49 protein-coding genes, 1 tRNA gene and 1 pseudogene (2 of these 51 cut by a window edge) are annotated in these 56,362 nt (G+C 71.0%); 23 read left to right on the top strand and 28 right to left on the bottom strand.

Annotation, left to right across the window (positions count from 1 at the left end; all coding sequences use genetic code 11):
* On the bottom strand, positions 1-178 hold the start of the coding sequence (locus tag PBV52_RS43225; protein WP_274246666.1) for a GNAT family N-acetyltransferase. Its footprint begins 338 nt before the window's first position; the window shows 178 of its 516 coding nt (coding positions 1-178); it begins with the start codon at positions 176-178; its stop codon lies beyond the left edge, outside the window.
* Positions 175-1,302 (bottom strand): LLM class flavin-dependent oxidoreductase, encoded by a 1,128-nt coding sequence (locus PBV52_RS43220; protein ID WP_274246665.1) that lies wholly within the window; start codon positions 1,300-1,302, stop codon positions 175-177. The genes PBV52_RS43225 and PBV52_RS43220 overlap by 4 nt, the downstream gene beginning before the upstream one ends.
* Before the next feature lie 573 nt (positions 1,303-1,875).
* On the opposite strand from PBV52_RS43220, the gene PBV52_RS43215 reads away from it, so the two are divergent.
* The 5 genes from PBV52_RS43215 (at position 1,876) to PBV52_RS43195 (ending at position 8,184) form a co-directional block, all read left to right on the top strand.
* Complete coding sequence (locus PBV52_RS43215) at positions 1,876-2,874, top strand: amino acid ABC transporter permease (protein ID WP_274249930.1); 999 nt, start codon at positions 1,876-1,878, stop codon at positions 2,872-2,874.
* Positions 2,871-4,838, top strand: a complete 1,968-nt coding sequence (locus PBV52_RS43210; protein ID WP_274246663.1) for an FAD/NAD(P)-binding domain-containing protein — start codon at positions 2,871-2,873, stop codon at positions 4,836-4,838. The genes PBV52_RS43215 and PBV52_RS43210 overlap by 4 nt, the downstream gene beginning before the upstream one ends.
* 444 nt (positions 4,839-5,282) lie before the next feature.
* Entirely contained in the window at positions 5,283-6,389 is a 1,107-nt protein-coding gene (locus tag PBV52_RS43205) for an ABC transporter substrate-binding protein (protein ID WP_274246661.1), read from the top strand.
* A gap of 15 nt (positions 6,390-6,404) precedes the next feature.
* Positions 6,405-7,235 carry an ABC transporter ATP-binding protein gene (locus tag PBV52_RS43200; protein ID WP_373921977.1) on the top strand — a complete coding sequence of 277 codons (831 nt, stop codon included), beginning with the start codon at positions 6,405-6,407 and terminating at the stop codon, positions 7,233-7,235.
* Positions 7,222-8,184: an ABC transporter permease gene (locus PBV52_RS43195; RefSeq protein ID WP_274246658.1), complete on the top strand. Its 963-nt coding sequence runs from the start codon at positions 7,222-7,224 to the stop codon at positions 8,182-8,184. The genes PBV52_RS43200 and PBV52_RS43195 overlap by 14 nt, the downstream gene beginning before the upstream one ends.
* 2 nt (positions 8,185-8,186) lie before the next feature.
* Here the strand turns inward: PBV52_RS43195 and PBV52_RS43190 are convergent, their stop codons facing one another.
* The 6 genes from PBV52_RS43190 to PBV52_RS43165 all read right to left on the bottom strand — a co-directional run bounded on the left by PBV52_RS43190 (position 8,187) and on the right by PBV52_RS43165 (position 15,687).
* The gene (locus tag PBV52_RS43190) at positions 8,187-9,209 is read right to left on the bottom strand and encodes a tetratricopeptide repeat protein (protein WP_274246656.1); all 1,023 of its coding nucleotides are present in this window, start codon (positions 9,207-9,209) and stop codon (positions 8,187-8,189) included.
* A 39-nt stretch (positions 9,210-9,248) separates the two neighbouring features.
* Complete coding sequence (locus PBV52_RS43185) at positions 9,249-11,747, bottom strand: Hsp70 family protein (RefSeq protein ID WP_274246654.1); 2,499 nt, start codon at positions 11,745-11,747, stop codon at positions 9,249-9,251.
* Positions 11,748-11,764: 17 nt separating this feature from the next.
* Entirely contained in the window at positions 11,765-12,289 is a 525-nt protein-coding gene (locus PBV52_RS43180) for a hypothetical protein (protein ID WP_274246652.1), read from the bottom strand.
* Positions 12,286-13,728: a hypothetical protein gene (locus tag PBV52_RS43175; RefSeq protein WP_274246650.1), complete on the bottom strand. Its 1,443-nt coding sequence runs from the start codon at positions 13,726-13,728 to the stop codon at positions 12,286-12,288. Before PBV52_RS43175 ends, PBV52_RS43180 begins: the two co-directional genes overlap by 4 nt.
* Positions 13,725-14,807, bottom strand: coding sequence for a serine/threonine-protein kinase (locus PBV52_RS43170; RefSeq protein WP_274246649.1), 1,083 nt, complete (start codon positions 14,805-14,807; stop codon positions 13,725-13,727). The genes PBV52_RS43175 and PBV52_RS43170 overlap by 4 nt, the downstream gene beginning before the upstream one ends.
* A 97-nt stretch (positions 14,808-14,904) precedes the next feature.
* Positions 14,905-15,687 (bottom strand): polysaccharide lyase family 7 protein, encoded by a 783-nt coding sequence (locus PBV52_RS43165; protein ID WP_274246647.1) that lies wholly within the window; start codon positions 15,685-15,687, stop codon positions 14,905-14,907.
* 263 nt (positions 15,688-15,950) lie between these two features.
* On the opposite strand from PBV52_RS43165, the gene PBV52_RS43160 reads away from it, so the two are divergent.
* Complete coding sequence (locus tag PBV52_RS43160) at positions 15,951-17,876, top strand: serine/threonine-protein kinase (RefSeq protein WP_274246645.1); 1,926 nt, start codon at positions 15,951-15,953, stop codon at positions 17,874-17,876.
* 21 nt (positions 17,877-17,897) lie between these two features.
* Here PBV52_RS43160 and PBV52_RS43155 read toward each other — a convergent pair whose 3' ends face one another.
* Both PBV52_RS43155 and PBV52_RS43150 read right to left on the bottom strand, forming a co-directional pair.
* A complete protein-coding gene (locus PBV52_RS43155) occupies positions 17,898-18,686 on the bottom strand; it encodes an FHA domain-containing protein (protein WP_274246643.1) in 789 nt (262 codons plus the stop codon).
* A 154-nt stretch (positions 18,687-18,840) separates the two neighbouring features.
* Entirely contained in the window at positions 18,841-20,904 is a 2,064-nt protein-coding gene (locus tag PBV52_RS43150) for a serine/threonine-protein kinase (RefSeq protein ID WP_274246641.1), read from the bottom strand.
* A gap of 290 nt (positions 20,905-21,194) precedes the next feature.
* Between PBV52_RS43150 and PBV52_RS43145 the strand changes: the two genes are divergently transcribed.
* Together PBV52_RS43145 and PBV52_RS43140 are read left to right on the top strand one after the other, a co-directional pair.
* Positions 21,195-22,385, top strand: a complete 1,191-nt coding sequence (locus tag PBV52_RS43145) for a DUF1611 domain-containing protein (RefSeq protein WP_274246639.1) — start codon at positions 21,195-21,197, stop codon at positions 22,383-22,385.
* A gap of 26 nt (positions 22,386-22,411) precedes the next feature.
* Positions 22,412-24,076: an ABC transporter ATP-binding protein gene (locus PBV52_RS43140; RefSeq protein WP_274246637.1), complete on the top strand. Its 1,665-nt coding sequence runs from the start codon at positions 22,412-22,414 to the stop codon at positions 24,074-24,076.
* A gap of 56 nt (positions 24,077-24,132) precedes the next feature.
* On the opposite strand, the gene PBV52_RS43135 is transcribed toward PBV52_RS43140, so the two are convergent.
* Positions 24,133-24,206, bottom strand: a tRNA-Pro gene (locus tag PBV52_RS43135).
* Positions 24,207-24,379: 173 nt separating this feature from the next.
* On the opposite strand from PBV52_RS43135, the gene PBV52_RS43130 reads away from it, so the two are divergent.
* Complete coding sequence (locus PBV52_RS43130) at positions 24,380-25,321, top strand: alpha/beta hydrolase (RefSeq protein ID WP_274246635.1); 942 nt, start codon at positions 24,380-24,382, stop codon at positions 25,319-25,321.
* Positions 25,322-25,362: 41 nt separating this feature from the next.
* On the opposite strand, the gene PBV52_RS43125 is transcribed toward PBV52_RS43130, so the two are convergent.
* The 7 genes from PBV52_RS43125 to PBV52_RS43095 form a co-directional block, all read right to left on the bottom strand.
* A complete protein-coding gene (locus PBV52_RS43125; RefSeq protein WP_274246633.1) occupies positions 25,363-25,770 on the bottom strand; it encodes a hypothetical protein in 408 nt (135 codons plus the stop codon).
* Positions 25,771-25,914: 144 nt separating this feature from the next.
* Positions 25,915-27,243 (bottom strand): aromatic acid/H+ symport family MFS transporter, encoded by a 1,329-nt coding sequence (locus tag PBV52_RS43120; protein WP_274246631.1) that lies wholly within the window; start codon positions 27,241-27,243, stop codon positions 25,915-25,917.
* A gap of 141 nt (positions 27,244-27,384) precedes the next feature.
* Positions 27,385-28,335 (bottom strand): catechol 2,3-dioxygenase, encoded by a 951-nt coding sequence (locus PBV52_RS43115; RefSeq protein WP_274246629.1) that lies wholly within the window; start codon positions 28,333-28,335, stop codon positions 27,385-27,387.
* A complete protein-coding gene (locus tag PBV52_RS43110; protein WP_274246627.1) occupies positions 28,332-29,441 on the bottom strand; it encodes a 4-oxalomesaconate tautomerase in 1,110 nt (369 codons plus the stop codon). The genes PBV52_RS43115 and PBV52_RS43110 overlap by 4 nt, the downstream gene beginning before the upstream one ends.
* The gene (locus PBV52_RS43105) at positions 29,438-30,148 is read right to left on the bottom strand and encodes a 4-carboxy-4-hydroxy-2-oxoadipate aldolase/oxaloacetate decarboxylase (protein WP_274246625.1); all 711 of its coding nucleotides are present in this window, start codon (positions 30,146-30,148) and stop codon (positions 29,438-29,440) included. The genes PBV52_RS43110 and PBV52_RS43105 overlap by 4 nt, the downstream gene beginning before the upstream one ends.
* Positions 30,145-30,933, bottom strand: a complete 789-nt coding sequence (locus PBV52_RS43100; RefSeq protein WP_274246623.1) for a PIG-L deacetylase family protein — start codon at positions 30,931-30,933, stop codon at positions 30,145-30,147. Before PBV52_RS43100 ends, PBV52_RS43105 begins: the two co-directional genes overlap by 4 nt.
* A 94-nt stretch (positions 30,934-31,027) precedes the next feature.
* Positions 31,028-31,678, bottom strand: coding sequence for a GntR family transcriptional regulator (locus PBV52_RS43095; protein ID WP_274246621.1), 651 nt, complete (start codon positions 31,676-31,678; stop codon positions 31,028-31,030).
* Between the two features lie 73 nt (positions 31,679-31,751).
* Here PBV52_RS43095 and PBV52_RS43090 point away from each other — a divergent pair.
* Positions 31,752-32,030, top strand: a pseudogene (locus PBV52_RS43090) (cupin domain-containing protein); the annotation flags it as partial.
* On the opposite strand, the gene PBV52_RS43085 reads toward PBV52_RS43090, so the two are convergent.
* Positions 32,020-33,024: a LacI family DNA-binding transcriptional regulator gene (locus PBV52_RS43085; protein ID WP_274246619.1), complete on the bottom strand. Its 1,005-nt coding sequence runs from the start codon at positions 33,022-33,024 to the stop codon at positions 32,020-32,022. The pseudogene PBV52_RS43090 and the gene PBV52_RS43085 sit on opposite strands and share 11 nt — an antisense overlap.
* Positions 33,025-33,149: 125 nt before the next feature.
* Between PBV52_RS43085 and PBV52_RS43080 the strand changes: the two genes are divergently transcribed.
* Positions 33,150-34,313, top strand: a complete 1,164-nt coding sequence (locus PBV52_RS43080; RefSeq protein ID WP_274246617.1) for a Gfo/Idh/MocA family protein — start codon at positions 33,150-33,152, stop codon at positions 34,311-34,313.
* A gap of 43 nt (positions 34,314-34,356) precedes the next feature.
* Here the strand turns inward: PBV52_RS43080 and PBV52_RS43075 are convergent, their stop codons facing one another.
* Together PBV52_RS43075 and PBV52_RS43070 are read right to left on the bottom strand one after the other, a co-directional pair.
* Positions 34,357-34,968, bottom strand: a complete 612-nt coding sequence (locus tag PBV52_RS43075) for a TMEM175 family protein (RefSeq protein WP_274246611.1) — start codon at positions 34,966-34,968, stop codon at positions 34,357-34,359.
* Positions 34,969-35,034: 66 nt separating this feature from the next.
* Positions 35,035-36,063 carry a LacI family DNA-binding transcriptional regulator gene (locus PBV52_RS43070; protein ID WP_274246609.1) on the bottom strand — a complete coding sequence of 343 codons (1,029 nt, stop codon included), beginning with the start codon at positions 36,061-36,063 and terminating at the stop codon, positions 35,035-35,037.
* 107 nt (positions 36,064-36,170) lie between these two features.
* Here PBV52_RS43070 and PBV52_RS43065 point away from each other — a divergent pair, with 107 nt between their 5' ends.
* The 4 genes from PBV52_RS43065 (at position 36,171) to PBV52_RS43050 (ending at position 40,315) form a co-directional block, all read left to right on the top strand.
* Positions 36,171-37,337, top strand: a complete 1,167-nt coding sequence (locus PBV52_RS43065; RefSeq protein WP_274246607.1) for a phytanoyl-CoA dioxygenase family protein — start codon at positions 36,171-36,173, stop codon at positions 37,335-37,337.
* Between the two features lie 37 nt (positions 37,338-37,374).
* Complete coding sequence (locus tag PBV52_RS43060) at positions 37,375-38,151, top strand: SDR family oxidoreductase (protein ID WP_274246605.1); 777 nt, start codon at positions 37,375-37,377, stop codon at positions 38,149-38,151.
* A gap of 140 nt (positions 38,152-38,291) precedes the next feature.
* Entirely contained in the window at positions 38,292-39,296 is a 1,005-nt protein-coding gene (locus PBV52_RS43055; protein ID WP_274246603.1) for a Gfo/Idh/MocA family oxidoreductase, read from the top strand.
* Positions 39,293-40,315 (top strand): Gfo/Idh/MocA family protein, encoded by a 1,023-nt coding sequence (locus PBV52_RS43050; RefSeq protein ID WP_274246601.1) that lies wholly within the window; start codon positions 39,293-39,295, stop codon positions 40,313-40,315. Before PBV52_RS43055 ends, PBV52_RS43050 begins: the two co-directional genes overlap by 4 nt.
* An 81-nt stretch (positions 40,316-40,396) precedes the next feature.
* Here PBV52_RS43050 and PBV52_RS43045 read toward each other — a convergent pair whose 3' ends face one another.
* Genes PBV52_RS43045 through PBV52_RS43025 form a run of 5 tightly spaced genes read right to left on the bottom strand, consistent with a single transcriptional unit; the run spans position 40,397 to position 45,361 of the window.
* Positions 40,397-41,422 carry a Gfo/Idh/MocA family protein gene (locus PBV52_RS43045; RefSeq protein WP_274246599.1) on the bottom strand — a complete coding sequence of 342 codons (1,026 nt, stop codon included), beginning with the start codon at positions 41,420-41,422 and terminating at the stop codon, positions 40,397-40,399.
* A gap of 25 nt (positions 41,423-41,447) precedes the next feature.
* Complete coding sequence (locus tag PBV52_RS43040) at positions 41,448-42,350, bottom strand: sugar phosphate isomerase/epimerase (RefSeq protein ID WP_274246597.1); 903 nt, start codon at positions 42,348-42,350, stop codon at positions 41,448-41,450.
* Between the two features lies 1 nt (position 42,351).
* The gene (locus PBV52_RS43035; protein WP_274246595.1) at positions 42,352-43,260 is read right to left on the bottom strand and encodes an ATP-binding cassette domain-containing protein; all 909 of its coding nucleotides are present in this window, start codon (positions 43,258-43,260) and stop codon (positions 42,352-42,354) included.
* 5 nt (positions 43,261-43,265) lie between these two features.
* Positions 43,266-44,339 carry an ABC transporter permease gene (locus tag PBV52_RS43030; protein ID WP_274246592.1) on the bottom strand — a complete coding sequence of 358 codons (1,074 nt, stop codon included), beginning with the start codon at positions 44,337-44,339 and terminating at the stop codon, positions 43,266-43,268.
* A gap of 5 nt (positions 44,340-44,344) precedes the next feature.
* Positions 44,345-45,361, bottom strand: coding sequence for a sugar ABC transporter substrate-binding protein (locus PBV52_RS43025; protein WP_128436706.1), 1,017 nt, complete (start codon positions 45,359-45,361; stop codon positions 44,345-44,347).
* A 299-nt stretch (positions 45,362-45,660) separates the two neighbouring features.
* Here PBV52_RS43025 and iolC point away from each other — a divergent pair, with 299 nt between their 5' ends.
* The 6 genes from iolC to PBV52_RS42995 are packed head-to-tail and all read left to right on the top strand — an operon-like array spanning position 45,661 to position 52,707.
* Positions 45,661-46,620, top strand: coding sequence for a 5-dehydro-2-deoxygluconokinase (gene iolC / locus PBV52_RS43020; RefSeq protein WP_274246589.1), 960 nt, complete (start codon positions 45,661-45,663; stop codon positions 46,618-46,620).
* 34 nt (positions 46,621-46,654) lie between these two features.
* The gene (locus PBV52_RS43015) at positions 46,655-47,533 is read left to right on the top strand and encodes a deoxyribose-phosphate aldolase (RefSeq protein ID WP_274246587.1); all 879 of its coding nucleotides are present in this window, start codon (positions 46,655-46,657) and stop codon (positions 47,531-47,533) included.
* A 25-nt stretch (positions 47,534-47,558) separates the two neighbouring features.
* Entirely contained in the window at positions 47,559-48,446 is an 888-nt protein-coding gene (iolB, locus tag PBV52_RS43010; RefSeq protein WP_274246585.1) for a 5-deoxy-glucuronate isomerase, read from the top strand.
* An 8-nt stretch (positions 48,447-48,454) separates the two neighbouring features.
* On the top strand, positions 48,455-50,332 hold the full coding sequence (iolD, locus tag PBV52_RS43005) for a 3D-(3,5/4)-trihydroxycyclohexane-1,2-dione acylhydrolase (decyclizing) (RefSeq protein ID WP_274246583.1): 1,878 nt from the start codon (positions 48,455-48,457) through the stop codon (positions 50,330-50,332).
* Positions 50,333-50,374: 42 nt separating this feature from the next.
* A complete protein-coding gene (locus PBV52_RS43000) occupies positions 50,375-51,868 on the top strand; it encodes a CoA-acylating methylmalonate-semialdehyde dehydrogenase (protein ID WP_274246581.1) in 1,494 nt (497 codons plus the stop codon).
* 53 nt (positions 51,869-51,921) lie between these two features.
* Positions 51,922-52,707, top strand: a complete 786-nt coding sequence (locus PBV52_RS42995) for a GntR family transcriptional regulator (protein ID WP_274246578.1) — start codon at positions 51,922-51,924, stop codon at positions 52,705-52,707.
* On the opposite strand, the gene PBV52_RS42990 is transcribed toward PBV52_RS42995, so the two are convergent.
* Both PBV52_RS42990 and PBV52_RS42985 read right to left on the bottom strand, forming a co-directional pair.
* A complete protein-coding gene (locus PBV52_RS42990; RefSeq protein ID WP_274246576.1) occupies positions 52,697-53,500 on the bottom strand; it encodes a DUF427 domain-containing protein in 804 nt (267 codons plus the stop codon). The genes PBV52_RS42995 and PBV52_RS42990 overlap by 11 nt on opposite strands.
* Positions 53,501-53,561: 61 nt before the next feature.
* Entirely contained in the window at positions 53,562-54,545 is a 984-nt protein-coding gene (locus tag PBV52_RS42985) for an aldo/keto reductase (protein WP_274246574.1), read from the bottom strand.
* 187 nt (positions 54,546-54,732) lie between these two features.
* On the opposite strand from PBV52_RS42985, the gene galE reads away from it, so the two are divergent.
* Positions 54,733-55,821, top strand: coding sequence for a UDP-glucose 4-epimerase GalE (gene galE, locus PBV52_RS42980; protein WP_274246572.1), 1,089 nt, complete (start codon positions 54,733-54,735; stop codon positions 55,819-55,821).
* Between the two features lie 206 nt (positions 55,822-56,027).
* Positions 56,028-56,362, top strand: partial view of a bifunctional diguanylate cyclase/phosphodiesterase gene (locus PBV52_RS42975; protein ID WP_306801468.1) — the 5' portion only. It continues 2,818 nt past the right edge of the window; only the first 335 of its 3,153 coding nucleotides appear in the window; its start codon is at positions 56,028-56,030; its stop codon lies beyond the right edge, outside the window.

The following is a 56,362-nucleotide window of genomic DNA, read 5'->3' as shown; positions in this document are numbered from 1 at the left end:
ACAGGAGCAGACCGCCGTACGGTTCGGTGAACTCCTCGTCCGGGTAGCGGGAGATCTCGGCGTGCGCGTCCTTGCCGTAGCGGGTCGAGTACTCGTGGCCGAGTTCACGCAGCAGGGGCTCGACCCGGGGGTCGGAGACGGTCACCTGAATGACCGTCAACTCCGGTGCGGAGGTCATCCGTTCACCGCCGCCAGGGTCTGCGTGCCGCGCACCGCCCGCTCGGCATCGCGCTTGGCGACCTCCTCGCGGACGATCGGGATCACGTACCGCCCGAAGTCGACGGCGTCGCCCAGCAGGTCGTAGCCGCGCGCGGAGAGGATGTCGACGCCGAGGTCGTAGTAGTCGAGCAGCGCCTGGGCGACCGTCTCCGGCGTGCCGACCAGGGCGTTGGAGTTGCCCGCGCCACCGGTCGCGGCGGCGGTCGGAGTCCACAGGGCACGGTCGTAGCGCTCCCCCGCCTCGGCGATGGCGATCAGCCGCTGCGACCCGGCGTTTTCGGGTGCGCCGCTGCGGTGGTGCCGTACGAGTCCCGCCTCGCGCCGCTCCCGGATGGCACCGACCGTGCGGTGGGCCTTCTCCCAGGCCAGTTCCTCGGTGGGCGCGATGATCGGGCGGAAGGCGACCTGGATGCGCGGCACGTCGGTGCGGCCGGCGGCCGCGGCGGCGGCCTTCACTGTCTCGATCTGCTCGGCGGTCTTCGCCAGGGGCTCGCCCCACAGGCAGTAGATGTCGGCCTCGGCGCCTCCGGCGGCGTACGCGGCCGCCGACGAGCCGCCGAACGAGACGCCCGGGCGGGGCTGTTGGACCGGGAAGACGTCGCTGACGAAGTCGTGGAAGCGGTAGTGCTCGCCCTCGTGGTCGAAGGGTTCGTGGGTGGTCCAGATCTTCTTGACGATCCGGATGTACTCGCGGGTGCGGGCGTAGCGCTCGTCCTTGGTGAGGGTGTCGCCCTCCCGCCCCTGTTCGTGGTCGTTGCCGCCGGTGATGAAGTGCACGGTCAGCCGGCCCTCGCTGATCTGGTCGAGGGTGGCGAAGGTCTTGGCGGCGAAGGTGGGGTAGGAGACGTTGGGCCGGTGGGCGAGCAGGATCTGCAGGCGCTCCAGCCGGCTCGCGATGTACGCGGCGGCCGGGGCGGGGTCCGGCGATCCGGAGCCGTAGGCGAACAGCACCCGGTCCCAGCCGTGGTCCTCGTGGGCCCGGGCGAGCCGGAGTGTGTACTCCTTGCCGAACGCGGCGCCGGAGCGCGGCGTGGTTTCGGAGCCGTCGTTGGTGGCGGCGATACCGAGGAACTCCACGGGCATGGGTATGACCTTTCGGGAATGCCGCGCGCGAGCAGGCAGACATGACGGAACTGCCTTGCGTGCAGGCATGGATGACGATCCGTCAGTCGACAGCTGACGGTTTCGGTACGGGCGTGACGACGCCGGGCGTCGGTGAGGACGCAAGGCAGTGGTGCGGCAGCGCGCGAAAGGAGAACTCGGCCCGCGACGGGGTCACCGAGGGAGGGAAGGGCCGGTCAGAGGGCCCGCTGCCGAGTCAGGCGCGACACGCCGCGGACCACACCCGACCGAAGTCGATGTGATCGCGCGTGACCAAGCGCTGCTGGGCAGTCATGCGACCTATTGAGCAGGACATCGTGCTCTCCGTCAAGCGGCTCCCGGATGCCGGAACGCCTGGACAGCCGTCCGTCGGCGTGCTGTTGGCACATCGACGGCATGGGCACATACGATCGACGGCGGATCGGCTCCGCGTTGCGCGGCAGCCTCTCCGGCCGCGTTGAGGGACGCGGCGAGCGTGACGACACCGAGCCCCGGCCGCACCGAGTGCCACCGGGGTCACCCACGCCCGCCTCCCCTCCCCCGGAGAGCCTCTCCATGGTCACGTCGCCCGATCTCACGTCCGGTCCCGCAACGAAGAGTCCCCCGCTGGTCGGCGTCGACCCGCCCCGGATCGTGCCGCGCCGGCACGCCGGCCGGTGGCTGACCGCCGCCTTCGCTCTGCTGCTCTTCGCGATGGTGCTCAACTCCGTGGTCCGCAACGAGGCCTTCCAGTGGGCCGTGGTGGGCCAGTACTTCACCACCTCCGCCGTGCTCGACGGGCTGCTGCTCTCCCTGTGGCTGACCGCGGTGGTGATGGCGCTCGGCTTTCTGCTCGGCACCGTGCTGGCGGTGATGCGGCTCTCCGCCAACCCCGTGCTGCGCACGCTGAGTTGGGGCTATGTGTGGATCTTCCGGTCCACGCCGCTGCTGGTGCAGCTGCTGTTCTGGTTCAACATCGGCGCCTTGTACCCGACGCTCGGCCTCGGCATCCCGTTCGGCCCGCAGTTGCTCACCGTCAAGACGGTCAATCTGCTCGGCCCCACCCTCACCGCCGTCATCGGCCTGACCCTGCACGAGACCGCCTACGCCGCGGAGGTCGTGCGCGGCGGCATCCTCTCCGTGGACTCCGGGCAGACCGAGGCCGCCCAGGCACTCGGGCTGAGCAGACGCCGCACCCTGCGCCGGGTCGTCGTCCCGCAGGCCATGCGCTCCATCGTGCCGACCACCGGGAACATGCTGATCGGGACCCTGAAGGGCACCAGCATCGTGAGCGTGCTGGCCGTGCACGACCTGCTGTACTCGGTGCAGCTGATCTACAACCAGACCTACCAGGTCATCCCGCTGCTGATGGTCGCCACCCTCTGGTACATCGCGGTCACGACGGTGCTCAGCGCGGGCCAGTTCTACGTCGAGCGGTATTACGCCCGCGGCAACTCCCGCGCCCTGCCGCCCACGCCCCTTCAGCGACTGCGCGGCCGGCTGACATCCATCCGCCACCGGTTGAGCGCGGCAACAGCCGCCGACGCCCGCCCGGCGATCGGTGGTGACCGGTGAGCGGCAGCCCTTCCACGGCCGTCCTGGTCGTCGTCGGCGCGGGACCGCGCGCCACCGGACTGCTGGAGCGCATCGCGGCCAACGCGCCCGAACTGTGGGACGAGGCAAGGGAGTTGCGCATCCACCTGGTGGACCCGCACCCGCCAGGGCCGGGGCGGGTCTGGCGGCACGAACAGTCCGCACTGCTGCGGATGAACTCCATGGCCGAGGACGTCACCATGTTCACCGACGAGTCGTCCACCATCGACGGCCCGGTACGGCCCGGCCCCTCGCTCGCCGAGTGGGCCGCCCAGTTCTCCGGCCGGGGCCCGCGCCACACCCCGTATGCCGAGCCCGCCGACCCCGACGTGCTCGCCGAACTGCGCTCGCTGGCCGGGAGCGACTTCCCCACCCGCCGCGCCCAGAGCGCCTACCTGGACTGGGTGTTCCGCAGGACGCTGGCCCAGCTGCCGCCCAGCGTCACCGTCGAGTGGCACCGCACCACCGCGACCGCCGTCACCGGTCCCCCGGACGGCCCGCAGCAGGTGCACCTGGCCGACCGCGCCACCCCGCTCACCGCCGACCTGGTGGTCCTCGCCCAGGGGCATATCGGCTCCACCCCCGCCGCCGAGCACCATGACCACGCCGCCTTCGCCCGCCGTCACGGCCGCTTCCACCTCCCGCCGGAGTTCTCCGCCGACGCCGACCTGTCCGCGCTGCGACCCGGCGAACACGTCGTGCTGCGCGGCTTCGGGCTCGCCTTCATCGACCTGATGGCCATGCTCACCGAGGGACGCGGCGGCACCTACCGCACCGAGGCCGACGGCACCCTCACCTACCTCCCCTCCGGCCGCGAGCCCGTCCTCCACGTCGGATCGCGGCGGGGAGTGCCGTACCACTCGAAGACTCGCTACCAGCTCCAGGGCCCCCGGCCGCCGCTGCCGCGCCACTTCGGCCCGGAAGCGGTCGACGCGCTGCTCGCCGAGGGCCGCCCGCTGGACCTGCGGCGCGATGTGTGGCCGCTGATGGCCAAGGAGATCGGCTTCGCCCACTACCACGAGCTCTTCCACGCCCACCCCGAGCGCACCGCCCTGCCCTGGCCGGACTTCGTCGCCGCATTCGACCGCCTGGACTGGTACGCCGACGAGATGGCCGCTCTCGTCGCCACGGCCGTGCCCGACCCGGCGGACCGACTGGACTTCGAGACCCTGGACCACCCCCTGGACGGCCTCGCCTTCGCCACGCCGGACGACTTCCAGTACCATCTGCGCGATCACATCGCCCGGGACGTGGCCCGTCGCGAGGACCCGGAGTTCAGTGCCGACCTCGGGGCGTTCCTCGCCCTGCTCTCCCTCTACGGGCAACTGCCCCGTCTGGTCGCCGCGGGGCGGCTCACGGCACGGTCCGTCGCCGAGCAGCTCGACGGCTGGTGGCACGGTTTCTTCAGCTTCCTGGCCTCCGGCCCGCCGGGCTTGCGCCTGCGTCAGCTCCTCGCCCTGTCCCGGGCCGGGATCGTCCACTTCGTGGGCGCCGGCGTCCGGATCGGCACCGACGAGACCACCGGCACCTTCACCGCGACCAGCCCCACCGTCCCCGGCCACACGGTCCACGCCACCGCACTGATCGAGGCGTATCTTCCGGGCCCCTCCCTCGACCGCACCGAGGACCCCCTCCTGCGTGACCTGCACCGGGCCGGCGCCCTCACCGAGGAGGTCATCGCCGACCCCACCCACACCCACCGCTCCGGTCTGCTCGCCGTCTCCCCCGCAAACGCCCACGTCATCGACCCGTCCCTCGGCGACACGCACCCCCGCCGCATCGCCCTCGGCGCCCCCACCAACAGCCGGGCCGTCGCGGCTTTTGCCCGCCCTCGTACCAACGCCCCGGCCTTCCGCCAGAACGACGCGGTGGCCCGCGCACTGCTGCGCACCCTCGACTCCGAGGCGCCCATCTCAGAAGGCGAGATGACCGAGTCCATCATATGAACATCCCCTTGGTGCGGGCGCCGACTTCTGCCACGATCCCCATCAACCAGGTAGGAAAACTAGGAATCTGTGGGGGTGGGGTGGCCATGCGCATGCGCAACCACACAGACCTCTTGCTCCCCCTCCTGACCTCGCGTCGCCACATCGACTTCGGCCGTACGTCCAGCGCCATCTGTCGCGCCGCCTGAGACCGTCCGCAGTACCGGCCGCACCACCACGCCGCCACCGCGCTCCCCACCGTCCCGCCCGGACGGCCGGCTCGTGGCGTGCCTGTGCGCTCCCGCAGGCTCATCGGCCACGGCACCGAACCGCCTGCCTTGCCGCAACTCGTGCCGTACCCCTTGCTCTGCCTCTTGCTCTGCCTCTTGCTCTGCCTCTTGCTCTGCCTCTTGCTCTGCCTCTTGCCGTACCTCCCTGATCAACCACGCCCGAGAGGACACCTCTGTGTCTGCCGCAAGACCGCTCACCGCCCTGCGCACCCTCGCCGCCATCACGGCGCTTCCCCTGCTGCTGACCGCCTGCGGCTACGGCGCCGAGTCGACCGACAGCAACAAGCAGACCGAGGTCGCGGCGGACGCCAAGAAGCTCTCCGTCGACGAAGTGAACATCGGCTACTTCCCGAACCTGACGCACGCCACCGCTCTGGTGGGCATCCAGGAGGGCCTGCTCCAGAAGGAACTCGGCGGCACCAAGATCGAGCCCTCGACGTACAACGCCGGTCCCTCGGAGATCGAGGCGCTGAACTCCGGCGACCTCGACATCGGCTGGATCGGCCCCTCGCCCGCCATCAACGGCTACACCAAGGCGGCCGGCAAGAACCTGCGCATCATCAGCGGTTCCGCCTCCGGCGGCGTGAAGCTCGTCGTCAACCCGGACAAGATCAAGTCCCTGAAGGACGTCAAGGGCAAGAAGATCGCCACGCCGCAGCTCGGCAACACGCAGGACGTCGCGCTGCTCAACTGGATCTCCGAGCAGGGCTGGAAGGTCGACGCGGAGAGCGGCAAGGGTGACGTCTCCGTCGTCCGCACGGACAACAAGGTCACGCCGGACGCCTACAAGTCCGGCTCGATCGACGGTGCCTGGGTGCCGGAGCCGACCGCGTCCAAGCTGGTCGCCGAGGGCGGCAAGGTGCTCCTCGACGAGGGCGACCTGTGGCCGGACAAGAAGTTCGTGATCACGAACATCGTCGTCCGGCAGGACTTCCTGAAGGAGCACCCGGACGTCGTCGAGGCCGTGCTGCGCGGTTCGGTGAAGACCAACGAGTGGATCAACGCCAACCCGGAGAAGGCCAAGGCCTCCGCGAACAAGGCCCTGGAGGAGCTCTCCGGCAAGGCCCTGCCCGCCGACGTCATCGACCCGGCCTGGAAGTCGATCACCTTCCTCGACGACCCGTTGGCCGCCACCCTCGACACCGAGGCGGCGCACGCGGTGAAGGCCGGTCTGCTGGAGGAGCCCGACCTGAAGGGCATCTACGACCTCGCACCGCTCAACAAGGTCCTCAAGGCCGACGGCAAGGACGAGGTCGACGACGCCGGTCTCGGCGTCAAGTAAGGACCACCGCATCCGATGAGTTCCCAGGAGGTGACGACCATGGCCACTCCGACGGCCACGACCACCGAGGTCGCCCAGGACGCCACGGCGGTGACGTACGCCGCCCGTATCGAGCACGTCTCGAAGTCCTTCCCGGTGCCGGGCACACGCGGCGGGCAACAGCTCGTGCTGGACGACATCACGCTCGATGTCGCTCCGGGCGAGTTCGTCACCCTCCTGGGGGCCTCCGGCTGCGGCAAGTCCACGCTGCTCAACCTGGTCGCAGGGCTGGACCGGCCGTCCGCCGGCTCGATCGGCACGGACGGCCGGCCCGCCCTGATGTTCCAGGAGCACGCCCTGTTCCCGTGGCTGACCGCGGGCAAGAACATCGAGCTCGCGCTGAAGCTGCGCGGGGTCGCGAAGGCTGAGCGCCGGCCCGAGGCGGAACGGCTGCTCGAACTCGTCCGGCTGCAGGGCGCGTACGGCAAACGGGTGCACGAGCTGTCCGGCGGTATGCGCCAGCGGGTCGCGCTGGCCCGCGCCCTGGCCCAGGACAGCCGACTGCTGCTGATGGACGAGCCGTTCGCCGCGCTCGACGCCATCACCCGTGACGTGCTGCACGACGAACTGACCCGTATCTGGCGGGAGACGGGGCTGTCGGTGCTGTTCGTGACGCACAACGTGCGTGAGGCGGTGCGCCTCGCCCAGCGCGTCGTGCTGCTGTCCTCCCGCCCGGGCCGTATCGCCCGGGAGTGGACGGTCGGCATTCCGCAGCCGCGCCGCATCGAGGACAGCGCGGTCGCCGAGCTGTCCGTCGAGATCACCGAAGAACTGCGTGGGGAGATCCGCCGCCATGGCCAGCACTGACAACGGCGTCGACATCGAGGTCGACGGCAAGGTCGACGGCAAGAAGGACGGCAAGAAGGACGGCTCCACAGCGGCCGGTGAGCCGCGGGACCCGAACGATCTGGCGGGACTGGAAGCCGGACTCGACGCCCTGGACGCGGTGCAGGTCGGACGTACGCCGCTGCGCGAGACCCTGATCCGCAAGGTGCTGCCGCCCGTCACCGCGATCGCGCTGGTGCTGGTGGTCTGGCAGCTGCTGGTGTGGGCCGAGGCCGCCCCCGCCTACAAGCTGCCCTCGCCGTCCGACGTATGGGGCGAGGTCCGCGAGTCCTGGCTCCAGGGCACGCTCTTCGACTACATCTGGACGTCCGTCTCACGCGGCCTGCTCGGCTTCCTCATGGCGCTCGCCATCGGCACGCCCCTCGGACTGCTGGTCGCCCGCGTGAAGTTCGTCCGCGCCGCCATCGGACCCATCCTGTCCGGCCTGCAGTCCCTGCCCTCGGTGGCCTGGGTCGCGCCCGCCGTGCTCTGGCTGGGCCTGAACAACTCGATGATGTACGCCGTCATCCTGCTCGGCGCGGTCCCCTCCATCGCCAACGGCCTCGTCGCGGGCATCGACCAGATCCCCCCGCTGTTCCTGCGCGCCGGGCGGACCCTGGGCGCGACCGGGCTGCGCGAAGCCCGGTACATCGTGATGCCGGCCGCGCTGCCCGGTTACCTGGCGGGCCTGAAGCAGGGCTGGGCCTTCTCCTGGCGCTCGCTGATGGCCGCCGAGATCATCGCTTCCCATCCCGATCTGGGCGTGGGCCTGGGCCAGCTGCTGGAGAACGGCCGCAACAACAGCAGCATGTCGCAGGTGTTCCTGGCCATCTTCCTGATCCTGCTCGTCGGGATCGCGATCGAGCTGCTGATCTTCAGCCCGCTGGAGCGGCGTGTGCTGCGCGGGCGGGGGTTGCTGGTGACCCGCTGAGGTCACCTGCTGAGGGCACCCGCTGAGTCACCCGCTGAGCGAAGGATCGACTGACCGGGCGTGACCACCACCGTGACCGTCCGGTTCTTCGCGGCACTCGCGTACGGCGCGTCACGCTGGTCCGCGCTGGCCGTGGTGAAGGCGGTGAGGGGCTTGCCGCCGGCGGCGCTCAGCTCCCGGGCTGCGATGAGTGCGCGCCACAGGGAGAGGACGGAGCCGCCGCTGCGCGGGGCGCCGGGCACGGTGGCGGCCTGGCCGTAGATCTCGACGCTCACCTTTCGCCCGGCCAGGCGTCCGCCGAGCACAGCCAGCCGATCGGCGCCGAGCGGGGTCAGCTCGGCGCCCTCGGAGAAGAGCCCGTCGGCGAAGACGACCTCCACGGAAGCCCCTTGCACCGCCGGGTGTATGCCCGGTGCCCGCAGCGCGCGGGCCAGCGCCTCGGCCGCCTCCGCTCGGCGGGCCGTCTCATCGGCGCGTTCCCGTGCCTCCTCCGCCCTGTGTTCGGCGTCGAGTTGCCGGGCACGTTGCTCCGCCAGGTCGGCCCGCGAGGGGCCTGGCCGCTGCGGCCGCCCGGCGGGGCCGTCCGTGAGGGCGACCGTGCCCGCCGTGATCGCGGCCACCGCACAGACCGCGGCGGCCAGTGCCGTACGACCGCGGCGCCGGGCGAGCCCCGCCCGCGCGCCGCGTCGGCCGAGCCGGTCGATCCTCGCCAGCCCGGCCATCGCGGCCGGATCCTCGGGGTCCCGCTCCTGGATTCTCCGCCAGCACGCCGCCGCCTGGGCCAGCTCGCCTCGCTGGGCGTGGACCCGGGCGAGCAGGTCGAGTACGTCCGGACGACCGGCGGCGCCGGGATCTTCGCCGTCGTGCAGCAGCCGCAGGGCGCCGTCCAGGTCACCGGAGCGGGCCGCCGCGCGGGCCCGCGAAACGAGCAGTTGGACCCGGAGCGAGTCGGCGGCGGACGCCGTACCACTGGATTCCGTCTCCACCGGTCCTGTGCCGCCCGTCGGGATGTGGGATGTGGGCACCGTCAACTCCTCGTCTGCGCCGACTGGTTGATCCGCCGGCTAGTTGATTCCGCCGGACATCCGCTCGGCCTCGTCCGCGGCCCCCGGCGGCAGCAGTCGGCGCAGCCGCTCGTTGACGCCGGCGAGGGCCCGGCGGTTGCCCGCGGCGACGGCCCGCCGGCCCTCCAGGATCGCGGCGTCCGCCTGTGCGCGGGAGAACATCTCGTCGCGCATCTCGACCAGCGCGTGGAAGACCACGTACTCCCACTGGTCGGTACGGCGCAGCAGCTCGATGTGGAACTCCCCCGCCCGCTTGATGAGCCGCCGCAGGTCCGCCGGGGTGGCGTCGTCCCCGAGTGATCGGGCGCGGTCGCGCATGTTCTGCAGCTCCCGCCGGTCCGACGGGCCGCCCCCGACCTGCTCGACGACGTCCTCACAGGCACTGAGCAGATCCCACAACTCGCGTTGCAGCCCCGGGATCTCGATCGCCTCCTCGATGTCGTCGAGCTGGGCCTGCACATCGCGGATGCGGCGATCGCTGGTGACGGCGGCGCCCGTGTCGACGGCCGCCGCGTCCACCTCCTTGCGGAGCTGGGGGATGGTCCGCTGCTCCGAGAGGTCCTCCAACTGCGCCCGTGCCTGGTCCGAGAACACGTCCTCGGCCTGGTCCTGCAGAATACGTACCCGCTCTTCCAGGTCGTGCAGACGGTCCACGAGTTCGTCGTGTTCGGGTGCCAGCAGCTCGGAGCGGTTGATCGTCGCCTCGAACTGCTGCTCCAGCAGGGGGATGTCGGCAGTGACGAGGACCTCGCGGTTGCTCGCCTGGATCTCGAACGTCACCTCGACCTCGCTCTGGGCGGGCAGGTCGATGCGGATGTCGCGCGGGCGGATCTCGATGAGCCCGACCCTGCTGTTGCGGTCGGCGCGCCTGCGCTCTCCCTCCAGCAGGGGGATGCGGATGACGGCGTCCGGCTGGGTGCGGCGCAGCGGGATGGTCGTCCGGTACGGCTTGGTCACCTGGGCCGGCAGCGTGGTGCCCTTGCGCAGCAGCGGGTCGAAGGTGCCGTCGGCCTTGCCGATGCCGAGGGTGCCGGTGAGCACCGCGTCGCCGGGGACGACGGCCGCGTGGGTGATGGAGAAGGAGTCTCCGGCCAGGTTCCGCCGGGTGCCGGAGGTGTCGGTGAGCTCCACGGTGAAGCGGGACCTGGTGTCGGCATCGATGGCCACCTCGGTGTAGAAGGTGCCGTCCGCGCCGAGTTCGGTGCGCGGGCCGCGGAAGGGCGGGCGGCCGTTGGGGTTGCTCAGGGTGACGGTGTACCGCGTCCAGTCCACGGTGCTGCCGCTGCTGACCTTGCCGGAGACGGGGATGCCGGTGGTGTCCACGGACTGCGGCGGATAGTGGAGTTCGATCGCGAACTCGCCGGGCGCCGCCTTCTGCGGCTTCTTCGGCAGCCTGATCGTGCGGGCGAACACGGCAGCGCCGCGCGCGACCACGGTGGTGGGGTCCTGGCTGTGGTCGAGAGGCATACCGGGCCCTTCGACCGGGTCGGCGAGAAGCTCGCGCAGCCCTGGGCTGAGGGTCGCCCCGCCGACCAGGAGCAGCCGGTCGACGTGGTCGGGGCGCAGAGAGCTCTCGGCCAGCGCGTCGCGGCAGAGCCGGATGGCGCGGGTGTAGAACGGCAGCGCCAGGTCGTCCAGGGCGCCGCGGGTCAGGACGTACTCGAAGGGCTCGATGCCGCCGCTGCCGTCGTCCAGGTCGACGGAGATCTCGACCGAACTGGTGCGGGACAGCGCGATCTTGGCGTTCTCCGCCTCCAGCTTGAGCTTGGCGATGTTCTTGCGCCAGCGGCGGTTGTTCCGGGCGAAGTCCGCCAGGCCCAGGTCCCGCCGGACCGCGGGGGCCAGCAGGTCGTCGACCAGGGCCCAGTCGATGAACTTTCCTCCCAGGCCCGGGTCGCCCGCGTGCTGGAGCAGTTGCAGCTCGCCGTCCCGCTTGCTCATCAGGGCCGCGTCGAAGGTGCCGCCGCCCAGGTCGAACACCATCCAGTGGGCGGAGTCGGAGGCGTCCTGCACGCCGTAGGCGATCGCGGCGGCGGTCGGCTCCTGCACCAGCGGGCAGTGCTCGCCGAGCCCGGCGAGGGCGGCGGCCGAGCTGGTCGCGTTGTTCTGGTTCAGGGCGAAGGAGGCCGGCACGGTGATCACGGCCGCCTCCGGCTGGTGGCCGTACTCGTGCGCGGCGTCCTGACGCAGGGACTTGAGCACCTCGGCGGAGAGCTCCTCGGGCGTGAGCGAAGTGCCCGCGCGCTCGAAGAGCCGCTGGGCGCCGGCCGCCCCCATCTCCAGCTTGAACTCGGCGTAGGCGTTGTCCGGATCGCTCTCCGTGCGCTCCCGGGCCCGCCTGCCCACGTGGATCACCCCCTCCTTGGGGATCCACACGGCGGAGGGCGTGAAGTCCCAGCCGTCGTTGTTCTTGATGACGCGTACGCCGTCGTCCTCCGCCACCGCGATGGCGCTGTTGGTGGTGCCGAGGTCGATTCCGAAGTCGATGGTCTCGCGCATGGTGGTCTCCTTGGTCGTCACGTTCCGGGCGCCTGCTCGGGGGCGGGCCTGCCGACGATGACCTGGCCCATCTGGATCCGCTCGCCGCGGAAGTAGACCGACGGCCGTACGGTCTCCAGCACGATCTCGCGGTCCAGTCCCGGCTCGTCCTGGAACACCAGGGCCTCCAAGGACTGGCCGGAGTCGAAGGGCATGCCGTCGTGTTCCTGGATCTCCAGCCCGTCGTCGACGAGCGCCTGGCGGCTCGCGTGGACCTGGCGGCGCACCTGCCGCAGGTCGGCCGCCGAGAGCGGGCCGGTTCCCTGCTCGAGCTTGCGCAGGGCGCGCCAGATACCGATGGCGGCCCCGAGCAGCGCGTCCGTCCCGGCGCCGGGCCGCTGTGCCAGGGCTTTTGCGGCCTCGACCTCGGCGAGCACGGCCGCGGCCCAGTCGGCCTGGTCGGGCGCCAGCAGCGGGCGGGGGATACGGAACTCGGGTGGATGCTTCAACTGGCCGAGCGAGGAACGTACTTCGTGCGCTCGCCCCCGGATTCGGAATGTCACCGGTGGAACCTCCTTCTGGCCCTGTGCGCCCGGAACCGCACCTGCCATTCCGAGAGCTTCTGGAAGCCGCCGGCGACCGCGCACAGGACCAGGAAGACACCCCAGGCGACCTCCCACCCCTCGATCGTCCACAGCACGATCAGCCCGACGAGCCCGAGGGCGATCAGCCAACACCCCACCCATTCAAGGCCGGTGAGGCTCTGCGCCGGCTCCCCCGGAGCCGCGCCCAGGGGGACCGTCCGGGTGGACCACTCGTAGATGACGTCCCAGTTGTCCTTGAACGCCTTCACATGGCGTTCCGGGGCGATCTCGTACGCCTTCTCCGCCAGCTCGACCACCGTCTTCATCTGGGTGGGGCTCGGCCGGTTGAGCTGGTGGTGGCCCAGCATTGCCACCGCGAGGTTGCCCACGCCCACCGCGACGATGTGGGCGACGTCCTCGTACTGCCAGTCCGAGACGAACGCGCGGAAATCTCCCAGCCGTTCGAACGCGGGGAGGACCTCCCGCCGCACGACCTGGACGGCGTCCCCGAACAGCCCGGCGTCCTTCTTCTCGCTCGCGGACCGCAGACCGTCGGTGATCTTCTCGACCGTCTCCTCCACGGTCTCCTCGAACAGTTCGGAGAAGAGCCCGGCGAAGGCGGTGTGTTCCGCCCAGCCCGCGCAGACCCGGGCGAGCCGCGGCCTGAACTCCGGATCGGCGGCCAGTTCCCGGAACGGGGAGACGAGCAGGCGGGGAAGCGCGGCGAGGAAGTCGTCCGCCGTGTGCGCGCCGAGCCGCGGATCGTCCAGTTCCGCGATCCGGTGGGCGATGTGCCGACGCAGCTCCGGGCGCTCCAGCAGCAGTCCCCAGCCGCTCGCCGCGCCCCGCCAGAGGGTGTCCCGCCCTTCCGTGGTGGCGTGGCCCCGTCCGGCCTCCGCCTCCAGGGCCAGGGCGTGGAAGCGCACCGCGTCGTCGTGCTCCTCGTGCACGGACGCAGGGCAGCCGCACCCCGGGCCGGGCTCGCCCCACCGCCACAGCAGCTCGTCGACCAGCCGCCTTCGCGGATCCTGGAACTCCTCGAACGCGGCCCGGACTTCGTCCCTGCGGTGCCCGCCCACGAGCGGCGAGTCCGGGTCGCCCGGCCAGCTGTCCTCGACCGCGAGCCGGGCCTCCAACCGCTGTCTGTGCTGCCGTACGGCACGTCCTCGCGCGGTCGCCGGGAGCCCGGTGACCGCGAAGGCGTTGTCGCGGTACAGCCGCACCCCGGCCAGGTCCGCGAAGCGGGACAGCTTTCCGGCGCCGCTTCGGGCCGCGGACGGCTCACCCGTCCGGTCACCCGCAGTCGTCTTGTCCATCCGCTCTCCATACGTCCGCTGTCCGTACGTCCAGTGCCCGTACGCCCGCTGCTCGTAGGTCCGTTGCTCGTAGGTCTGTTCCTCGTGCGTCGGGCCGTTCACATGACCACCCCCCGGCGCCACGTCATCAGCCGTGCCATGTGCCGTTCCCGGAGCCGGGGATGGCGGCTGACGGCCTCTTCCAACTGGTTGGCGGCATCGGTCAGTCGTCCCGGCATCCGGGAGAGCGCGACGGCGGCCCGCACCAGCTCCTCGACGGACCGCTCCACGGCCTGCGGCCCGTGCCGGGGCGGTCGCGCCCCCGTCGAGGGCCGCAGGGATTCGGCCCGTTCGGCGACCTCGCGTGCCGTGGCGGGCCGGCCGGCGGGGTCGGTCCGCAGCATGTCCGTGACCAGCCGGTCGAGTTCGGGCCGCACGTCGTCGTTGTAGGCGCTCGGCGGCGGCAGCGGGTGGTTGAAGCGCTCCAGGGAGAAGGACTGCACCGGATCGCCGCCGTTGTACGGGAAGTGGTCGGTGAGCAGGAAGTACGCGATGGTGCCCAGCGCCCACACATCCCCGGCGCACGAGTAGCCCGTGCCGCGACGCAGCACCTCCGGCGGCATGTAGGCGACCGTCCCCTGAGCGCTGGCGGCCATCGTGCCCGGGTCGGTCTCCTTGGCCAGCCCGAAGTCGCTCACCTTCACCCTGAGCCCGGACTCGTCGTAGGTGATGAGCACGTTGGCCAGCGACAAGTCACGGTGGACGATGGGGTGTTGGCGTTCATGGGCGACGGCGAGCCCTTCGGCGGCCTGCCGCAGCACGGCCGTGGCCTCGCCGACCGGCACGGCCCCGGAGTGGGAGGCGATCAGCCGCTCCAGGCTGCCGCCCGCCACGTACTCCATGGTGATGTAGCCGCGTATCCCCTCGGAGGTCTGCACGGTGCCCGCGTCGAACACCCGGATGATGTTGGGGTGCCCCAGGGTGGAGAGGATGCGGGCCTCGTCGAACATCCTGGAGGTGGCCGCCAGCGAGGCCACGTGCTTGAACAGCTTCAGCGCCTGCCAGCCGAGGATGTGGTGCCGTACCCGGTACACCTCGGCGAAGGCGCCCTCCCCCAGCCTGCGGTCCACGACCAGCGCCGAGTTGATCCGCTGTCCGCGGGCCAGCAGTGCCCTCTCCGCGCCGGTCGTGTCCCCCGTCATCCTCCGCCCCTTCCGTGCCTGAGGTCGACGTCACCGTGCCACGCACCTCGCGGGACCCCTCCCGTGGAACCGGCACCGTCCGCATGCCTTGCGCCGGTCAGGAGTGGGTGACCTTGATGCGGGAGATGCGGACCTCGCCGTAGTTGTCGTCGGCGCACGGCTCGGAGTTGTCGCAGTTGGCCTGCGTGTAGGCACCGGCCTTGAAGTAGTTGGTGTCGCCGTCGTGGGAGATCGTGGTCTGCAGCCGGCCGTTGTAGTACGCGTCGATCTCCCCGTCCTTCGCCACGAACCTGGCCTCGAACTCGGTGCCCAGCTCGTAGTCGTCGGTGACGAGGTGGTGGTGGCGGTCGTCGCCGTCGGTGACGTAGAGGCTGCTGCCTTCGAGGCGGAAGACGGTGACGTCGTCGTCCCCGCCGTGGACCTGCGCGCCGACCAGCCACGGCCGTTCGGCGGGCAGTGCCGTGAACGCCTCCCTGACCACCAGGGTGTGGGTGCCGTCCGTGGTGGACCAGGCGGCTTCGTCCTCGCCGCCGTCGGTCATCTCCCGCAGCTCGGCGCGCGGGTAGCTGGAACCTCCCGTCGTCACGCCGTTGACGGCGGCCCGGAAGCGGATCGCGTCGCAGTCGGCTTCGGCCCGGAACCAGGGGTCGGCGGAGAAGGTCGCCAGCTCGGGTTGGGTGATCTCGGTGGGGTCCTCGTCCTCGCCGGTGGGCAGCGTCAGCTTCCAGTCCGTCAGGTCGAGGACGTCGGCGGGGTACGCGCACCGGGCGGCCGACTGCGCGTGCGGCGTCGGAGGGCCGGCGTGGGCGGACAGGGTGAACGTGGCGGTCGAGACAGCGGCGGTGATGCCGGCCAGCACGAGGGTCCGGGTGCCTGGCATGGAGGGTTTCCTCTCTGTCGGGGGCGCCCGGTTCGGGGCGCGCGGTTCGGGGCGACGCGTACGGTAGGCGCCGCTGACGGGACCCCTCCCGGACTCCGCGAGGGCCCCTTCCGGCAATCCGCGATCCCGCCGCTTCTACGCATGCGTGCGACTGATGAAGGCTCTGGGTAGACACTGCGTACGGCCCGCCGTACGCAGTAGGTTCGATCCATGCGCACGCCCTGGGCCGTGCGTGTTCCGGACTCGACCGAGGGGGAAGATCCGTGCGTTCCGGGGAGGAGTTCGCCGACCGCTATGTCCTCAGGGAGGTCATCGGCGCGGGGCGGGGCGGCGACGTCTGGCTGGCCCACGACAGGGTGGTGGGCCAGGACGTCGCGCTGAAGCCGGAGCGGACGGAGGGCGAGGGCGAGACCGCGGTGCGGCGGCTGCTGGGCGAACCGCGTGCCATGGCCAAGTTCCGCGACCATCCCCACGTGGTGACCCTGTTCGACGTCGTGACCGTGCGGCAGGACGGCGCCGGGCCGCAGACCTACTGGTTCGTCATGGAGTACGTGCCCGGCGGCGGCCTGGACCGGCAGCCGACGGTCTCTCCCGCGCGGGCGGCCCGCATCGGTGCCCAGCTCGCCAACGCTCTGGCCGCCCTGCACGAGGCGGGCATCGTCCACTGCGACGTCAAGCCCGCCAACATCGGCGTCACCCGGCACGGGGCCGCGAAGTTACTGGACTTCGGTGCCGCCTACCGAGTCGGCGGCACCGAGACCATCACCGTCAACGGCCCGTTCAGCTTCACCCCCGACTACGCCGCCCCCGAGCTGGCCCGGGGCAACGTCCCCCGGCCGGCCTCGGACGTGTTCTGCCTGGCCGCCACCCTGCACGCGCTGGTCACCGGTGCCCCGCCGCGCGGTGACGCCGCTCAGGTGGACGCCGGCCTCGCCGGGACGGGGGACGACGGCGAGGAAGCCGAGCGGCTGAGGTACTGGAAGGCCGAGCAGGGCGTCGTCGAGCTGGACGCCGCCGCCGTGGGACCGCTGTACCCCGTCCTGACCGCCATGCTCCAACGCGACCCCCGGCAACGCCCCGACGCCGCCGAGGTCAGGCGGCTGCTGACGGAAGTCGCCGGATCCGACCCGGAAACCTCCCGGGACACGGCCACCACCGTCACCGGGCGCCGACGCCGGCGCCTGCCACTGATCGCGGCCGCTCTCGGCATCAGCGCCGTACTGGCCCTGGGACTCGTCGTCCTCCCCGACCGCGGCGACGACGGCAAGACCGGCCCCGAGCCCGGCCAGAGCCGAGCGGAGGAGAACGCCTCGGACGGCGAACCGCAGGCCCTGATCGGCGATCCGCACACCGCCGAGGTGTGCGAGCTGACCGACCCCGCCGCGCTCGACCAGTTCGGCGACGACGTCCGCGTGGACGTGGACTACGGGAACTTCGACCGCTGCGACGTGCTCGTGGGCGTCGACGACAAGACCCGGATCGATGTGTCGGTCAGTCTCCTGCGGGGCTCGCCCCCCGAGGGGTCGAAGCCCTCCCGTACCGTCGGGCGGATCGGCATCCGCGAGGAGCAGGCGGAGAGCGACGAGTGCCGACTGCTGCTGACATCCGACGGCGACGCCGAAAACACCCTGGTCGGGGTCCGCGTCAACATGGGCAAGGGCTCCGTGGTCGGCGGCAACGCGACCCTGTGCACGGTCGCCGACAAGGCCGCCACGAGCGCGGCCGAGGTCCTCAACCGGGGTCCGGTGCCCCGCCGTTCACCCGCCTACCCGCGCACGTCACTGGCCTGGGCGAACGCCTGCGAGCTGCTCGACGCCAAGGCGCTGTCCACCGTTCCCGGCCTCAAGGCCGACGTGCCGAAGGTCGGCGTCGCGAACTGGAGCTGCGAGTGGCAGAGCGACGTCGACGAGCTGGATGCGGAGGTGAGCTTCTTCCGCGACCAGCCCAAGTCCGCCGAGGACGGCGCCACGGCCGTCACACTCAGCGGATACCGCACGATCGTCGAACCGAACGACGACGGCGACACCTGTACGGCCTTCGTCGAGTACCGCAGGTACAGCGGCCAGGACGCCGAGACCGCCGCCGAGATGGTGCGCCTGGAGGTCGGCGGGCAACAGCCCACGGACAGCCTCTGCACGATGGTCAGGGGCCTCGCCGCTTCCGCCGCCGCCGAGCTCCGCGCGCGATGACGCGGAGGGGTTGATGCCCCCTCAGAGCGTGGAGTCCGGCCAGGCCTCGTCGTCCTCCATCAGCTCCAGGTCCGGCGGTACGAGGGTCGTCGACTCCACGAGCCCCCTGATCAGGTTGTGCAGCAGACTGTTGTCGGCGGGGCGGCCCTCGGACTTGTCGTGCAGCAGCGGGTACTTGAAGCCGGTGCCGTGCAGCCGACGGCGTACGGCCTCGATGCGGAACTCGATCCTGCGCTCGTTCCACTTGGTGTCCGGGCGGAGGTAGGCGAGCCGCTCGGCGGCCTGACGGTACGTCAGGGGGCGGGGGTCCTCCTCGTACAGCAGGTACCGCTGGCCGAGGACCACCAGCAACAGCCGCTCGTCGTCGTCCAGCGACCAGGTCTCCGGCCGTACGGTCTCGGCGCGCCGGCGCGACACCGGCCCCTGGTCGTCGTGGCCCGCGACGTACAGCTCGACCAGGTGCTCACGGTAGCCGGAGCCCTTCACGAACAGCGGGGTGTACCCGGTGGTCAGCGGGATCGGCTCGGTGGCGAGGTGCATCATCCGGCCGCGGGGCAGCCGGACCAGCTGCTGCCCGGTGTTGCGCAGCCACCACAGCCCTTGACGGTACGTCAGCTCGCCGTGCCGTCGGCTCACCCGCAGGTCGTCCACGCCGACCCCCAGGTCCACGTCCGGCTTCTCGCCGCGCCCGAAACGGACCGTCAGCCCCTGGCGGGGCGGTGCGCTGAGCTCACCGGTGACCGTACGAGCGTGCAGCGTCCCGGGTGGGGTGGGCGCGACACCACGCGCGAGGCTGGTGGAGAGGGGCATCGCTGGTCTCCTCGGTTCGTGAGCTTCTCGGTTCGTGAGCTTCTCGGTTCAGCAGCTTCTCGGTTCGTCAGCTTCCCTGCAGGCGCCCGACGTACTGACCAGTGTCGGACCCCCTCGCGGGACCCCTCCCGTACGAGGTGAGGGCTTCGCGCAATCAGTACGCGGATTTCAGCGCTCCTCCGGGAAGCTTCCCGCCGTCCTCCCGGGCCACGCTGCACAGCACCTGGCGGAACCCGGCGTCCCACTCCTCGTCGGAGGAGTACCAGCCCCACATCTCGTGTCCCTGGCCACGGGCCCAGTTGACGCCGTACGTGCCCTGGCAGAGTTCTCCGGTGTCGACGCTGTCCGCCGAGCCGTCGCCCGAGGCCCGGGTCCAGCCGACCAACTGCTCGTCGTGCGGCTTGTCGCAGCTCACCAGGGTCTTGGTGTACGAGTCGTCCTCGTCCTCCTCGACGTCGATGCAGTCACCCGGGCCCAGCTGCGTGAGGTACACCTCGTCGCCGAGCCTGCGGAAGTCGCCGAGCGGGCCGCCGAGGGTGGCGTGCTTCAGGAAGACCAGGCAGGCCGAGGCCGGCGGCTCGCTCTGTCCCGCCTCGGGTGTGAGGACGTACAGCACCGGGTCGGCCATGGTCCTGCGCAGTTGCGCGGTGCGGCGGGCGCACTCGCCCCGTATCGCTGCCGCGCCGGATGCGGATACGGCGCCGTCGGCCGCGTCGGCGGGGACGCTCGCGTCTGCTCCGACGGTCGCGTCTGCACCGACGGTCGCGATGACCTGGCCCTCGGGATCGCCGTCGTAGCAGTCGACGGCCTTCACCCCGGGCCGCCCCTTGAACTCCCCGCCCTTCCAGTCGGCGTCGACGCACTGCCCCGGCATGAGCCCGGTGCGCAGCCCCACCTGCCTGCCGTACGGGTACGCGCCGTGCGTCACGGTCGGGGAGGGGGTGGCGGCCACCTCCGCGCTGACCTGCGGATCCTTCATCCCGTCTGGCTCGTCGTGGTACGTGGCGGCGCCCAGCGCGAACCCCCCGCCCATGGCCGGCAGGACGGCGAACGCCAGCAACACGAGCGTTCGCCGACCGGACGCCGCCCGGCGTTCAGCGCCCGAGGCGCGTCGGGATCGGGAGGGGGTGAGGCGCTCCTTCCAGGAGGGCGCGGAGGGGGCGGACTCCATTGCGGCACCGGCGGCACCGGAAGAGGCCGGGCCGGCGACCCGCCGGGACCCCTCGGGCTGCTCGCCGGAGCCTGAGGAGTGCCTCGACCCGCCCCCGTCGCTCACCGAGCCGTCCCCCGCTTCCGCCCCCGCCCCCGATCCGGCCGACGCCCCGCCAGATCCGGGAAGCGAGGGCACAGGCGCACTGCGGCTGCGGGACCCGGGCCCGATTTCCGTGGCCTCGGCGAGCAGTTCGCGCGCCTGTGCCGCCTGTATACGTTCCGTCGGATCCTTGGCCAGCAGCCCCATGATCACGCGGCCCAGCGGTCCACTCGCCCGCTGCGGTACGTCGGGTTCCGTGGTCAGCGCCGCCATGAGGGAGGCGTCGAGCGTGTCCCGTTCGAACGGGGAGGTGCCCTCGACGGCGAAGTAGAGAGTGACACCGAGCGAGAACAGGTCGGTCGCGGGTGTCGCCTCGCCGCCGGACAGCCGCTCCGGCGCCAGGAAGCCCGGGGTGCCGACCACCATGCCGCTCTGGGTGACCCTGGTCTCGCGGGGCCACAGCGAGATGCCGTAGTCCGTGAGCAGGACCCGGCGATCGGCGGTGCCGGAATGGTCCGGCGCCAGCAGGATGTTGGAGGGCTTCACGTCCCGGTGGATGATGCCGAGCCGGTGCCCGGCACCGAGGGCGTCGAGTGCGGCCGCGCCGATCCTGGCCACCTCGGCGCTCGACAGCGAACCGCGCTCCGTCACCACGGCGCGCAGGTCCCGCGTGCCCGGCAGGTACTCCATCACGATCCACGGGCGGTCGTCGTCCTCCACCACGTCGTACACCGTGATGACGTTCGGGTGCTCGCGCAGCTGCGCCGCCTTCAGCGCCTCCTTGCGCCCCCGGCCGGCGGGATCACCGCCCTCTCCCTCCGCCTCCTGCGGTACGTCGATCTCCTTGACGGCGACCTGGACCCGGAGCTCCTCGTCCTCGGCCAGCCAGACATCTCCCCCGCCACCGGAACCCAGCCGCTGCCCCAGCCGGTACCGCCCGGCGATGACCCGTTCCTCCCGCACCACCAACGCCCCCTCATTCGGCCGCGCTTGCCAACCGGCCCCCGAAAACCCGCTTTCGGCGGCCGCCGCCCCATGCTCACTCACCCCACCCGGGAGCCCTCCCGAACCGCATCCGCCCACGAAGTCACGGTCGCGGCCGCCACTCACCGCACGGCCAACGGCCGGACGGCGGCCTCCTCCTCGGACTCGTCCATAAGGAGTTCGCATTGCGCAGATGACGGTGGTCGGAGTGCGCACTCAGCGAGCGCGGCGGATGCTGGTGCTCCGCGGGACGAAGGGGTAAGGAGAAAGCCATGCAGAGCGTGCGGTTCAATTCCTCCGGTAATGAGGTGGCGAAGGTTTCCTATACCGCTCGCCGCCTTGTGGAGCTGGGCTACGGAAGCACCAGAACACTGGGGCTGAGCGTGGAGGGTGGGCCTCCACGGGCGGGCGATCTGGTGCTGTGCCGCGTGACCGAACTCGGCCAGCACAGATTCCTCGGGCAGGTACACGGAAAGCGGAATCGGCTGTTCGTCGGCGACACGGTCGTAATCGCCTATGGCGCGCGCTACGCCCCGGATCAATTCGAGGCGGAGGTGCCCGGCGACCTCGGGCCCTGTGACCTGGTCGCCGGAGGCGGCATAGCCGGACGGGTCGTGTCCTCCCACTCCAGGATGAAATCCCCCACCCAAGTGGAGCCTTTGGGCCTGGTGACCGACGAGCACGGCGAAGTCATCAACCTTGCCCGCCTGGCCCGGCCCGTGGTGCCGGTCCTCGGCGCGCGCCCGCGCACCATCGCCGTACTCGGCACAACGATGAACTCGGGCAAGACGACCGTGGCGGCCGCGCTCATCCGCGGCCTCAGCCTGGCCGGCCGCCGGGTCGGCGCGGCAAAGGTGACCGGCACCGGTGCTCCCGGGGACCCGACGCTGATGGCCGACGCGGGCGCGTCGCGGGTCATCGACTTCACCGACCTGGGTTTCCCCACCACCTACCAGCTGCCGATGCCGCAGGTGATCCGCATTCTGCGCGGCGCGATCACGGACCTGACGAGTCACCAGGCGGATGCCATCGTGCTGGAGGTCGCGGACGGGCTCCTGCAACGGGAGACGGCAGCGCTGATGCGGACGCCGGAATTCCGCGCCGGCGTGGACGGCATCGTGTTCGCGGCCGGCGACTCGGTCAGCGCGGTGGCGGGGGTACGGCTGCTGCGTGACGAGGGACTTCCCGTCGTGGCTCTGAGCGGCGTGCTGACGTCCTCTCCGCTGGCCACGGCCGAAGCGGTGGCCGGCGTGGACGTCCCGGTGTACGCGACGTCTGCCCTGTCCGCCCCGGCCCTCGCCGATCAGTTGCTCGCGGGCGGCGTCCCGGGCAGGAGTCTCGTAGCAGACGGCAGCGGGCTGTCGGACGACGGCGGTCGACTGGCGGACCACGGCGGACTGCCGCAGGAGCGCAGTCGGCTGACGGAGTTCAGCGGTCCCCTGACGGCCGAAACAGTGGCGTGACCGCGGCGGGACGGCAGCGCGTGCGGATGCCGCACACGCTGGGCGGTGCGCGGCGCCGGCTGATGCTCCTCTTGGTGCTCGCCGGTTTCGGACAGGCGGTCTGTGTGGTCGCTTTCGCCCTCCTGGCGCATGGCGCTGCCTACCGCATCACACACGGCCGGGAGATCGCGTCCGGCCACGACCGCAGCGCCATCTACACGTATGTCGCCGGTTACGCGCCCACCACGCTGGCCGTCGGACTCGCCACGTCCGCCTGCGCGACCGTACTGCTCAAGGCGGCGGGCGAACCGCTCGCGGAACGGCTGGCTCAGAGCTACGTACACAGCATCAGAATGCGGCTCTTCGACCATGTCGCCGGAAGCGAGGCGGGGGGACCGTTCCGGCGCACGGTCGGTGTGACCGTGCTCCGCTTCACCGGTGATGCCTCCGCCCTGCGGCTGTGGATCAGCAAGGGTGTGGCACCGATTCTGGTGGACGGGGTGTTCGTGGCGTGCGCCCTCGCCGTACTGGCTGTCATGGCGCCGGGCATCGGCGCGCTCTCGGCGGCGCTGGTCCTCCTCGCCGCGGCCGCCGTCGCACTGTTCGGGCGGCGGCTGCGCGAACGGGTACGCGAGACCAGACGGAACAACGGCAAGCTCGCCGCGTTCGTGAACGAGCGGGTCACTCACACGGCCGTCATGCAGTCCCTCGGACGGGTCGAGCAGGAGCGCGGGGTCATGCGGCGACGCAGCCGTGAGTACGGTCGCGCCATGGTGCGCCAAGCCCGTCTCACCGGAGCGATGTCGGCGACGGCCGAGGCGTGCGGCATCGGGATCCTGCTGATCGTGGTCACGGTCGGCCTGGTGGCGGGCACCACCTGGGAGGTCCTCGCCTCGCTGCTGACGGTGGCGAACTTCCTCGGCGGTCCCCTGTCGTCGCTGGTCCGTGTGCAGGAGCACTGGCAGCAGTCACGCGTCGCGCGGCGGCGCATCGCCGAGGTCCTCTCGGCACCGGCGCCGCTGGCCAGACTGCGCGGAGCCGAGCCGCTCGCGCACGGGCCCGGGCGGCTGGAACTCGAGGGGCTGCGCGTGGAAGGTGTCCTGGACGCGTCGGCCGTCGCGCTGCCCGGGCAGCGGATCGTGCTGCAGGGACCTCCGAGCGCGGGAAAGTCGCTGCTGCTTCGCCTCATCGCGCGTCTGCAGGAGCCGGACGCCGGCGCGGTGCTGCTCGACGGCCAGGACCTCGCCCGGCACGACCCGGAATCGGTACGGCGGATGATCAGGCTGACCAGCCCCGAACTGCCCTTGCTTCGCGGCAGCGTCGACCAGAACCTGCGGTACGGCGAACCACCGGACGCCACCGAGTGGGCGGACGAGAAGCACATCGAGGCGCTGGCCGACCTGCTGCCCGACGGTCTGCGCACCCGGGTGGGCGAAAACGGCCACGGCCTTTCCATGGCCGTGCGCTACCAGGTGGCGATGGTACGAGCGCTGCGCAGCGGACCCCGGGTTCTGCTGCTGGACGAGGTCCGATCGGAAGAAGCGCTCGGTTCCGACCTGATGGAACATCTGCTGGAGCAGTACCCGGGCACCGTCATCTACGTCACCGACGAGCCCAAGCTCGCCGCACGCGCGGACGTGCTCTGGCGAATCGACGACGGCAGGCTGACGGTCCATGAGCCGGTGCGGCAGACCAGCGGTCTCCCAGAATGACCGAAGGGCCGTCCCGGATTGCTCCGAAACGGCCTCTGACCTGCGACTTCGCAAAGTCGGGACGACAGGATTTGAACCTGCGACCCCTTGACCCCCAGTCAAGTGCGCTACCAAGCTGCGCCACGTCCCGGCGTATGTCGCGCGGCGAACCGCGTGATCACGCAGGTCAACCCTACCCCATACGCGCCCTGACCCCATCGGTCCGACCCCTTGACCTATAATTGTCATTACCTATAATTGCCTAACTCAACAGAACCGTCCGCCACCAGTTTCGGCCTACGGGCGGCGATCGATCGGAGCCCCATGTCCCTCCTGGCCCGGCCCGCGGTGGCCGCCCTCGTCGCCAAGGCGATGCAACGTGTGACCGTGCTGGCGGACCGCCGTTCCGGCGGCCAGGGATCCGCCGCTGCCTCGCACGCGCGATTCCCCGAATACCCGCGCAAGGTACGCGAGTTGACGATTCCCACGTCGATCGCACCCGCCCGGGCCACCGTGTACCTGCCCGCGAACGCCGAGCCCGCCCCCCCGGTGCACGTCAACTTCCACGGCGGCGGCTACGTGATGACGCTGACCGAGCTGGACGACCCGCTGTGCCGCGTCCTCGCCGCCGAGGCGGAGGCCGTCGTGATCAACGTGGACTACGTCGTCGCGCCGCAGCATCCGTTCCCGGCGCCACCCCGGCAGGCGTACGAGGTCGTCCGGTGGGTCGCGGAGCACGGCACGGAGGAGGGCTGGGACGGCGACCGGCTCACCGTGGGCGGGCAGAGCGCCGGCGGCGGGCTCGCGGCGGCCGTGGCGCGGCAGGCACTGGAAGAGGGCGGGCCCTCGATCGCGCTGCAGGTGCTGCACTATCCCCCGCTCGACCTGGCGACCCGCCCCAGGGACAAGCGCGCCGCCATCGCCAAGCCGATGCTGCGCCCCTGGATGGGCGACGTCTTCGACACGTCGTACGTCCCGGACGCCCGGCAGCGCGGCGACCGGCTCGTGTCCCCGGCGCATCCTTCGGACACCGCCGACCTGAAGGGCATCGCCCCGGCCCTGGTGATCACCGCCGAGTACGACCTGCTCCGGGCCGAGGGCGAGCGCTATGCCGAGCGGCTGCGGGGGGCGGGTGCGCTGGTCGGGCACCACGAAGTGGCCGGGGCCGATCACGCGTACGACGGCAACGACGACCAGAAGGCGCGGGAGGTCTACGCGATGATCGCCCGGCATGTGCGGGAGGCCACCGGAAGCGGCACCGTCTGAGCGCTCGGGTCACCCTGCCGTTGACGGCTGCGCGCCCCGGGTCACTCGTCCGGGCACGCGGCACCCACGTTCACCGCGACCGGCGGAGCGGTTGACCACGCGTCGGCCGAGGTGCGGTCGGGCTCACCCACGGGGCCGGGCGTCACAGCGAACGCGGCACCCTCGCTCGAACCCCCGGGCGCCGCAACGCCGCTGACGTCCCTGTCCCAACTCCCGGACGCCACAGTGCCCCTGGCGCCCCTTTCCCAACTCCCGGACGCCGCAGTGCTCCTGGCGCCCTTGTCCCAACTCCCATGCGCCGCAGTGCTTCTGGCGCCCTTGCCGGGGCTCCCGGACCTCCCCGCGGCGAATCCCGCCATCAGCAGGGCCACGGCCACCACCACCCACCACGGCAGGCCGGCGGTGGCCATGTACCCGACGACGGCCACCACCGCGAGAAGTCCCGTCACGTCCCCGTTCCCCCTTAACAGTTCAACTCATCCGCCCCGGACGCACCGAAGGCCGCCCTGCGTCACAGCGGGCATATGACGCAACAATACGCGAGACAGTCGTATATCCCAGTTCGGCTCATCAGTACATATGACGGACGCCAATCAGTGCGCGCCCACCAGCTCCTGCTCGCTGTCGGTGCGAGCCGCCCGCCTGGAGCCGCGCAGTGCGGCGATGCCGATGAAGACCATGGACGACAGTCCCGCGAGGGCGAACGCGGTGAAGCCCCAGTCGCCCTGGTTCGCGGCGAGCAACTGGCCGCCGAGCCACGGCCCGAAGACGGCGCCGAAGCGGCCCATGCCGGAGGTCCAGCCGACGGCGGTGGCGCGGTTCTCGGGGCGGGAGCGGATCGAGACCGTCGCGTAGATCATGGTCTGGGCGCTGTTCAGGAACACACCGGTCAGGAACACCACCGTGAAGGTGAGCGCCAGCGGCATGTGGACGCTGAGCAGGAAGACTCCGGCGGCGGTCAGCGCGAACCAGATCGCCGAGATCCGCGGGGCGCCGAACCGGTCGGAGGCGCGTCCGGCCACCAGCATGCCGACGATGCCGCCGAGGTTGAACAGGACCACGAAGGTCAGCGCCGAGCCAAGGTTGTAGCCCTCGCTGCGCATCAGGGTGGGCAGCCAGGTGGCGACGCCGTAGACGAGGAGCAGGCCGCCGAAGGAGGCCGGCCAGTACAGCAGGGTCTGGGTCCACTCGCCGCCCCGGAAGAGGTTGGCCAGGGAGTGCCGGCGGTCGGTGGCGGCCTGCTGGTCGGCGGGGGCGGCGGGCAGTTCGACCTCGTAGCGGCGGGCCAGTTCGCCGGCCTCCTCGCTGCGGCCCTTGGCGAGAAGGAAGCTCAGCGACTCGGGCAGGAACTTGGCCAGGACCGGCACGAAGAGCAGCGGGAGCACGCAGAACCAGAACGCGGCCCGCCAGCCGAGGGGTTCGACGACCCACAGGGCGACGTAGGCGGAGAGGATGCCGCCCGCGTGGTGGGCGGTCATCAGCATGCCGATGGTGAGGGCGCCGCGGCCGCGCGGGGCGTAGTCGCAGACCATGCTGATCGCGGTGGGCAGCAGACCGCCGAGGCCGATGCCGGCGAGCGTCCGGCCGAGGCCGAACACCTCGACGCTGCCCGCCGTCGCGCACAGCCCGGAGGCCAGGGAGAACAGCGCGACGCAGGCGACCATCAGCTTCTTGCGCCCGATCCGGTCGGCGACCGTCCCCGCGGTCAGGGCGCCGACCAGCATGCCGAAGGTGGCGTAGCTGCCCAGGTCACCCGCCTGGTCGGGAGTCAGGCCGAGGGCCTTCTCCGCCAGCATGTGGGGCAGCACCGAGCCGTAGATGAACATGTCCAGGCCGTCGAAGAGGACGGCCAGCCAGCACAGGCCGACGGCGAGTACGGCCAGTCCGCCGACGCGAGCGGTTGGGGAGGGGGAGGAGGACATCCTTGTTTTCCTCTCGTGCGTTGTGCGCCAGACGCTAAGGAGCCGACCCGAGAGCGTCAACAGTTTTGTCAACAATCTAAGCAACAATCAAGCGCAGCCTGGAGAAGCGTCTGGAGGAGCACCGTCTGGAGAAGCGCCGTCTCAGGCGACCGGCGGTGTTCCGTGCGTGTGGAAGGACTCGATCGTCTTCAGGCCCCACGCCTGTCCCTTGGCCCGCTCGGCCTCGGTCCAGGTGATCAGCGGCCAGTCGGGTGCCAGTACGAGTCGGGTGAGCGGGTTGCACAGCTCGATGCGGTTGCCGCCGGGCTCGTAGACGTACAGGAAGAACGTCTGCTGGATGGCGTGCTTGTGCGGGCCAGTCTCGATGAACACGCCGCTGTCGATGGCGAGGTCGGCGGCGCGCAGGATGTCCTCGCGGGTGTCGGTCGCGAAGGCGATGTGGTGCAGCCGACCGGCGGAACCGGTCCAGTCCGAGGTGTAGACGACGTCGTACGACTTGTTGGTGAAGGTCAGCCAACGGGCCGCGATCTTCCCGGAGTCGAGCTGGATCTGCTCGGTGGGCCGGGCGCCCAGCACCTGCTCCTGGAACTCGGCGTTCGCGAGCACGTCGGCGGCCAGGAAGTTGATGTGGTCGAGCCGTCGTACGCCGACGCCTCTGTTGGGCTTGGCCTGCGGCTGGTTCTTCAGCGCGGGCTTGAGCTCCTGAGGCGCCTGGTAGTACTCGCTCTCCCAGTACAGGGCGTGCTCATGCCCGTCGGGGTCGGTGGTGACGTACAACCTGCCGATGCCGGGTTCGTCCTCGACCCACTTGCCGGAGCCGCCGGCCGCCTCGATCGCCTTGATACGACGGTGAAGTGCCTCCTCGCTGGAGGTCCGCAGGGCGAGGCGGCCGAGGCCCGGCTGCTGGCGGGCGGTGAGGACCAGGCTGTGGTGCTCGTAGTCGTCGAAGGTCCGCAGACAGACCGTGTCGCCGTCCTGGCCGTTGACCGTGAGGCCCAGGTAGTCGGTGAAGAAGGCGACGCTGGCGTCCAGGTCGGGGGTGAAGAGCTGAGCGTGGCCGATGTGGGCGATGTCGCCGAGCGGCGGGGTCATCGGGGGCCTCCGGGGGTGTGTGCGGGGAGTGGGGCCGCCTCGGCGGACCGGGGGAAGACGGTGCCGTCGAAGATCTTGCGGGCCGTGCGGACGACGGCGGTGCGGCGGGCGGCGGGGAGCCCTGCGGAGTCGGTGCCGAGGCTGCTGTCGATGTCCAGGAATCCCATGGGGTGTTCGATGCGCACGCGGTCGCCGTCGGCGGGCAACTCCGCGAGTTCTGCGCCGACGCCGCCTTCGACGCGCAGACCGGCGGCGACACTGGCGGCGCCGAGTACGCCGATCGACGGATGGCAGCGGACCGGGATGAAGGTGCGGGTGGTGACCGCGCCGCCGTCCCGGGGCAGGGCGAGCAGCGTGAGCTTGGGAACGGTGGTGTCCGAGACGTCACCGAGTCCCATCAACTTGCCTGCCGCCAGCCGGAGTTCGCGGAGACGCCGGGCGAGCGCGCGGTTCTCCTCCAGGTTCCCGGGCGCCTCGTAGCCGGTGACGTCGAGCGCGGGGGCCTGGATGAGGACGGTCGGCATGCCGTTGTCCACACAGGTCACCGGGATGCCCTCGATCACGTCGCGGACGTTGCCGGTGGGCAGCAACTGCCTGGTACCAGGCGGGAATTCGATCACCACGGGGGCGGCCGAGCCGGGCACGCCCGAGATCTCGGCGTCGCCCGTGTAGGCGACGTGACCGCCCGGCGTCGGGAAGGTCGCGGTGGCGAAGTCGCCGGTGTTGACCATGCGGATGCGTACGGAGGTCCGCTCCTCCCCCGCCGGGACGAGGCCGCGCTCCACGGCGAACGGCCCGATGCCCGCGAGGATGTTCCCGCAGTTCTGACGATCACTCACTTCGGGGCTGTCGACGGCCACTTGAAGGAAGAGATAGTCGACATCGGCGCCCGGATCCGACGAGGGCGAGACCACCGCGACCTTGCTGGTGAGCGGGTGCGCGCCGCCCAGACCGTCGATCTGCCGCTCGTCCGGGCTGCCCATGACGCGCAGCAACAGCCCGTCGCGCAGGGCGGGTTCGGCGGGGAGGTCAGCAGCGAGGAAGTACGCGCCCTTGGAGGTGCCGCCGCGCATGAGCATGCAGCGGACCACCACGGGCCCGGTCACGGCTGCGCCTCCTCGCGGACGTACTCGTCGTAGGACTTGTATGTCACGCCGAGCCGTACGAGTGTCTCCCGCAACCCGTATCGGTCCAGGCCGAGTTGGCCTCCGAGGAAGGCGGCGCGCGTCGCGGCCTCCTTGGCCTCGCGGGCCTCGGCCTTCTCCACCGTCGCCCGGGCGCGCTCGCGGGGTACGACCACCACCCCGTCGTCGTCGGCGAGGACCACGTCGCCGGGGCGGACGACCTGGCCGTCGATGGCGACCGGCACGTTCACCGAGCCGCCGGTGGCCTTGACGGTGCCTTGCGCGCTGACCGCCCGGGACCAGGCGGCGAAGCCCATCTCGCGCAGCTCCTGGGTGTCGCGGATGCCGGTGTTGATGACGACACCGCGGACGCCGCGCTGCTTCAGGGCGGTCGCGAACAGCTCGCCGAACAGGCCGTCCGTGCACGGGGAGGTGGTGGTGACGACGAGGATGTCGCCCTCGCCGCACTGCTCCACGGCGGCGTGGATCATGAGGTTGTCGCCGGGCCAGCTCAGCACCGTCACGGCGGTACCGGCGACCCGTACGCCCTGCTGGACGGGACGGATTCCCGGGCCCAGCAAGCCGGTCCGGCCCATCGCCTCGCTCACCGTCGCCACGCCGAAGCCGGCCAGCGCGTCGACGTCCTTCAGCTCCGCCTTGGGCGGGTTGGTGACGATCACGCCGCTCATGCCAGCTCCTTCGCGATCTGCGGGTAGGGGCGCATGTACGCCTCGGCCATGGTCTTGTGGGCCAGGCCCAGGTTGGGTCCGGCGTTGCGCTTGAGCTGGACGCCGCGGCGCACGGCGAGGTCGGTGTAGTAGTCCCACAGGTGCTGCTGGGCACCGAGGCACTCCATGGCCCCCCGCTTGGTCTCCCACACCTCGGTGATGTCGAGCAGGACCTCGGGCTTGAAGCCGCTCATCTCGGGCTGGTGCGGCTCGAAGCAGAAGACAGGCGGGGCGCCGATGATGTCGCCTTCGCCCGGGTAGCCGATGGCCTGGGCGAGGATCCGGGCCTGCAGGGCCATGCGGTTGGCGGCGGGGTGATCGGCGTTGTAGGGGTCCTCGGCCGGGTGGGTGAGGACGACGTCTGGCTGGGTCTCGCGGTAGACCGCGACGAGCTGGTCGGTCAGCTCGTCGGTGGCGATCAGCGGGTAGTCGCCGGCGTCGAAGAAGCGGACCTCGGCGCCGAGGGTGGCGGCGGCGCGCTCGGCCTCGTCCCGGCGTATCGCCTTGATCTCCTCCAGCTTCTTGCCCTCGCGCCAGGCCTTGGCGGACTCGCCGCGCTCGCCGAAGGTCAGGCAGGCGATGGTGACCTTCTCGCCCCGGGAGGCGGCCAGGGCGATGGCTCCGCCCGCCCGCCACACGAAGTCCCCGGCGTGCGCGGTGATCACGAGGGTGGAGCGCGGTGGGGATGGGGGTCCCCCCGCGCGAGGTTGTTCGAGCGTGGGGGAGGGCGCATCGGCATGCGTCATGGCAGGTTCTCCTTGAGTGACAGGTGTGCGCCCACCCCGCGCGACTCAGCCGCGCAGCGACTCGTACCCTCAGTCGCGCAGCAACTCGTACGGCTCAGTCGCGCAGCGCCTCGATCACGCTGGTGAGGTGGGCGCGGACGGCCGCCTCGGCCGCCTGCGGGTCCCTGGCCCTGATCGCCTCGATCATGGCCAGATGCTCGTTCAGGGAGTGCTGCGGGCGTCCCGGTCGCAGCGCCAACTGGAAGCGGTGGCGCACCAGTTGTGCGTTGAGCCGCTCCAGCAGTTCCACGGCCGTGCGCTGGCCGGAGAACTCCTGGATCCTGGCGTGCAGTTCCTGGTTGAGCTCGGAGTACGTCATCGGCTCGCCGTCGGCCACGGCCTTGGTCATCGCCGTGCCCAGGTCCGCCAGCAGGGTCAGCTGCTCGTCGCCGGCCGCGACGGCGGCCTTGGCCGCGCAGAGCCCCTCCAGGGCCATGCGGCACTCGGTGATGGCGACCGCTTCCTCCACGCTCACCACCCGCACCCGCGAACCGCGGTTGCGGATCCGCTCGACCAGACCCTGAGCCTCCAGATCGATCAGTGCCGCGCGGATGCTGGCCCGTGTCACACCGAACTGCTCGGCGAGTTCGTTCTCCACCAACCGCTGCGCCGGTGCCATCTCGCCGTGCAGGATCGCCTGCCGCAGCTGCGCGAGCGCGCGCTGCTTGGCCTGCTCCCCGGTGCTCGGACGGGCTTCGTTCGGCATGTGCCCTCCCTGAGTGAGTGCCTGTCGAACGTAAATCTAGCCAAACATAATTGTCAACAATTTTGTCTCCGAGCAGATCGTCTCGGGCACGCCCGAGGTGACCGGGAAGGCCGTCTGGGAGTCGGAGGACGGGCGTCAGGTGCGGGGCATCTGGCAGATCACGCCCGGCATGGTCACCGACACGGAGGCCGACGAGCTGTTCGTCGTGATCAGCGGGTCGGCCACCATCGAGGTCGAGGACGGGCCGACGCTGAAGGTGGGGCCCGGGGACATGGCCGTCCTGCGCGAGGGCGACCGTACGACGTGGACGGTGCACGAGACGCTGCGCAAGGCGTACGCGATCAATCTGTGACCGGGGGCGCAGTCGAGCCCCGGATCTCCAGGGCCGGTGTGGCGAGTTGGACCCGTCCCTGCCCTCCGGCGCCCTCGAAGCGCTCCAGGAGGCAGCGGGCCGCGCGGCGGCCGACCTCGTGGCTGGTGTTGTCGACCGTGGTGAGCCATACGTGGCGCAGCCGGGCGATGCTCGTGTTGTCGTAGCCGACGATCGACAGGTCGCGCGGGACGCGCAGCCCCAGCTCCTCGGCCGCGGAGAGCGCGCCGATGGCGGCGATGTCGTTGACGGCGAAGACGGCCGTGGGCCGCTCGGGGCGGCTGAGCAGGCGGACGGTGGTGCGGTAGCCGCCCTCCTCGGTCATGTCGCTGGGCTCGACCACCGCGTGGTCCGCGAGGCCGTGCTCCCGCATCGTCGCCTCGAAGCTCCGTCGGCGCAGCTCGCCCACCGCGCCGTATCCCGCGATGTGCGCGATGCGCCGGTGCCCGAGGCCGATGAGGTGCTCGGCGACCAGGCGGGCGCCCTGTTCGTCGTCGCCCGCCACCACGTCGACGCCGGGCGGCACCGGCTCGCGGGCGCCGGCCACCACGACCGGGATCCGCGCGGCCACCGCTTCGAGCGCGGCCGGATCGGGGAGCGTGCCGACCACGACCAGGCCGTCGACCCGCAGATCGAGGAAGGGCCCGGCGGGATCCTGGCCGGTGCGGCGGTTGAGGCGGGCGTCGGCGAGCAGCATGTGCAGGCCGTTGTCGTGCAGGAGCGAGTTGAGGCCGTCGAGCATGTCGACGAACCACGGGTTGCGCAGGTCGTTCAGGAGGACGCCGACCGTGCGGGTGCGCTGCTCGCTGAGGCTGCGCGCGGCGGCGTTGGGGCGGTAGCCGAGTTCGCGGACGGCGCGCAGGACGGCGTCCCGTTTCTCCGGCCGCACCTGGTCGGAGCCGCGCAGCACCAGCGAGACCAGAGACTTGGAGACGCCGGCCCGGTCGGCCACGTCGCGGATCGTCGGCGGTCTCATGACATGGACCGTTCCATGTGCGGCCTTGCGTTGTCAAAGGTCCGGGGAGGGGTTGACACCCGCGGAGACCGGCCTTCAAGGTGGGCGGGAAGAAGTTGGAACGGTCCAAAGAGGGGCTCCCAGTCATGGTGGACACGCTTGGCGTCGCCGTTGTCGGATTCGGCTGGATGGGCCGGGTGCACACCCAGGCTTACGCCCGCGTCCTGCACCACTACCCGCAGCTGGCGGTGCGGCCGCAGCTCGTGGTCGTCGCCGAGGACGTGCCGGGCCGGGCCGAGGAGGCCGCAGCCCAGTTCGGGTTCGCCTCGACGACCCGCGACTGGCGCGAGGTGGCCGCCGACCCGCGCGTGCGGGCCGTGAGCATCACCGCCCCGAACTTCCTGCACCGCGAGATCGGCGTGGCGATGGCCGAGGCCGGCAAGCACATCTGGATCGAGAAGCCGGTGGGCCTGACGGTCGCGGACGCCCAGGCGGTCGCCGACGCGGTCGCCGAGGCCGGTGTCCAGGGCGCGGTCGGCTTCAACTACCGCAACGCGCCCGCCGTCGAGGCGGCCCGCGATCTGATCGCCGCCGACGAGATCGGCGCGGTCACCCACGTCCGCGTCCGCCTCTTCAGCGACTACGCGGCTCACCCCGAGGGCGCCCTGACCTGGCGTTACGAGAGGGAGCGCGGCGGCAGCGGCGTCCTGGGCGACCTCGCCTCGCACGGTGCGGACCTGGCCCGGTACCTGCTCGGTGACATCACGTCGCTGACCGCCGACACGGCCGTCTTCATCCCGGAACGGGCCCGCCCCACCGGCGCCACCGCCGGCCACGCCCGCGCCACCGGCGGTGAGCTCGGCCCCGTCGAGAACGAGGACTACGTCAACTGCCTGCTGCGCTTCGCCTCGGGCGCGCGCGGCGTCCTGGAGGCCTGCCGGGTCTCGGTCGGCGAGCAGAACAACTACGGCTTCGAGGTGCACGGCACCAAGGGCGCGGTCTTCTGGGACTTCCGCCGGATGAACGAGCTGGGCGTCAGCCGCGGCACTGCCTACCAGGACCAGCCGGTCAGCACGGTGTACGTCGGCCCGGGCGACGGCGAGTTCGGCGCCTTCCAGCCGGGCGCGGCGAACGCCATGGGCTACGACGACCTGAAGGTCATCGAGGCGTACCGCTTCCTGCGCTCGGTCGCCGAGGGCACACCGCACGGGGCCACACCGGCCGACGCCGTGCGCAGTGCCGCCGTACTGGACGCGATGGTGCGGTCGGCGCGGAGCGGCGCGTGGGCGGACGTGGCCACGGGGGCGTGACGGCGCGGCTCGGGCGACATGGCGCAGCGCGCCGCCCGCGGCGTCAGCGCGCCCGGGCCGCGCGCAGGCCGATGGCCACTTTGACCGGGGCCAGGGCGAGCCACAGCCACATGGCGGCAGAGCCGACGGCCAGGGCGAGCGGGATGCTGAGGGAGAACACCAGCACCGTCATCGCGAGGTCGAGCGCGAACAGGCGGAAGCCCTCCGGCGGCGCCGCCCCGTCGCGCAGCCAGGGGCGCCCGGCCAGGAGGAGAAGCAGGCCGAGATGGGCGGCGCCGAGGGCGGCGACCGCCCCCGCGTAGGCGGCGACCGAGGCGGGCTCCCTGCCGTACTCGGCGATGAGCTTGGTGGGGAAGGGCAGCAGGGCCGCGACGCCCAGGCCCAGGACGGACAGCGAGATCACCTGTCCGTCGATCTGCCTCACGAGGCGGAAGATGCGGCGGTGTTCACGCCAGAAGGCGCCGAGCACCAGCACGGTGAGCGCGTAGGCGCCGAGGTTCGGGATCAGTTCGTGCAGGGCGTCGTCGTACTCAGCGTCGTCGAGTCCCCGTGGCACGTAGAAGTCCAGGACGAGCAGCGTGATGGCGATGGCGAACACCCCGTCGGCGAGCGCCACCAGCCGCTCGGGCCCGCCGTCCGGGTTCGATTTCCACATGCGCACGACGGTAGGGAGACGGGACCTGCCGAGCGGGGATACACGCCAGGGCGACGGCCCCGACCGTCACCGGATGGGCGTGGGCATGTTGTACGGCGTCACCACCTGGATCGCCGACGGCAGCGTGGGCCCCGCGGGCGGCAGCGCGCCGTGCGCCCGCATCACGATGTGGCAGGCCTCGCGCATGTCGTGGCGCAGATCGTGGTGGAGTACGGCGGACAGGCGGTGTTCGCGCAGCAGACGGGTGTTGTCGTGGTCGAGGTCGTGCGCGACGAACACCGCGCAGTCGCGGCCCAGTTCCTCGAAGGCCCGCAGGGTGGCGATGTTGCCGCCGCCGATCGAGTAGACGGCACGGATGTCCGGGTCACGTTCCAGCGCGGCCCTGACCAGGTCGTACTGGGTGGCGTCCAGGCCCTGCCCCTCGGCGATCTCGACCAGCGTGCGATCCGGGTGGAGGGCGCGCATGGCGCTGCGGAAGCCCATCTCGCGCTCCTCCTCGTTGCGGAAGAAGCCGCTGCTGAGGCTGGTCAGCACATTGCCGGGCCGCTCCCCCAGCCACTGCCCCATCAGGTACGCGGCGGTGGCGCCGGCGGCCCGGTTGTCGATGCCGACATAGGCGAGGCGGGCGGTGGAGGGCAGGTCGGTCACCAGGGTCACCACCGGGACGCCCGCCTCCACGAGCCGGCTGACGGCGGCCGTGACCTCGGGGACGTCCGGGGCCTTGAGGATCACGCCCTGCGAGCCGCGCCGGGCGATGCGGTCCAGCGTCCGGCTCAGCTCCGGCACCGGCCCCGTCTCGCGGAAGTGGAACCGTGAGCGCACGACGGCCGGGTGCAGGGACGGCAGCTCCGCCTCCAGGGCGGCGCGTACGGCGGTGGTGAACCGCTCGGGCGCCTGCACCACCACGTCGATCATGAAGGTACGGCCCAGCAGCCGGACCTGGGTGCGCTGCCGGTCCAGGTCGGCTATCGCCTGCTGGACCTCCCGCGCGGTGCTCTCGCGCACCCCTCCCCGGCCGTTCAGGACCCGGTCGACGGTGGCCTCGCTCAGACCCGCCTGACGTGCGATCTCCCGGATCGGGAAGGGGTGGCCCATGCGACGGCTCCTTGAGGGGTTTTTGATGGTCGCCTGCTGGTTGTTCGAGGGGATTGTCATGACAAGAATGACAGCGCTGAGTCGCCCCTGTCACCGAGAGGACACCGATGTCCTTCACCTCCGTACACCGCCGCACCTGGCTGTCCGAGCAGGACTGCGACCTCGACTCCTTCCGCACTCTCGTCGAGCGGACGACCGACCTCGCCGACTACCCGTACGCCGCCTCCGTGGAGCGCAACGTCCTGCGCTACGACAGTGAGCGGCTGCGTCGGGCCGGGGACCGCCGGGAGGTCCAGGCCGAGCTGGTGCGCGCCCTCACCGACGGCCCCGGCATCGTGGTCTTCCAGGGCGCCTTCCCGGACCCGGGCGTCGTCGACGGGCTCACCGAGGTCTTCGACGCCCTGATCGCCGAGCAGCGCGCGTCCGGCGCCGACGCGGGTGACCACTTCGCCAAGCCCGGCGCGAACGACCGAGTCTGGAACGCGCTGGAGAAGGCGGCGCTGTACGACGCCGAGGCGTTCGCCGACTACTACGCCAACGACATCCTGGCTCTGGTCTCCACCGCCTGGCTCGGCCCCGGCTACCAGGTGACCTCACAGGTCAACGTCGTCAACCCGGGCGGCGCGGCCCAGTCCGTGCACCGCGACTACCACCTGGGGTTCCTGTCGAACGACGTGGCGGCCGCGTACCCGGCCCACGTCCACCGCCTCTCCCCCGTGCTCACCCTCCAGGGCGCCGTCGCGCACTGCGACATGCCCGTCGAGTCCGGGCCGACGATGTACCTGCCGTACTCGCAGACGTACGAGCCGGGCTACCTCGCGTGGCGGCTGCCGGACTTCCAGGCCCACTTCGAGGCGCACCACGTCCAGCTCCCCCTCGCCAAAGGCGACGCGGCCTTCTTCAACCCGGCGCTGTTCCACGCGGCCGGCACCAACCGCTCGGCGGGCATCCGGCGCATGGCGAACCTGCTGCAGGTGTCGTCCGCGTTCGGACGGGCGATGGAGACGGTGGACCGCGAGGCGGTGGCGAACGCGGTGTTCCCCGTGCTGGCCCGGCGCCGCAGCGGGGGCGCGGACGAGACTTGGCTGGCGAACGTGATCGCCGCGAGCGCCGAGGGCTACCCCTTCCCCACGAACCTCGACAGCGATCCGCCGGTGGCCGGCCTGGCCCCGCCCTCGCAGGCTGACGTCGTGGGGCGCGCGCTGCGCGAGGGGTGGACTCCCGAGGCTCTGCGAGACGAGCTGCGGGCCGGCGCCGAGCGGCGCCAGAGCTGATTCAGAGCTGACCAGAGCTGAAAGGACCCGGAAAGACATGGGACTTCTCGACGACAAGGTCGTCCTCGTCAACGGCGGCAGTCAGGGTGTCGGCGCGGCGATCGCGCGGGCGGCCGTCCGCGCGGGGGCGGTCGTGGCCGTCACGGGGCGGCGCACCGAGCCCGGTGAGGCGCTGGTGGCCGAGCTGGCCGCCGCCGGGGGCAAGGCCATGTTCGTACGGGCCGACCTCGCGGACGCCGAGCAGGCCAAGGCGTCCGTCGCCGAGGTCGTCGACGCGTACGGCCGGATCGACTGCCTGGTCAACTCGGCGGGGCTGACCTCCCGGGGCACGCTGCTCGACACCACGCCCGAGCTGTTCGACCAGCACATCGCGATCAACCTCAAGGCACCCTTCTTCGCGATGCAGGCCGCCGTCTCGGACATGGTCGCGCGGGGGGCGCCCGGCACGATCGTCAACATCATCACGTCCTCGGCGCACGGCGGGCAGCCGTTCCTCGCGCCGTACGTCTCCGCGAAGGCCGGTCTGATCGGGCTGACCCGCAACGCCGCGCACGCACACCGCTGGGACCGGGTCCGGATCAACGGCCTGAACATCGGCTGGACGGCGACCGAGGGCGAGGACGCCACGCAGAAGACCTTCCACGGGGCGGCCGACGACTGGCGCGAGCAGGCTGCCGCCAAGCTGCCGATGGGCAAGCTGGGCCAGCCGGACGAGATCGCCGACTTCGTGGTGTTTCTGCTGTCGGAGCGGTCCGGTGTCGTCACCGGGTCGGTGATCGACTGGGACCAGAACGTACTCGGCGGACTCGACTAGATCCTCGTCAGCCTCAAGCCTCTCCCCTCGCAAGCCCCCGCACTCCCCGCACTCCCCGCACTCCCCGCACTCCCCGCACTCCCCGCACTCCCCGCACTCCCCGCACTCCCCGCACTCCCCGCACTCAAGGAAGCTGAACCATGCGCATCGGAATCCTCGGCCTCGGCCGCATCGGCGCCTTCCACGCCGAGACCCTCTCCGGACTCGACGCGGTCGACTCCCTCGTCGTCACCGACCCGTTCGCGGACGCCGCCAAGGCCGCCGCGGAGCGGTTCGGCGCCGAGGTCGTAGACTCGCCCGAGGCCCTGCTGGCGGCCGGCGTGGACGGCATCGTCGTCGCGGCCGCGACGGACGCCCACCCGGCGCTGATCCTGGCCGGGGTCGAGGCCGGCATCCCCGTCTTCTGCGAGAAGCCCGTCGCCAAGACCATGGCCGAGGGCGTCGAGGTCCTGAAGGCCGTCCAGGGCAAGGACGTGCCGATCCAGATCGGCTACAACCGCCGCTTCGACATCGGTTTCGTCAACGCCCGCGCCGCCGTGCAGAGCGGCGAGCTCGGCAAGCTGCACACGGTCCGCTCGACCACGCTGGACCCGGCGCCGCCGCCGGCCGCGTACATCGCCGCCTCCGGTGGCATCTTCCGGGACTGCTCGGTGCACGACTTCGACATCATCCGCTGGGTGACCGGCCGTGAGGTGACCGAGGTGTACGCCGTCGGCGGCAACAAGGGCGCCGACTACATCAAGGCGGCAGGCGACGCCGACACCACCGGCGCGATCCTCACCCTGGACGACGGCACCATCGCGGTGGTCTCCAACTCCCGCCACAACGCCCGGGGTTACGACGTCCGCATGGAGATCCACGGCTTCACGGACTCCATCGCGGTCGGCCTGGAGGACAAGCTGCCGCTGCGCTCGGTCGAGCCCGGCGTGACCTTCCCGGCGGGCACCCCGCACGACTTCTTCATGGACCGCTTCACCGCCGCCTACCGCGCCGAACTCACCGCGTTCACGGAGGTCGTGGCGGGTACCCGTCCCTCGCCGTGCACGATCGAGGACGCGCTGGAGGCCGGCTGGATCGCCGACGCGTGCACACTGTCGCTGCACGAGCACCGTCCGGTGACGATCGAGGAGGTACGGCAGGCATGAAGGATCCGGGCCGGGAACCCCTGCGCATCGGAGTACTGGGCGCGGCACGCATCACCGAGCTCTCCCTCGTCGGCCCGGCCCGCACGACCGGCCACCGCCTCGTCGCGGTGGCCGCGCGCGACCGGTCCCGCGCCGAGGCGTTCGCCGACGAGCACGACGTGGAGCGGGTGGCGGACTCCTACGCCGACCTGCTCGCCGATCCCGAGGTCGAGGTCGTCTACAACCCGCTCGCCAACGGCCTGCACGGGTCGTGGAACCTCGCCGCGCTCGCGGCCGGCAAGCATGTGCTGTCGGAGAAGCCGTCGGCGAGCAACGCCGAGGAGGCGGCCGAGGTGCGGGAGGCGGCGGCCAAGGCCGGGACGGTCTTCATGGAGGCCTTCCACTACCTCTTCCACCCGGTCACGCGGCGCCTGCACGAGATCCTCGAAAGCGGTGAACTGGGCGAGCTGCAGCGGGTGGAGACGCTGGTCGCCATTCCGGCGCCGGACGACTCGGACCCGCGCTGGTCGCTGACCCTCGCGGGCGGCGCCGTGATGGACCTCGGCTGCTACAGCCTGCACGCGGTGCGGATGCTCGCCCCCTGGGCGGGCGGTGCCCCGCGCCTCGTCTCCGCGCGGGGCGGCGAGCGGGCCGGTGCGCCAGGCGTCGACGAGTGGCTGGACGCCCAGCTGGAGTTCCCGGGCGGGGCGACCGCGTCGGCGCGCTGCCACATGGCGTACGGCGAGCTGGAGATGAGCTGCCGGATCGTCGGCTCCCGGGGCGAGGCGTTCGCGCCGAACTTCGTGCTGCCGCACCGCGACGACCGGGTCGTGGTGCGTACGGCGGACGGTGAGCGGACGGAGCGGCTGGGCACGCGCTCGTCGTACACCTACCAACTGGAGGCGTTCGCCGCGCACATACGCCGGGACGCCCCGCTTCCGCTGGACGCGGACGACGCGCTGGCGACGATGTCGCTGATCGACGAGTCCTACCGGGCGGCGGGCTTCGAGCCGCGGCCGCGTACGACGCTCGCGGGCTGACACGCCGGCACGAAAAGAGGGCCGGGGAGAATCTCCCCGGCCCTCAGCCGTCCGCTCATGTCAGGGCGAGCCGACAGCAGGTCAATTCGCGTACAGCGGGGGCTTGTCGACGAGTTCCACGGCGACCCGGCTCCCCTCCTCCAACGCCCGTACGCCCGCCTCGCACACGGCCGCCACGGCGTACCCGTCCCACGCGCTGGGCCCGGTGACCTCGCCGCGCCGGGTGGCGTCCACCCAGGCCTGGACCTCACGGTCGTAGGCGTCGGCGAACCGCTCGATGTAGTCCTGGGCGATGATGCCGCCCCAGCGGCCGGCCGCGTTGGTGACCAGGGCGTGGCCGTCGCCGACGCGGGCGGTGCCGCGTTCGCAGACGACCTCGGCCTGGACCTGGTAGCCGAAGCCGCAGTTGACGTAGATCTCGACGTCGACGATCGCGCCGCCGTCCGTCTCGAAGACCACGAACTGCGGGTCGCGGATGCCGTCCGGGGCGTTGTCGGACGGCGTCGGGGTCAGCACGGTGACGGCCGTGATCTCGTGGCCGAGCAGCCAGCGGGTCACGTCCATCTCGTGCGTCACGGAGTCGTTGATGAGCATCTCGGACGTCCAGCCGGGCGGGCTGGCGACGTTGCGGTGCCGGTTGTGCAGCATCAGGGGGCGGCCCAACTGGCCCGTCTCCAGCAGGGACTTGAGCTTCATGTACTCGGCGTCGTAGCGCCGCATGAAGCCCACCTGGACCCGGCGCCGGCCCAGCTTCTGCTCGGCCTCCAGGACCCGCAGCGCGGACGCCGCGTCGGGGGTGAGGGGCTTCTCGCACAGCACCGGCAGGTCGTGCTCGAAGGCCGCGAGGAGCGCCGCCTCGTGGGCGGGGCCCGGTGAGGCGACGATCACCGCGTCGACGTCGGCCGCTGCCATCGCGGCGGCCGGGTCGGTGTGGACGGTGCAGCCGTCGACGCGGGCCGCGACCGACTTGGCGCGCTCCGCGTCGACGTCCACGACGGCGGTCACCCGTGCGCCGCTGGTGACCTCCTGGATGCGGCGCACATGGTCCGCACCCATCTTTCCGGTACCGATGACTGCGACTCCGAGCGTGTGCAGACGCTGAGTCATGGTGATCGGCCGTCCTTTCGGGTCGTCAGGCGCCGCAGGACCTCAGGAACTTACGGGTACGCACCGCGATGGGCAGCGGCTTGTCCGGCTCGCAGGGGTACATGTCCTGCTCGACGATCGCGAACAGGTCCACATTCAGCTTCTGCGCGGCCTCCAGGACGGGCCCCAACTCCGGTACGCCGGCCGGTGGTTCGCACATCACGCCGCGCTGGACCGCGGGACCGAACGGGATCTCGTTCTGCACCACGTCCGCGAGGATCTCCGGGTCCACCTGCTTGAGGTGCAGATAGCCGATGCGCTCGCCGTAGGTCTCGATCAGCTTGACGCTGTCGCCGCCGCAGTAGGCGTAGTGACCGGTGTCCAGGCAGAGGTTGACCAGGTCGGAGTCGGTCGAGTCGAGGAAGCGCTCGACGTGGGCCTCGGTGTCGATGTGGGTGTCGGCGTGCGGGTGCACGACGATGTCGAGGCCGTACGTCTCCTTCACCTCGTGCCCGAGCCGCTCCATGCCCTTGGTCAGGTGGGCCCACTGCTCGCCGGTGAGCTCCGGCGGCTCCAGGATCTCGGCGGTCTTGTCGTCCCGCCAGAAGGACGGGATGACGACCAGGTGCTTCGCCCCCATGGCCTGGGTGAGCGCGGCGACCTCGCTGACGTGCGCCCAGGTGGACTCCCAGACGGAGGGGCCGCGGTGCAGGCCGGTGAAGACCGTGCCTGCCGACACCTTGAGGTTGCGCTTGTTCACCTCGTCGGTGAGGCGGGCCGGGTCGGTCGGCAGATAGCCGTACGGGCCCAGCTCGATCCAGGGGTAGCCGGCCTCGGCGACCTCGTCGAGGAAGCGTTCCCAGGGCACCTGTACGGGGTCGTCGGGGAACCAGACGCCCCAGGAGTCCGGGGCCGAGCCGACCCGGATGCGGTCCAGCACAGGGGGCATGTCAGGACTTCCCTTCCGAGGACGCCACGGGTGCGGTGAGGTCTTCCTCTTCGGGGAGTTCCTCGACGTCGACGCCGCGGACCTGGCTCAACTCGTGCTTGAGTGCGGCCAGTTCGGTTCCGCCGGCCATGTGGTTGGTGAGCTCTTCGAGGCTGACCTCGTCACGGGAGGCGTTGAGCTCCATGGTGCCCAGGCGCAGGACGCTGAAGTGGTCGCCGACCATGTAGGCGTGGTGGGGGTTGTGGGTGATGAAGATGACGCCGAGGCCCTTCTCGCGGGCGGCGGCGATGTACTTGAGCACCACGCCGGACTGCTTGACGCCGAGGGCGGCGGTGGGCTCGTCCAGGATCAGGACGCGGGCGCCGAAGTAGACGGCGCGGGCGATGGCCACGCACTGGCGCTGGCCGCCGGAGAGGGTGCCGATGGGCTGCTCGAGGTCGTCGAGGACGATGCCCATGTTGCGCAGTTCCTCGTCGGCGGTCTTCTTCATCTTCTCGATGTCGAGACGGCGCAGCGGCCAGGGGCCCTTGGTCATCTCGGAGCCCAGGAAGAAGTTGCGCCAGACCGGCATCAGCGGGACCACGGCGAGGTCCTGGTAGACGGTGGCGATGCCCTTGTCGAGGGCTTCGCGCGGGGTGGAGAAGCGCACCGGTTCGCCGTCGACGAGGAACTCGCCCTCGGTGTGCTGGTGCAGCCCCGAGATGATCTTGATGAGGGTGGACTTGCCCGCGCCGTTGTCGCCGAGGACGCAGGTGACCTGGCTGGGGAACACCTTCAGGTCGACGCCGTGCAGGGCGCGGATGTTGCCGTAGGACTTGCCTGCCGACCGCAGTTCGACGACCGCCGTGTCCTTGTCGGGGACCTTGTCCTCGAGGACGGCGCCGTGGGTGCCGGTTCCGTTGGTTGTCATTCGGGTCACCTCCGGGTCGCCGTGCGCTGGACCCACAGATTGATGAGGACGGCGCCGAGGAGCATCACGCCGAGGAAGGCCTTGAACCAGTCCGGGTTCCAGCCGGCGTAGACGATGCCCTGCTGCACCATGCCGAACATGAAGGCACCGAAGACCGGGCCGATCGCCGAACCGGCGCCACCGGTCAGCAGACAGCCGCCGATCACGGCCGCGGCGATGTAGATGAGCTCCTGGCCCACACCCTCACCGGACTGCACGGTGTTGAACGAGAACAGCTGGTGCATACCGACGAACCAGGCACCGAACCCGACCAGCATGAACAGCGAGATCTTCGTGAAGGTCACCGGCACACCGACCGCGCGGGCGCTGCCCTGGTTGCCGCCCACCGCGAAGATCCAGTTGCCGTACTTCGTGCGCAGCAGCACCCAGGTCGCCAGCGCCGCGAAGGCCAGCCACCACACCACGGTGACCTTCACCTGCACACCGCCGACGTCGAAGGACGAGGCGAAGACCGCCTTGGCCTGGTCGAAGCCGTCCATGTTGCTGATGTCGTCGGTGGCGACGTTGTCGGTGATCAGCTTGGTCACCGCAAGGTTCACGCCCTGGAGGATCAGGAACGTGCCGAGGGTGACCAGGAAGCTCGGCAGCCCGGTCTTGACCAGCAGCCAGCCGTTGAACAGACCGATCGCGAGGGACACGATCAGGGCGACGATCACACCGACCCAGACGTTCATGCTCAGCTGGTAGGCGGTCATGCTCGCCGTCAACGCCGACGTGATCACGGCGACACCGGAGGACAGGTCGAACTCGCCGCCGATCATCAGCAGCGCGACCGGCAGAGCCATGATCCCGATGGTCGACGACTGGTACAGGATGTTCGCCATCGAGCTGCCGTCACGCACGGCCGGAGCCGTGATGAGGAAGAAGATCAGCACCGCGACGGCGCCGAGAAAGACGCCCACCTCGGGACGGGCGAGAAGACGCAGCGCCAGTGGCCGCTGCTGGGTCCGCCCGTCGGATTCCTTGCTGGGGCCGGGGGCCGGCGGTGAGGTCACCGCCGGCTCAGCCTGTTGGGTCATGTTCGTCACCGAGTGCCCTTCGCGGCGAACTTGTCGATGGTCTCGACATTCGTCTTGTCGACGAAGGCAGGTCCGGTCAGCACCGGTGCCTCGCCGCCGCCCATGTAGTTGCCGTTGTTCTTGTAGAGCCACAGGGAGTCGATCGCCAGGTAGCCCTGCAGGTAGGGCTGCTGGTCGACGGCGAACTCGATGTCGCCCTTCTTGATCGCTCCGGTCAGCTGGTTGTTGAGGTCGAAGGTGGCGACCTTCGCCTTGCTGCCCGCCTCGTCCACGGACTGCGCGGCCGTCAGCGCGTACGGGGCGCCGAGGGCGACGACGTAGTCGATGTCGCTGTCCGTCTTGAGCTTCGCGGTGATCGTCGACTTCACGGACGGCATGTCGGTGCCGTTGACGTTCAGGTTCTCGACGTCACCCTCGAAGGTCTTCTTCACACCCGCGCAGCGCTGCTCCAGGCCGATGTTGCCCTGCTCCTGGATGACACAGACGGCCTTCTTGGCGCCGGCCTCGTTCAGCCGCTTGCCGAGCGCCTCGCCCGCGACGGTCTCGTCCTGTCCGAAGAACTCCATCAGACCGAGCTTCTGCCACTCGCTCACACCGGAGTTGAGGCCGACCACCGGTATGCCCTTGGCCTTCGCCTTGCTGACGACGTCCTTCATGGCGTCGGGCTTGGCGAGGGTGATCGCGATGCCGTCGACCTTCTGGTCGATCGCGTTCTGGACCAGGTTGGCCTGGTTGCCGGCGTTCGGGTCGTTGGAGTAGATCAGCTTGACGTTGTCCTTCGCGGCGGCGGCCTCGGCCCCCTTGCGGACGATGTCCCAGAAGGTGTCACCGGCCGACTGGTGCGTGACCAGGGCGACGGTCATCCGGGGAGTGTTGGCCTTGCCCGCGGAAGCGTTCTCCCCACCCTCCTCGGCCTGCTTGCCACCGGAGCTGCTGGAGCATCCTGCGAGGGTCAGCGCAGCCGCGGCAGCCATGGCCACCATAGGGGCCAGCTTGCGGGAGCGGGGGTAGTAGCGGTCCATCTTTCCAGCACCTCACTGTGCGACGGGGGTGTGCGACGGGGGGAAAGGGATGATCACTGGATCCATGGCCCGGACCCCTGGGAGGTCCGGGTCGTGTGCCGTAGAACACGGCGGGTTCGCTGGGAAGGGATCCAATCCCTGGATGCGCCCGCTGTCAATACTTTGTTAAGACATCATTTCACGATCAGGTCCGAATGTAAGTACAAAGTATTGACAGCGTCGGCCTCCACGCCCTACACCTGGGAGGCGGCAGGCCCGCTGGGACCCGCACCCCCTGTCCAGCTGTAGGAGCGTCGCGCATGGCCGAGTCAGCCAAGTCCTTCGACTTGATCACGATGGGAAGGATAGGAGTTGATCTCTACCCCCTGCAGTCTGGCCTACCTCTGACGCAGGTGGAGACGTTCGGCAAATTCCTCGGAGGCTCGGCCGCGAACGTCGCCGTCGCCGCCGCCCGGCTGGGCCGTACCACCGCGGTGATCACCCGCACCGGCGACGACCCGTTCGGCGCCTACCTGCACGAGGCCCTGAAGGACTTCGGCGTCGACGACCGCTGGGTGACGCCCGTCGCGGCGTACCCGACGCCGGTGACGTTCTGCGAGATCTTCCCGCCGGACGACTTCCCGCTGTACTTCTACCGGCAGCCTAAGGCCCCTGACCTGGAGATACATTCCGACGAGCTGGACTACTGGGCCATCCGATCGGCCCGTGTCTTCTGGATCACCGGCACCGGTCTGAGCGAGGAGCCGAGCCGCTCGGCCACTCTCGCCGCCCTCAAGGCGCGCGACAAGGCGGGCACGACGGTCTTCGACCTCGACTGGCGCCCCATGTTCTGGAAGGACCCCGAGCAGGCCCGCCCGTACTACACGGAGGCGCTGCGGCACGTCACCGTCGCGGTCGGCAACCTCGACGAGTGCGAGGTCGCCACCGGGGTCCGCGAGCCGCGCGCCTGCGCCGAGGCACTGTTGGAGGCCGGTGTCGAGCTGGCGGTGGTCAAGCAGGGCCCCAAGGGCGTGCTGGCGGTGCACCGCGACGGTACGGAGGCCGAGGTGCCGCCGGTGCCGGTCGAGGTGGTCAACGGCCTCGGCGCGGGCGACGCCTTCGGCGGCTCGCTGGTCCACGGGCTGCTGTCCGGCTGGGAACTGGACGAAACCATGCGCTACGCCAACGCCGCCGGCGCCCTCGTCGCCTCCCGCCTCGCCTGCTCCTCCGCGATGCCCACCGAGTCCGAGGTCGAGGACCTCCTCACGCAGGCGTCGTGACGGCCGACCGAGCATCCCTGAACGGAGCTTTCCTTTGAGCATGACCATCCCCGACCTCACCGCGGTCAGAGCCCGGCACCCCGAGGCGATCGCCGAGGCCGCCGCCCGCCGGGTACGCCGCCCGCTGATCGGCGACAGCGGCCGGATGATGATCGTGGCCGCCGACCATCCGGCGCGCGGCGCCCTGGGCGTCGGCGGCCGGCGCCTGGCCATGGCCAACCGGGCCGACCTGCTGGAACGTCTCTGCATCGCGCTGTCGCGGCCCGGCGTCGACGGGGTGCTGGCCACCGCCGACATCCTCGAGGACCTGCTGCTCCTCGGCGTCCTCGACGACAAGGTTGTCATGGGCTCCATGAACCGCGGCGGCCTGGCCGGGGCGTCCTTCGAGTTGGACGACCGCTTCACCGGCCACCGCGCCGAGGACATCGCCCGGCTGCGCTTCGACGCGGGCAAGCTGCTGGTGCGCATCGACTACGAGGACGCCGGCTCACTGACCACCCTGGAGACCACGGCCCGCGCCATCGACGACATGGCCGCGCGGCAACTCCCGCTGTTCGTCGAGCCGTTCATCTCCCGGCGGATCGACGGCCAGGTGCGCAACGACCTGTCCGCCGAGGCCGTCACCAAGTCGATCGCCATCGCGTCGGGCCTCGGCGGCACTTCGGCGTACACCTGGCTGAAACTGCCCGTCACCCATGACCCCGACGACATGGCCGAAGTTCTTGAGACGTCCACGCTGCCCGTCGTCCTGCTCGGCGGTGAGGTCGGGGACGACCAAGAGGGTGCGTACGAGCGCTGGCGCAAGGCGCTCAGGCTCCCCACCGTGCAGGGCATGGTCGTCGGCCGCTCGCTGCTCTACCCGGCCGAGGGCAGCGTGGAGACGGCGGTGGACACGGCCGTCGGCCTGTTGTGACCCGGATTGTGAGGCGGAGAACACGATGACCTATCACCTTCCCGCGGGAAAGGCGCTCGGCGGCCCGTACGTCGTGGACGTCACGCCCGAGAAGGCCGGCTGGGGCTACTCCAGCCTGCGGATCCTGGAGCTGCCGCCCGGCGGCGCGCACAGCTTCGACACCGGCGACAGCGAGTGGATCGTCCTGTCCCTGAGCGGCGGCTGCACGGTCGAGAGTGCCGACGACTTCGGCCACGACACCTTCCGACTCACCGGCCGTGAGAGCGTGTTCAGCGGCGTGAGCGACTTCGCCTACGTGCCGCGCGATGCCCGTACGACCGTCTCGTCCACCGGCGGCGGACGGTTCGCGCTGACCGGCGCGCGGTGCGACCGGCGGCTGCCCGCCCGGTACGGACCGGCGTCGTCGGTGCCGGTGGAGCTGCGCGGCACGGGCAACTCCTCCCGCCAGGTGAACAACTTCGGCGCGGCGGGCGTGTTCGCGTGCGACAAGCTCATCGCCGTCGAGGTCATCACCCCGGGCGGCAACTGGTCGTCCTTCCCGCCGCACAAGCACGACGAGCACCGCCCCGGCGAGGAGTCGGTGCTGGAGGAGATCTACTACTTCGAGTTCGCCGACCACGAGGGCACGCCCGGCCTCGGCTACCAGCGCGTCTCCCCCTCCGGACACGGCCGTAACACCGACGTCCTGGCGGAGGTGCGCGGCGGCGACGTCGTGCTGATCCCCGACGGCTGGCACGGGCCCTCCATGGCGGTGCCCGGCCACCACATGTACTACCTCAACGTCATGGCCGGCCCCGAGGCCGAGCGCGCCTGGCTGATCTGCGACCACCCCGACCACGCCTGGATCCGCGGCACCTGGCCGGACCAGCCCGTCGACCCCCGTCTTCCCCTCTACGCCGCTCCATCCCAGTGAGGTCCTCGATGAGCCCATCCACCGTCCGCCTGACCGTCGCCCAGGCGCTGGTGCGGTTCCTGTCCGCCCAGTACACCGAGCGCGACGGTGTACGGCACCGGCTGATCGCCGGCACCTGGGGCATCTTCGGCCACGGCAATGTGGCCGGCATCGGTCAGGCCCTCCTCCAGGCGGGCGAGGACGTCATGCCGTACCACCAGGGCCGCAACGAGCAGTCCATGGTGCACGCGGCCGTCGGCTACGCCCGTCAGCTCAACCGCCTCTCCGCGCAGGCGGTGACGACGTCGATCGGTCCCGGCGCGACGAACCTCGTCACCGGTGCCGCCCTGGCCACCATCAACCGTCTGCCCGTCCTCCTCCTCCCCGGCGACTACTTCGCCTCGCACGCCCCCGACCCGCTGCTCCAGCAGCTGGAGCACCCGACCGAGGCGGACGTGTCGGTCAACGACACCCTGCGCCCGGTGTCGAAGTACTTCGACCGGGTCACCCGCCCCGAGGCCCTGATCCCGTCCGCGCTGAACGCCATGCGCGTGCTCGCCGACCCGGCCGAGACGGGCGCGGTGACGCTGGCCCTCCCCCAGGACGTCCAGGCGGAGGCGTACGACTGGCCTCAGGAGTTCTTCGCCGAGCGCGTCTGGTACGTACGGCGTCCCGCGCCCGACCCGGTCGAGCTGACGGCCGCCGTCGAGGCGATCCGGGCCGCCGAGCGCCCCCTGATCGTCGCGGGCGGCGGCGTCCACCACAGCGAGGCCGAGGCGGCGCTGAAGGCCTTCGTCGAGGCCACCGGCATCCCGGTCTCCTCCACCCAGGCCGGCAAGGGCTCGCTGCGCCACGACCACCCCGCCGACCTCGGCGGCATCGGCCACACCGGCACCTCGGTCAGCGACGACATCGCCCGCGCGGCCGACCTGGTGATCGGCGTGGGCACGAGATACACCGACTTCACCACCGCCTCCGGCACGCTCTTCCAGAACCCGGACGTGCGCTTCCTGAACCTCAACATCACCGGCTTCGACGCGCACAAGCTGGCCGCGCGGACGCTGGTGTGCGACGCGCGGGCAGGGCTGACGGCCCTGACGGAGGCGCTTTCCGGCCACCGCGTGGACGCGGCGTACGAGGCCGAGTACGGCGCCGGCAAGGAGCGTTGGGACGCGGTCGTGGAGGCCGCCTACCGTGCCGACGACGAGAGCGCCGTACCGACGCAGACCCAGGTGCTGGGCGCGCTGGACGCGGTCGTCGGCGACGACGACGTGGTGATCAACGCGGCGGGTTCGCTCCCGGGCGACCTGCACAAGCTGTGGCGGTCCCGCTCGCCGCGCCAGTACCACCTGGAGTACGGCTACTCCTGCATGGGCTACGAGATCCCGGCCGGGATCGGCATCCAGCAGGCGGCCCCGGACGTCGCCGTGTGGTCGCTGGTCGGCGACGGCACCTACCTGATGATGCCGACGGAGATCGTCACCGCGGTCCAGGAGGGCCTGCCGGTCAACATCGTCCTGATCCAGAACCACGGCTACGCCTCCATCGGCGGCCTGTCGGCCGAGACCGGCGGCGAGCGCTTCGGCACCGACTACCGCTACCGGGCCGCCGACGGCACCTTCACCGGCGCCCCGCTCCCGGTCGACCTCGCCGCCAACGCGGCCAGCCTCGGCATGGACGTACTGCGCGCCAAGACGGTGCGCGAGCTGCGCGAGGCGCTGGCCGCGGCTCGTGCCTCCGAGCGGCCGACCTGCGTGTACGTCGAGACGGACCTCACGAACCCGACTTCGCCGGGCGCCGAGGCCTGGTGGGACGTGCCCGTGGCCGAGGTCGCCTCCCGCGAGGCCGCCATCGAGGCCCGCGAACGCTACGACCAGCACGTCGCCGACCGTCGCCACCACCTCTGAGCTCCCCGCACACGCCCCGCACTTGAAAGGCCCTTTCGCACCATGAAGACCATCACGCACTGGATCGACGGCAAGCCCGTGGAGGGCGGCTCCGGCCGTTTCGCCCCCGTCTACAACCCGGCCACCGGCGCCCAGGAGAAGCAGGTCGCCTTCGCGACCGTCGACGAGGTGGACGCCGCCGTCGCCTCCGCCAAGGCCGCGTTCGAGAGCTGGGGCCAGTCCTCCCTGGCCAAGCGCACGGCGATCCTGTTCAAGTACCGCGAGCTGCTCGACGCGCACCGTGACGAGATCGCCGAGCTGATCACCGCCGAGCACGGCAAGGTGCACTCCGACGCGCTCGGCGAGGTGGCGCGCGGCATGGAGATCGTGGAGCTGGCCTGTGGGATCTCCGTGCAGCTGAAGGGCGAGCTGTCGACGCAGGTGTCGACCCGGGTGGACGTGGCCTCGATCCGGCAGCCGCTGGGCGTGGTCGCCGGCATCACGCCGTTCAACTTCCCGGCCATGGTGCCGATGTGGATGTTCCCGCTGGCCATCGCGTGCGGCAACACCTTCGTGCTGAAGCCGAGCGAGAAGGACCCGTCGGCGTCCTTCCGGCTCGCCGAGCTGGCCTCCGAGGCCGGACTGCCGGACGGTGTGCTGAACGTCGTGCAGGGCGACAAGGTGGCCGTGGACCGGCTCCTGGAGCACCCGGACATCGAGGCGGTCTCCTTCGTCGGCTCGACCCCGATCGCGAAGTACATCCAGCTCAAGGCGGTGGAGCACGGCAAGCGCGTGCAGGCCCTGGGCGGCGCCAAGAACCACATGCTGGTCCTGCCCGACGCCGACCTGGACTTCGCCGCCGACCAGGCGATCAACGCCGCCTACGGCTCGGCGGGCGAGCGCTGCATGGCCGTGTCGGTCGTGGTCGCCGTCGGTGACACCGGCGACGAGCTGGTCGGCAAGATCGCCGAGCGCGCGAAGAACCTGAAGATCGGCCCCGGCAACGACCCGTCGTCCGAGATGGGCCCGCTGATCACGCGCGAGCACCGCGACAAGGTGGCGTCGTACGTGTCGTCCGCCACCGAGCAGGGCGCCGAGGTCGTCGTCGACGGCACCGGCTACTCGGTGGAGGGCCACGAGGACGGCTTCTTCCTCGGCGTCTCGCTGCTGGACCGGGTGCCGCTGACGGCGGACGCATACCGGGACGAGATCTTCGGCCCCGTGCTGGCGGTGGTGCGCGCGGAGACGTACGAGGAGGCCATCAACCTGATCAACGCCTCCCGTTGGGGCAACGGCACCGCGATCTTCACCCGGGACGGCGGCGCCGCCCGCCGCTTCCAGCTGGAGGTCAAGGCGGGCATGGTCGGCGTGAACGTGCCGATCCCGGTGCCGGTCGGCTACCACTCCTTCGGTGGCTGGAAGGACTCGCTCTTCGGTGACCTGCACATCTACGGCAACGACGGCATCGCCTTCTACACCCAGGGCAAGGTGATCACCACGCGCTGGCCGGACCCGTCCGACGGTGGCATCAACCTCGGTTTCCCCAGCAACTCCTGACACCCCCTCACAGGGCCTGCCACCCGTAGAGGAACCACCAAAGGGAGGGACCCATGGCGAAGACCCGCGGCTCCGCACGTGCCGTGTCCGCCTCCGCGCTCGACTCGCTGGACTTCGCCCTGGACCGGGGCAGTCCGGTGCCGCTGTACTACCAGCTCGCCCAGCAGCTGGAGGCGGCGATCGAGCACGGGGCGCTCGCCCCGGGCAACCTCCTGGGCAACGAGGTCGACCTGTCGGTGCGGCTGGGCCTGTCCCGGCCCACCGTCCGGCAGGCCATCCAGTCGCTCGTCGACAAGGGGCTGCTGGTCCGGCGGCGCGGGGTGGGCACCCAGGTGGTGCACAGCCAGGTCAAGCGCCCGCTGGAGCTCAGCAGCCTCTACGACGACCTGGAGGCGGCCGGACAGGGCCCGACCACTGAGGTCGTCCGCAACGAGCACGTCCCGGCGACCGCCGACGTCGCGGCCGCGCTCGGCATCGCGGAGGGCAGCGAGGTCACGCTCCTGGAGCGGCTGCGCTGCACCCACGGCCAGCCCGTGGCCATCCTCTGCAACTACCTGCCCGCGAGCCTGCTCGACCTCGACACCGCACGGCTGGAGTCGACCGGCCTGTACCGGATGATGCGGGCCGCCGGCATCACCCTGCACAGCGCCCGCCAGACCGTCGGCGCCCGCTGCGCGACCGCCGAGGAGGCCGAACGCCTGGACGAGAAGGAGGGCGCCGCGCTGCTGACCATGCAGCGCACGGCCTACGACGACACGGGTCGGCCGGTCGAGTACGGGACGCACATCTACCGCGCGTCCCGGTACGCGTTCGACTTCCAGCTGCTGGTCAGGGTGTGAGGCTCGCGGTGAACGGCGTGACCGGCCGCGGCAGGCCTTCGCCGTCCAGGGTGATGTCGACGGCCTCGTTGTAGAAGGCCACGAGCCCCTTGATCGGGCTCACCGCCGGCAGTGGCTCGGCGTAACTCCACAGGATGTTCCGCGGGACCTCGCCCTCACCGCGCCAGTTCCAGTACTGCGCCCTGCCTTTGTACGGGCACCCGGTGCGGTGGTCGGTGGGCTCGAACAGGTCGAGTCGGACGTCCTCGCGGGGCAGGTAGTACCGCGTCGGCAGCCCGGTCTCGAACAGCAGCACCGGGCGGTGGCTGTCCGCGACGACGGTGCCGCCGATCTCGACCTGGACATGGCGGCTGCTGGGCATGGCGTCCACCCGTTTGTGCGGGTCGCGCGGGTGGACGAAGATCTCTTCCTCCTCCTCGTACCAGTGGTCGAGGCCGGTCCCCCAGTGCCGGAACCACTCGAAGGAGATGTGTCCGGCGAGGTCGGCGGCGGGGAAGGTCCACGCCGCGTTCTCCACCAGCTCTCCGTCGGCTTCGAGGTCGTAGAAGATCTGCGACCCGGTGTGTTTGCCCGTCGGCGGGTTCTTGGCCGGGCGGAGGAGGTCCGTGCGGACGTCGTCGCGCGGGAACGTGTAGCACGGCACGGGCAGATCGGGTTCCCAGACCAGGACGGGATGCCGGCTGTCGACGACGGTGACGTCACCCTTGCGGCCGCGCACCCAGCGCTCGCTGGGCTCCCACAGGAGGCCTTCGGGGGTCGTGCGGACGTTCCGCTCGCTGGGGAACAGAGGCATGGCCACTCTCCTTCGGCTCCTCTTCGGAGCGTACTCGCGGAGCGTTCAGCGGGCCGGGCGGTCAGTGGGCCGCGTCGAGCCGGGCCCGCTGGTCGGTGGTCAGCTCCAGGTCCACGGCGGCCAGGTTCTCCTCCAGCTGGGCCACGGACGACGCTCCGACCAACGGGATGATCGGCAGCTCGGCACCCATCTGCCAGGCCAGGACGACCTGGTTGACCGTGGCCCCGGCCTCCTGGGCCACCTCGCGCAGGACCTTCAGGCGGGCCGGGGTGCCCGGGTGGTCGAAGTCCGCCGGCAGCCGGTCCGGGCGGGTGTAGGCGCCCTTCAGCAGCGGCGAGTAGGCGACCAGGGTCAGGCCCGGCTCGGCCCGCAGGTAGCTGAGCAGGTCGGGGCCGGCGTGGCCGAGGCTGCCGTCGGGGAACAGGCCGTCGGGGACGTCGGTGCGGGGCCGCAGGTGGCTGTGGGCGTACTGGAGCACCTCGTAGCCGGGCAGTCCGGCCGCGGCGGCGAGGGCGCGGGCCCGCTCGACCCGCCAGATCGCGTGGTTGCTGACGCCGAGGAGGCCGACCGTGCCCTCGCTCACCAGCTCGGCGAACCCCTCGACGGTCTCCTGGAGGGGGACCCGCTGGTCCTCGATGTGGGCGTAGAGCAGGTCCAGCTTCGCCACGCCGAGCCGGTCGCGGCTGCGCTCGGCGGACTCGCGGATCACCTTCGCCGACAGGCCCTCCGCGTTGTCGACGTAGCTGGTGCCGGGGGCCAGCGGGCGGGCGCCGAGCTTGGTGGCGATGACGATCTCGTCGCCGATGCCACGGCTGCGCCGCCACCGGCCGAGCAGTTCCTCGCTCTGTCCGCCCTGGCCGCCGTCGGTCCAGAAGGCGTAGTTGTCGGACGTGTCGATGAAGGTCCCGCCGGCCTCGACATAGCGGTCGAGCACGGCGAAGGAGGTCTCCTCGTCGGTCTGCGAGCCGAAGAGCATCGCGCCGAGCGCGAGGACGCTGACCTCGCGGCGGTTCGTCGGGTCGGTGCCGATGGTGCGGTACTTCATGCTGATCCCTCCCGTTCGCGCCCGCGTTCGGGGCACGTGCCAGGAGTCTTCAGCTTGAAGTGCTCTTCAAGTCAAGCGCTCGCGTGCGACCGGCAGCCTTGACTCGACGGGGCCGATGCAGCAAAGTTGCACATATACGCCGTAAACATACGGTGCTTGTCGATGCTGTCAGCAGGAGTGTCCTGCCATGGCTAGCAGAGCTGCCGAGGGAAGTGAAGCTCCGTGGGCGCCGTCGACCGTTCTGGTCACCGGCGGGGCCGGCTTCATCGGCAGTCACGCCTGCGTGGAGCTCCTCGACCATGGCTACGAAGTGATCGTGGTCGACGACTACTCCAACAGCACTTCGCAGGTCTTCGCCCGCATGGAACGGATCGCCGGCCGCTTCGTCGGTGCCGTCTACGAGCTGGACATCCGTGATCGACATGCCCTGTCGGCCGTCTTCGACCGGCACTCCGTGGACGCCGTTGTGCACTTTGCCGCGCACAAGGCCGCGGGCAGGTCGACACGGATGCCCATCGAGTCCTACGACATCAACGTCGGCGGCACGACCGCCCTGCTGGGAGCCATGCACGAGCACGGGGTGCACCGGCTCGTGTACCCGTCGTCCTATGCGGTCTACGGCGACGCCGGGCGCGGGCCGCTCGACGAAACGACCCCGGCCCGGCCCACCAACCCGTACGCGGCCTCCAAGTGGATCTGCGAGCAGATCCTCGCGGATGTCTGCCGCCGCCACCCCGAGTACACCGTGCTGTGCCTGCGGTGCCCCACCACCGCCGGTGCCCACCCCAGCGGACTGCTCGGCGAGAGTCCCCCCGCCATGCCCGACCACCTGATGCCCCATCTCGCCCAGGTGGCCGACGGCCGGCGCGAGCGGCTGGAGGTCTTCGGGGACGACTACCCGACCCGCGACGGAACCGCGATCCGCGACTATCTCCATGTCATGGACGCGGTCGAGGCGCACCGCGTCGCGCTCGACCATTTCACCGACGGGCCGGGCATGCGCGTGTACAACCTGGGGGTCGGAGAGGGCAGGTCCGTCCTCGACGTCGTCGCCGCGTTCTCCAGGGAGTGCGGCAGTCCCATCCCCTACGACGTCGGGCCCCGCCGCCCCGGAGACGTCGCCGAACTCGTCGTCGACTCGACCGCGGTGACGCGGGCCTGGGGCTGGCGCCCCACCCGGGATCTCACCGACGTCTGCCGGGACGCCTGGCGCTTCCAGCGGCTCAACCCGCACGGCTACGCCGACTCCACCTGGCGACCGGACCTGAAGGAGTAGTGCTGGTGTGGCCCTCGGCCTTCCGCAAGACCCATGAGGCGGGCCGGCGGCGGCCCGTGACACGGCCGCCGCCGGGGCACCTCACAAACCGGCTCGCGATTCGGGCAACAAGATGCAACGGGGCACCCGCCGTGCCTACGATCGTTACAGCAAGCCCAATTTGGCGCAGTACGCGCAGCGCGGTGTCCTCCGATTCGGGGAGGCGCTTGACCTTGCTGCTGGCCCATCGGCTGATGGCCGCCCACATCGCGCTGGTCGGGGCCCTCACCGGCCTGTACATGACCATCCCGGACCTGCGCACGCCGCTGTGGGCCGTCATCGGGCTGGCGGGTGCCGCCGCCGTTGTCGTCGGCGTACACCTCCACCGGCCCGCGCACCGCTGGCCGTGGTGGGTGCTCGCCGCCGGGCTGCTGGCCTTCGCCGCGGGCGACACCTACTACAACGTGCAGGAGGCGTACTTCGCCGCGACCAATCCGTTCCCGTCGCCGGCGGACGCCTGCTACCTCGCCGTGTATCCGTTGTTCGCCGCGGGCCTGTTCGG

This window comes from Streptomyces sp. T12 (genome assembly GCF_028736035.1).
GTDB lineage: Bacteria > Actinomycetota > Actinomycetes > Streptomycetales > Streptomycetaceae > Streptomyces.
Note: the sequence above shows the minus strand (reverse complement) of the source record. Positions and strands in the feature narration are given on the sequence as shown.

What these genes read in the sequence shown, in the direction of transcription:
- PBV52_RS43000 (WP_274246581.1), top strand. Translation starts at nt 50,375, where the DNA reads ATGAAGACCATCACGCACTGGATCGACGGCAAGCCCGTGGAGGGCGGC.
- PBV52_RS43070 (WP_274246609.1), bottom strand. Translation starts at nt 36,063, where the DNA reads ATGGGCCACCCCTTCCCGATCCGGGAGATCGCACGTCAGGCGGGTCTG.
- iolC (WP_274246589.1), top strand. Translation starts at nt 45,661, where the DNA reads ATGGCCGAGTCAGCCAAGTCCTTCGACTTGATCACGATGGGAAGGATA.
- PBV52_RS43105 (WP_274246625.1), bottom strand. Translation starts at nt 30,148, where the DNA reads ATGAGCGGCGTGATCGTCACCAACCCGCCCAAGGCGGAGCTGAAGGAC.
- PBV52_RS43130 (WP_274246635.1), top strand. Translation starts at nt 24,380, where the DNA reads ATGTCCCTCCTGGCCCGGCCCGCGGTGGCCGCCCTCGTCGCCAAGGCG.
- PBV52_RS43075 (WP_274246611.1), bottom strand. Translation starts at nt 34,968, where the DNA reads ATGTGGAAATCGAACCCGGACGGCGGGCCCGAGCGGCTGGTGGCGCTC.
- PBV52_RS42995 (WP_274246578.1), top strand. Translation starts at nt 51,922, where the DNA reads ATGGCGAAGACCCGCGGCTCCGCACGTGCCGTGTCCGCCTCCGCGCTC.
- PBV52_RS43215 (WP_274249930.1), top strand. Translation starts at nt 1,876, where the DNA reads ATGGTCACGTCGCCCGATCTCACGTCCGGTCCCGCAACGAAGAGTCCC.
- PBV52_RS43120 (WP_274246631.1), bottom strand. Translation starts at nt 27,243, where the DNA reads ATGTCCTCCTCCCCCTCCCCAACCGCTCGCGTCGGCGGACTGGCCGTA.
- PBV52_RS43195 (WP_274246658.1), top strand. Translation starts at nt 7,222, where the DNA reads ATGGCCAGCACTGACAACGGCGTCGACATCGAGGTCGACGGCAAGGTC.
- PBV52_RS43080 (WP_274246617.1), top strand. Translation starts at nt 33,150, where the DNA reads ATGGTGGACACGCTTGGCGTCGCCGTTGTCGGATTCGGCTGGATGGGC.
- PBV52_RS43100 (WP_274246623.1), bottom strand. Translation starts at nt 30,933, where the DNA reads ATGACGCATGCCGATGCGCCCTCCCCCACGCTCGAACAACCTCGCGCG.
- PBV52_RS43145 (WP_274246639.1), top strand. Translation starts at nt 21,195, where the DNA reads ATGCAGAGCGTGCGGTTCAATTCCTCCGGTAATGAGGTGGCGAAGGTT.
- PBV52_RS43115 (WP_274246629.1), bottom strand. Translation starts at nt 28,335, where the DNA reads ATGACCCCGCCGCTCGGCGACATCGCCCACATCGGCCACGCTCAGCTC.
- PBV52_RS42990 (WP_274246576.1), bottom strand. Translation starts at nt 53,500, where the DNA reads ATGCCTCTGTTCCCCAGCGAGCGGAACGTCCGCACGACCCCCGAAGGC.
- PBV52_RS43200 (WP_373921977.1), top strand. Translation starts at nt 6,405, where the DNA reads ATGAGTTCCCAGGAGGTGACGACCATGGCCACTCCGACGGCCACGACC.
- PBV52_RS42985 (WP_274246574.1), bottom strand. Translation starts at nt 54,545, where the DNA reads ATGAAGTACCGCACCATCGGCACCGACCCGACGAACCGCCGCGAGGTC.
- PBV52_RS43140 (WP_274246637.1), top strand. Translation starts at nt 22,412, where the DNA reads ATGCCGCACACGCTGGGCGGTGCGCGGCGCCGGCTGATGCTCCTCTTG.
- PBV52_RS43025 (WP_128436706.1), bottom strand. Translation starts at nt 45,361, where the DNA reads ATGGACCGCTACTACCCCCGCTCCCGCAAGCTGGCCCCTATGGTGGCC.
- PBV52_RS43165 (WP_274246647.1), bottom strand. Translation starts at nt 15,687, where the DNA reads ATGCCAGGCACCCGGACCCTCGTGCTGGCCGGCATCACCGCCGCTGTC.
- PBV52_RS43045 (WP_274246599.1), bottom strand. Translation starts at nt 41,422, where the DNA reads ATGACTCAGCGTCTGCACACGCTCGGAGTCGCAGTCATCGGTACCGGA.
- PBV52_RS43185 (WP_274246654.1), bottom strand. Translation starts at nt 11,747, where the DNA reads ATGCGCGAGACCATCGACTTCGGAATCGACCTCGGCACCACCAACAGC.
- PBV52_RS43035 (WP_274246595.1), bottom strand. Translation starts at nt 43,260, where the DNA reads ATGACAACCAACGGAACCGGCACCCACGGCGCCGTCCTCGAGGACAAG.
- PBV52_RS43050 (WP_274246601.1), top strand. Translation starts at nt 39,293, where the DNA reads ATGAAGGATCCGGGCCGGGAACCCCTGCGCATCGGAGTACTGGGCGCG.
- PBV52_RS43055 (WP_274246603.1), top strand. Translation starts at nt 38,292, where the DNA reads ATGCGCATCGGAATCCTCGGCCTCGGCCGCATCGGCGCCTTCCACGCC.
- iolB (WP_274246585.1), top strand. Translation starts at nt 47,559, where the DNA reads ATGACCTATCACCTTCCCGCGGGAAAGGCGCTCGGCGGCCCGTACGTC.
- PBV52_RS43065 (WP_274246607.1), top strand. Translation starts at nt 36,171, where the DNA reads ATGTCCTTCACCTCCGTACACCGCCGCACCTGGCTGTCCGAGCAGGAC.
- PBV52_RS43095 (WP_274246621.1), bottom strand. Translation starts at nt 31,678, where the DNA reads ATGCCGAACGAAGCCCGTCCGAGCACCGGGGAGCAGGCCAAGCAGCGC.
- PBV52_RS43220 (WP_274246665.1), bottom strand. Translation starts at nt 1,302, where the DNA reads ATGCCCGTGGAGTTCCTCGGTATCGCCGCCACCAACGACGGCTCCGAA.
- PBV52_RS43060 (WP_274246605.1), top strand. Translation starts at nt 37,375, where the DNA reads ATGGGACTTCTCGACGACAAGGTCGTCCTCGTCAACGGCGGCAGTCAG.
- PBV52_RS43155 (WP_274246643.1), bottom strand. Translation starts at nt 18,686, where the DNA reads ATGCCCCTCTCCACCAGCCTCGCGCGTGGTGTCGCGCCCACCCCACCC.
- PBV52_RS43085 (WP_274246619.1), bottom strand. Translation starts at nt 33,024, where the DNA reads ATGAGACCGCCGACGATCCGCGACGTGGCCGACCGGGCCGGCGTCTCC.
- PBV52_RS43170 (WP_274246649.1), bottom strand. Translation starts at nt 14,807, where the DNA reads ATGACGGGGGACACGACCGGCGCGGAGAGGGCACTGCTGGCCCGCGGA.
- PBV52_RS43030 (WP_274246592.1), bottom strand. Translation starts at nt 44,339, where the DNA reads ATGACCCAACAGGCTGAGCCGGCGGTGACCTCACCGCCGGCCCCCGGC.
- PBV52_RS43040 (WP_274246597.1), bottom strand. Translation starts at nt 42,350, where the DNA reads ATGCCCCCTGTGCTGGACCGCATCCGGGTCGGCTCGGCCCCGGACTCC.
- galE (WP_274246572.1), top strand. Translation starts at nt 54,733, where the DNA reads ATGGCTAGCAGAGCTGCCGAGGGAAGTGAAGCTCCGTGGGCGCCGTCG.
- iolD (WP_274246583.1), top strand. Translation starts at nt 48,455, where the DNA reads ATGAGCCCATCCACCGTCCGCCTGACCGTCGCCCAGGCGCTGGTGCGG.